This is a genomic window from Marinimicrobium hydrolyticum (assembly GCF_030848505.1).
Classification (GTDB): Bacteria; Pseudomonadota; Gammaproteobacteria; order Pseudomonadales; family Cellvibrionaceae; genus JAVDDU01.
This window is the reverse complement of sequence record NZ_JAVDDU010000008.1, coordinates 1-57,671: the sequence shown is the minus strand read 5'-3', so window position 1 is coordinate 57,671 and position 57,671 is coordinate 1. Positions and strand designations below refer to the sequence as shown.

The 57,671-nt window shown below is 54.1% G+C and carries 48 protein-coding genes (1 of these 48 running past the window's edge); 28 read left to right on the top strand and 20 right to left on the bottom strand.

The annotated features are described in order from the left end of the window. Positions 1 to 261, top strand: partial view of a type II toxin-antitoxin system RelE/ParE family toxin gene (locus RBH33_RS13795; RefSeq protein ID WP_306732793.1) — the 3' portion only. It extends 36 nt beyond the left edge of the window; only the last 261 of its 297 coding nucleotides appear in the window; the start codon falls outside the window, past its left edge; the stop codon is at positions 259 to 261. Between the two features lie 165 nt (positions 262 to 426). Beyond that, positions 427 to 1,005, top strand: a complete 579-nt coding sequence (locus RBH33_RS13790) for a protein tyrosine phosphatase family protein (protein ID WP_306732792.1) — start codon at positions 427 to 429, stop codon at positions 1,003 to 1,005. A 19-nt stretch (positions 1,006 to 1,024) separates the two neighbouring features. Here the strand turns inward: RBH33_RS13790 and RBH33_RS13785 are convergent, their stop codons facing one another. Next, the gene (locus RBH33_RS13785) at positions 1,025 to 1,690 is read right to left on the bottom strand and encodes an SOS response-associated peptidase family protein (RefSeq protein ID WP_306732791.1); all 666 of its coding nucleotides are present in this window, start codon (positions 1,688 to 1,690) and stop codon (positions 1,025 to 1,027) included. Between the two features lie 51 nt (positions 1,691 to 1,741). Further along, positions 1,742 to 4,240 (bottom strand): heavy metal translocating P-type ATPase, encoded by a 2,499-nt coding sequence (locus RBH33_RS13780; protein ID WP_306732790.1) that lies wholly within the window; start codon positions 4,238 to 4,240, stop codon positions 1,742 to 1,744. 204 nt (positions 4,241 to 4,444) lie between these two features. Here RBH33_RS13780 and RBH33_RS13775 point away from each other — a divergent pair, with 204 nt between their 5' ends. Further along, positions 4,445 to 6,742: a TonB-dependent receptor gene (locus tag RBH33_RS13775; protein ID WP_306732789.1), complete on the top strand. Its 2,298-nt coding sequence runs from the start codon at positions 4,445 to 4,447 to the stop codon at positions 6,740 to 6,742. Between the two features lie 369 nt (positions 6,743 to 7,111). Next, the gene (gene rnk / locus RBH33_RS13770; RefSeq protein WP_306732788.1) at positions 7,112 to 7,486 is read left to right on the top strand and encodes a nucleoside diphosphate kinase regulator; all 375 of its coding nucleotides are present in this window, start codon (positions 7,112 to 7,114) and stop codon (positions 7,484 to 7,486) included. 13 nt (positions 7,487 to 7,499) lie between these two features. Here the strand turns inward: rnk and RBH33_RS13765 are convergent, their stop codons facing one another. Next, complete coding sequence (locus RBH33_RS13765) at positions 7,500 to 7,904, bottom strand: DUF427 domain-containing protein (protein ID WP_306732787.1); 405 nt, start codon at positions 7,902 to 7,904, stop codon at positions 7,500 to 7,502. A 125-nt stretch (positions 7,905 to 8,029) separates the two neighbouring features. Between RBH33_RS13765 and RBH33_RS13760 the strand changes: the two genes are divergently transcribed. Then, positions 8,030 to 9,055 (top strand): AI-2E family transporter, encoded by a 1,026-nt coding sequence (locus RBH33_RS13760; protein WP_306732786.1) that lies wholly within the window; start codon positions 8,030 to 8,032, stop codon positions 9,053 to 9,055. Between the two features lie 358 nt (positions 9,056 to 9,413). Here RBH33_RS13760 and glpK read toward each other — a convergent pair whose 3' ends face one another. Together glpK and RBH33_RS13750 are read right to left on the bottom strand one after the other, a co-directional pair. After that, positions 9,414 to 10,895 (bottom strand): glycerol kinase GlpK, encoded by a 1,482-nt coding sequence (glpK, locus tag RBH33_RS13755; protein ID WP_306732785.1) that lies wholly within the window; start codon positions 10,893 to 10,895, stop codon positions 9,414 to 9,416. A 246-nt stretch (positions 10,896 to 11,141) separates the two neighbouring features. Beyond that, positions 11,142 to 11,570, bottom strand: coding sequence for a CBS domain-containing protein (locus RBH33_RS13750; RefSeq protein ID WP_306732784.1), 429 nt, complete (start codon positions 11,568 to 11,570; stop codon positions 11,142 to 11,144). Positions 11,571 to 11,801: 231 nt separating this feature from the next. On the opposite strand from RBH33_RS13750, the gene RBH33_RS13745 reads away from it, so the two are divergent. From RBH33_RS13745 to RBH33_RS13735, 3 genes are read left to right on the top strand one after another with little or no spacing between them, the layout of a single operon-like run. Next, a complete protein-coding gene (locus RBH33_RS13745) occupies positions 11,802 to 13,115 on the top strand; it encodes an acetyl-CoA C-acetyltransferase (protein WP_306732783.1) in 1,314 nt (437 codons plus the stop codon). Between the two features lie 13 nt (positions 13,116 to 13,128). Continuing rightward, the gene (locus RBH33_RS13740) at positions 13,129 to 15,255 is read left to right on the top strand and encodes a 3-hydroxyacyl-CoA dehydrogenase NAD-binding domain-containing protein (RefSeq protein WP_306732782.1); all 2,127 of its coding nucleotides are present in this window, start codon (positions 13,129 to 13,131) and stop codon (positions 15,253 to 15,255) included. Continuing rightward, on the top strand, positions 15,245 to 17,122 hold the full coding sequence (locus RBH33_RS13735; protein ID WP_306732781.1) for an acetyl-CoA hydrolase/transferase C-terminal domain-containing protein: 1,878 nt from the start codon (positions 15,245 to 15,247) through the stop codon (positions 17,120 to 17,122). Before RBH33_RS13740 ends, RBH33_RS13735 begins: the two co-directional genes overlap by 11 nt. Positions 17,123 to 17,631: 509 nt before the next feature. Here RBH33_RS13735 and RBH33_RS13730 read toward each other — a convergent pair. The 6 genes from RBH33_RS13730 to arsS form a co-directional block, all read right to left on the bottom strand. Then, positions 17,632 to 18,240: a redoxin domain-containing protein gene (locus RBH33_RS13730; protein WP_306732780.1), complete on the bottom strand. Its 609-nt coding sequence runs from the start codon at positions 18,238 to 18,240 to the stop codon at positions 17,632 to 17,634. 146 nt (positions 18,241 to 18,386) lie between these two features. Beyond that, positions 18,387 to 18,755 (bottom strand): hypothetical protein, encoded by a 369-nt coding sequence (locus RBH33_RS13725; RefSeq protein WP_306732779.1) that lies wholly within the window; start codon positions 18,753 to 18,755, stop codon positions 18,387 to 18,389. A 9-nt stretch (positions 18,756 to 18,764) separates the two neighbouring features. Further along, on the bottom strand, positions 18,765 to 21,842 hold the full coding sequence (locus RBH33_RS13720) for an efflux RND transporter permease subunit (protein WP_306732778.1): 3,078 nt from the start codon (positions 21,840 to 21,842) through the stop codon (positions 18,765 to 18,767). Positions 21,843 to 21,853: 11 nt separating this feature from the next. After that, on the bottom strand, positions 21,854 to 22,975 hold the full coding sequence (locus RBH33_RS13715; RefSeq protein ID WP_306732777.1) for an efflux RND transporter periplasmic adaptor subunit: 1,122 nt from the start codon (positions 22,973 to 22,975) through the stop codon (positions 21,854 to 21,856). A 346-nt stretch (positions 22,976 to 23,321) separates the two neighbouring features. Then, a complete protein-coding gene (locus tag RBH33_RS13710; RefSeq protein WP_306732776.1) occupies positions 23,322 to 25,469 on the bottom strand; it encodes an FAD-dependent oxidoreductase in 2,148 nt (715 codons plus the stop codon). Positions 25,470 to 25,478: 9 nt separating this feature from the next. Then, complete coding sequence (gene arsS, locus RBH33_RS13705; protein WP_306732775.1) at positions 25,479 to 26,435, bottom strand: arsenosugar biosynthesis radical SAM (seleno)protein ArsS; 957 nt, start codon at positions 26,433 to 26,435, stop codon at positions 25,479 to 25,481. A gap of 361 nt (positions 26,436 to 26,796) precedes the next feature. Between arsS and imuA the strand changes: the two genes are divergently transcribed. The 16 genes from imuA (at position 26,797) to RBH33_RS13625 (ending at position 42,873) form a co-directional block, all read left to right on the top strand. Then, positions 26,797 to 27,504 carry a translesion DNA synthesis-associated protein ImuA gene (gene imuA, locus RBH33_RS13700; protein ID WP_306732774.1) on the top strand — a complete coding sequence of 236 codons (708 nt, stop codon included), beginning with the start codon at positions 26,797 to 26,799 and terminating at the stop codon, positions 27,502 to 27,504. A gap of 3 nt (positions 27,505 to 27,507) precedes the next feature. Beyond that, entirely contained in the window at positions 27,508 to 28,926 is a 1,419-nt protein-coding gene (locus RBH33_RS13695) for a Y-family DNA polymerase (RefSeq protein WP_306732773.1), read from the top strand. Between the two features lie 9 nt (positions 28,927 to 28,935). Further along, positions 28,936 to 32,034 (top strand): error-prone DNA polymerase, encoded by a 3,099-nt coding sequence (locus RBH33_RS13690; RefSeq protein ID WP_306732772.1) that lies wholly within the window; start codon positions 28,936 to 28,938, stop codon positions 32,032 to 32,034. An 89-nt stretch (positions 32,035 to 32,123) separates the two neighbouring features. After that, the gene (locus RBH33_RS13685) at positions 32,124 to 32,681 is read left to right on the top strand and encodes a LemA family protein (protein ID WP_306732771.1); all 558 of its coding nucleotides are present in this window, start codon (positions 32,124 to 32,126) and stop codon (positions 32,679 to 32,681) included. Then, a complete protein-coding gene (locus RBH33_RS13680) occupies positions 32,678 to 34,408 on the top strand; it encodes a DUF2207 domain-containing protein (RefSeq protein WP_306732770.1) in 1,731 nt (576 codons plus the stop codon). Before RBH33_RS13685 ends, RBH33_RS13680 begins: the two co-directional genes overlap by 4 nt. A gap of 94 nt (positions 34,409 to 34,502) precedes the next feature. Continuing rightward, complete coding sequence (locus tag RBH33_RS13675) at positions 34,503 to 34,760, top strand: type II toxin-antitoxin system Phd/YefM family antitoxin (protein ID WP_306732769.1); 258 nt, start codon at positions 34,503 to 34,505, stop codon at positions 34,758 to 34,760. Beyond that, positions 34,748 to 35,059, top strand: a complete 312-nt coding sequence (locus RBH33_RS13670; protein ID WP_306732768.1) for a type II toxin-antitoxin system RelE/ParE family toxin — start codon at positions 34,748 to 34,750, stop codon at positions 35,057 to 35,059. The genes RBH33_RS13675 and RBH33_RS13670 overlap by 13 nt, the downstream gene beginning before the upstream one ends. A gap of 482 nt (positions 35,060 to 35,541) precedes the next feature. Further along, positions 35,542 to 35,886, top strand: a complete 345-nt coding sequence (locus RBH33_RS13665) for a hypothetical protein (protein WP_306732767.1) — start codon at positions 35,542 to 35,544, stop codon at positions 35,884 to 35,886. Positions 35,887 to 35,955: 69 nt separating this feature from the next. Beyond that, a complete protein-coding gene (locus RBH33_RS13660) occupies positions 35,956 to 36,846 on the top strand; it encodes a restriction endonuclease (protein WP_306732766.1) in 891 nt (296 codons plus the stop codon). Positions 36,847 to 36,949: 103 nt separating this feature from the next. Then, a complete protein-coding gene (locus tag RBH33_RS13655) occupies positions 36,950 to 37,489 on the top strand; it encodes a DUF4468 domain-containing protein (RefSeq protein ID WP_306732765.1) in 540 nt (179 codons plus the stop codon). 24 nt (positions 37,490 to 37,513) lie between these two features. Next, positions 37,514 to 37,978 (top strand): hypothetical protein, encoded by a 465-nt coding sequence (locus RBH33_RS13650; protein ID WP_306732764.1) that lies wholly within the window; start codon positions 37,514 to 37,516, stop codon positions 37,976 to 37,978. Next, the gene (locus tag RBH33_RS13645; RefSeq protein WP_306732763.1) at positions 37,975 to 38,325 is read left to right on the top strand and encodes a hypothetical protein; all 351 of its coding nucleotides are present in this window, start codon (positions 37,975 to 37,977) and stop codon (positions 38,323 to 38,325) included. Before RBH33_RS13650 ends, RBH33_RS13645 begins: the two co-directional genes overlap by 4 nt. A 130-nt stretch (positions 38,326 to 38,455) precedes the next feature. After that, a complete protein-coding gene (locus tag RBH33_RS13640; RefSeq protein ID WP_306732762.1) occupies positions 38,456 to 39,514 on the top strand; it encodes a helix-turn-helix domain-containing protein in 1,059 nt (352 codons plus the stop codon). Positions 39,515 to 39,590: 76 nt separating this feature from the next. Continuing rightward, positions 39,591 to 40,871 carry a S41 family peptidase gene (locus RBH33_RS13635; RefSeq protein WP_306732761.1) on the top strand — a complete coding sequence of 427 codons (1,281 nt, stop codon included), beginning with the start codon at positions 39,591 to 39,593 and terminating at the stop codon, positions 40,869 to 40,871. 36 nt (positions 40,872 to 40,907) lie between these two features. Further along, positions 40,908 to 41,390 (top strand): nuclear transport factor 2 family protein, encoded by a 483-nt coding sequence (locus tag RBH33_RS13630; protein ID WP_306732760.1) that lies wholly within the window; start codon positions 40,908 to 40,910, stop codon positions 41,388 to 41,390. A 352-nt stretch (positions 41,391 to 41,742) separates the two neighbouring features. Then, positions 41,743 to 42,873 (top strand): Fic family protein, encoded by a 1,131-nt coding sequence (locus RBH33_RS13625; protein WP_306732759.1) that lies wholly within the window; start codon positions 41,743 to 41,745, stop codon positions 42,871 to 42,873. 71 nt (positions 42,874 to 42,944) lie between these two features. On the opposite strand, the gene RBH33_RS13620 is transcribed toward RBH33_RS13625, so the two are convergent. From RBH33_RS13620 to RBH33_RS13575, 9 genes are all read right to left on the bottom strand, one after another. Beyond that, complete coding sequence (locus RBH33_RS13620) at positions 42,945 to 44,270, bottom strand: sensor histidine kinase (RefSeq protein ID WP_306732758.1); 1,326 nt, start codon at positions 44,268 to 44,270, stop codon at positions 42,945 to 42,947. Continuing rightward, complete coding sequence (locus RBH33_RS13615) at positions 44,251 to 45,597, bottom strand: sigma-54-dependent transcriptional regulator (protein WP_306732757.1); 1,347 nt, start codon at positions 45,595 to 45,597, stop codon at positions 44,251 to 44,253. Before RBH33_RS13615 ends, RBH33_RS13620 begins: the two co-directional genes overlap by 20 nt. Before the next feature lie 47 nt (positions 45,598 to 45,644). Then, entirely contained in the window at positions 45,645 to 46,862 is a 1,218-nt protein-coding gene (locus tag RBH33_RS13610) for an ABC transporter permease (protein WP_373568269.1), read from the bottom strand. A 26-nt stretch (positions 46,863 to 46,888) separates the two neighbouring features. Continuing rightward, entirely contained in the window at positions 46,889 to 48,202 is a 1,314-nt protein-coding gene (locus RBH33_RS13600; RefSeq protein ID WP_306732754.1) for an ABC transporter permease, read from the bottom strand. 20 nt (positions 48,203 to 48,222) lie between these two features. Then, positions 48,223 to 48,951, bottom strand: coding sequence for an ABC transporter ATP-binding protein (locus tag RBH33_RS13595; RefSeq protein WP_306732753.1), 729 nt, complete (start codon positions 48,949 to 48,951; stop codon positions 48,223 to 48,225). A 39-nt stretch (positions 48,952 to 48,990) separates the two neighbouring features. Continuing rightward, positions 48,991 to 50,274, bottom strand: a complete 1,284-nt coding sequence (locus tag RBH33_RS13590; protein WP_306732752.1) for an efflux RND transporter periplasmic adaptor subunit — start codon at positions 50,272 to 50,274, stop codon at positions 48,991 to 48,993. Between the two features lie 279 nt (positions 50,275 to 50,553). Next, entirely contained in the window at positions 50,554 to 51,921 is a 1,368-nt protein-coding gene (locus RBH33_RS13585; protein ID WP_306732751.1) for a DUF1501 domain-containing protein, read from the bottom strand. Positions 51,922 to 51,924: 3 nt separating this feature from the next. Continuing rightward, positions 51,925 to 53,841 (bottom strand): DUF1800 domain-containing protein, encoded by a 1,917-nt coding sequence (locus RBH33_RS13580; RefSeq protein WP_306732750.1) that lies wholly within the window; start codon positions 53,839 to 53,841, stop codon positions 51,925 to 51,927. Between the two features lie 106 nt (positions 53,842 to 53,947). Continuing rightward, on the bottom strand, positions 53,948 to 54,829 hold the full coding sequence (locus tag RBH33_RS13575) for a substrate-binding periplasmic protein (RefSeq protein WP_306732749.1): 882 nt from the start codon (positions 54,827 to 54,829) through the stop codon (positions 53,948 to 53,950). Positions 54,830 to 55,244: 415 nt separating this feature from the next. Here RBH33_RS13575 and RBH33_RS13570 point away from each other — a divergent pair, with 415 nt between their 5' ends. The 4 genes from RBH33_RS13570 (at position 55,245) to RBH33_RS17800 (ending at position 57,668) form a co-directional block, all read left to right on the top strand. After that, the gene (locus RBH33_RS13570; protein WP_306732748.1) at positions 55,245 to 55,736 is read left to right on the top strand and encodes a DUF2846 domain-containing protein; all 492 of its coding nucleotides are present in this window, start codon (positions 55,245 to 55,247) and stop codon (positions 55,734 to 55,736) included. A gap of 135 nt (positions 55,737 to 55,871) precedes the next feature. Further along, positions 55,872 to 56,105 carry a helix-hairpin-helix domain-containing protein gene (locus RBH33_RS13565; protein WP_306732747.1) on the top strand — a complete coding sequence of 78 codons (234 nt, stop codon included), beginning with the start codon at positions 55,872 to 55,874 and terminating at the stop codon, positions 56,103 to 56,105. Positions 56,106 to 56,406: 301 nt separating this feature from the next. After that, a complete protein-coding gene (locus RBH33_RS13560) occupies positions 56,407 to 57,348 on the top strand; it encodes a GNAT family N-acetyltransferase (RefSeq protein ID WP_306732746.1) in 942 nt (313 codons plus the stop codon). A 191-nt stretch (positions 57,349 to 57,539) separates the two neighbouring features. Continuing rightward, positions 57,540 to 57,668 carry a helix-turn-helix domain-containing protein gene (locus tag RBH33_RS17800; protein WP_473752981.1) on the top strand — a complete coding sequence of 43 codons (129 nt, stop codon included), beginning with the start codon at positions 57,540 to 57,542 and terminating at the stop codon, positions 57,666 to 57,668. Positions 57,669 to 57,671: the final 3 nt, after the last annotated feature.

Sequence of the window (57,671 nt, the reverse complement as noted above, 5' to 3'; positions counted from 1 at the left end):
CTCGATAAAATAGAAGCTTATATCGCCAGGGAAAACAGCCCCAGTGTCGCCATCGACGTGGTACTGAAAGTGATCGACACGGCTCATCTCATCTTGCCGGAGCATCCCGGCGCTGGCCGACTTGGCCGACTCAAAGGCACACGTGAACTGGTGATCGACGGACTGCCGTTTATCCTGGTGTACCGGCACCACTCCCCCCTGAATCAACTGCAAATCTTGCGTGTATTGCACGACGCGCAGCAATGGCCAACCGCGGACTGACAAGGATAAAGCCGCCCGATTTACTAGATCCCCACCATTCGGGCTGATTCAGTGCGCGGGACTCGTCCATTCGCTTACTCATCCGGTGCGCCCTGGGGAGGAAAGTTACCATTACGCTATGGTATCTTGGTCTTTGACACGAGATTATCCTGAAGGACATTTTCTATGCGCGCTATACCTACTTTAAAGCTACTCCTGCTGGCCACGACGGGCCTTTTTGCGGTTTCAGCGACTTCCGACAGTAACGTCCTGCATGAAGATGCCATGCTGCCGTTTGTCGTTTCAGGTGACAGAACCCTGGCACCTTACGGCCAGGAAATGACACACGTTGAGAACTACTCCCGTGCTGCGCCCTCGGTCGGTGCAGGCGGTATGATCCAGGAAGGCGCCATGGAGACGTTTAAAGGCCATGGATTTAAGTCCGTTGTCAGCCTGCTCACTCCGGGTGAAGGCGTAGAAACTCACACTCAGTGGGCGCGCGAGGCAGGTATCGATTACTACAACTTGTCCGTTACCGCCGAGGGCCCGGGCGACACGGTACTGGAACGGTTCAAAGCGATTCTTGCCGATCCAGAGAACCACCCGGTTATGGTTCACTGCGCCAGCGCTAATCGTGTCGGCGCTTTATGGGCTCGCTACCGCATTGATATGGGCGTGCCTGTTGAAGTTGCCTTTCAAGAGGCCCGCACGATCGGCTTACAGCCCGGGCTTGAATCAACGGTGCGGGAGCGTTTTGGGTTTTGATCGGCCCCACAACCCGGGACTACTCATCAGCCGCCAACTCCTCTGGCTCGCCCAGGGGCTCTGCGCGGACAAAGCTTTTTACTTTGGTCACTGAGAGTGGTGTGTGGATTTTGGGCGTTTCCAGCAGCTCGCGAATCTCCGGGTGATCGCTACCCACTCTTGGATCCAACCATGTTTTGATGGCCTCGGCGTCCATGGGTAAAAAGTGTGGGATGGATTTGTCGTGATACTGGGAAAATCGTGGGTGCGGAGGGCGGGTGATTACGGCCATTGAGCGAATGGGCTCTACACCTGGCGCATGCCAATCCTGATACACGGTACCTACGGCGAGTCCCATTTGAGAGCGCATGAGATACCGATCTTTGCCTTTGGACTCCCCTACTTCAGTTCCAAAGATTAATCCCCGGCGGGATTCAATGGCTGGTTTCCACATTCTGCTGGCCAGGTTTCTTGCGTTAAAGCTGGTGATGTCGGTGTCCGGCACCCAGTTACCTCCCACTTTTTTCATGGCGTACCACCACATCGCATTGGACAAGTGATAGCCGCCCTCCCCGGCTGTGATTAACGCCGGGTGGATGCGCAACTGGTAGGACTGAAAATACGGCAGCGGGAGCGTGATACCCAGCTCATTCATGAGGTCAATGACCCCAGGCGCTTGGTGGACGTTGCCGATGTATCCGCACATACCGCGCTACCTCTTGTTGTGCAACATAATCGAAACCTTTCGGCGCTAGGGCTAAGAAGACTGGGGTTTCGTTTCCTCAATCCGTGCGCGTTTAAGCAAAATGGAATTACCGATAACGGACAGCGAGCTTGCCGTCATAGCCACCACACCCACCATTGGGTGCAGTAGACCGAAAGCTGCCACGGGTATGGCGGCCGCGTTATAGCCCGAGGCCCAGTACAAGTTCTGCACGATCTTTCGGTACGTGGCACGGGAGAGATTTATGGCGGCGACCACTTTTGACAGTTCTCCGCTCACCAAAGTTACTTCGGCCGCTTCAATGGCTACGTCGGCGCCGGCACCGATGGCAATGCCCACATCCGCCTGTTTAAGTGCCGGGGCGTCGTTAATACCATCACCCACCATAGCCACATGAGGCCCGTGAGTTTTTTGAAGTTCACGCACGGCATCCACTTTACCTTCCGGCAGAACGCCTGCCATGACTTCGTCAATGCCAACTTCGGCGGCGACGGCTTTGGCTGCCCGCTCGTTGTCGCCGGTCACCATGACCACGTGCAGGCCGAGATCGTGCATCATAGCGATGGCATTTTTAGAGTCGGGCTTCACCGCATCGGCCACGGCGACAATTCCGATTGCCCTGCCCTCATGGCCAACCAAAACGGCGGTTCTGCCTTGACCTTCCAGCCGTTCGAGTTCGGCGTCCAGCCCTTCCACCTCAACGCCCGATTCACTGAGCAAGCGTCGGTTGCCAATCAGTATTTTCTTTCCATCGACCACGCCTTCTACGCCTCTGGCGGTCACTGAGCGGAAGTCAGAAACATCGGCGATGGGAAGACCTTTGTCCCTAGCGCCGTCCACAATGGCTCTCGCGAGTGGATGCTCGGATGCGTTTTCTACCGCAGCGGCCAGCTCCAAAACCGAATTTTCTTCATAGCCTTTTGCGGCTACCACATCCGTCAACACCGGTTGCCCGAGAGTGATGGTACCGGTTTTATCCAGCACGACGACTTTAATGTCTTTCAGGCTTTGTATGGCTTCGCCGGAGCGAATGAGTACACCGCGCTCTGCGCCCAGACCGGAGCCCACCATAAGCGCGGTAGGCGTCGCTAAACCCAAAGCACACGGACAGGCGATAACCAATACCGCTACGGCCGCCAGAATGGCCGCCACGGGCGTGCTCACACCCGGGTCAACCCATGGCAGGAAATTCGCACCCCATTCGAGTATTGGACGAAGCTGATCGCTGAAAAGAACCCAGCCTAGAAACGCCGCAAAGGCGATCACAATAACGGCCGGGACAAAGCGGCCGGTTACCCGGTCAGCGTATTCCTGAATGGGAACTTTGGAGCCCTGGGCCTGCTCCACGAGTCGAATGACTTGCGATAAAAACGTATCCGAACCCACACGTTGTGCGCGTACTTTGAGTCGCCCTTCCTTGTTCACCGTTGCGCCAAGTACAGTATCACCAACGCCTTTTTCAACGGGCGTGGACTCCCCGGTGGCAATGGACTCGTCCACGTGACTGGTGCCCTCTATCACTTCACCGTCGGTTGGAATTTTGTCGCCGGGGCGCACAACCATCACGTCCCCTACCGCCAAGTCCGAGACGGCGACTTCGGTTTCTTCGCCGTTGCGTTCTACGCGCGCGGTCTTCGCGCCCATGGTTAGCAAACGTTTAATAGCCTGGGATGCCCGACCCTTGGCTTTTGTTTCCAAGTAGCGTCCGAGGATATGGAAGGTCATGATGGTCGCCGCCATTTCCATAAACGACGTCATGGGAAAAACAAAACCGGCCAGACCAATAAAGTAAGGCGGTAAGCTCCCCATGGAGATAAGCACATCCATGTTGGCCGTACGGTTGGTGAGCGAGCGCCAAGCGGACTTGTGAGTGGCCCAACCTCCGTATAAAAACACCACGGGGAAGGCCAGCACCGCGACAATGGCCAAATACCCGGGGATAGGCTGCCAAAACATGTGCGGCATCATAATCAGCATGATAACCGTGGTCGGGACAGCGGCTATCCACAAGCGCTTCTTGGCCTGCTTTAGGTAACGCTCTTCAGATTGGGAATCGGAAGAGGATCCGGACCCCGTTTCCACCGAGTCCACGTCATAACCGGCACGCTCGACCGCGGTCTTGATTTTTTCTGGCGCGACCCCTTCGGACTCAACCGTGACACGGTGCGCCGCAATGTTCGTTTGTACATCTTTCACGCCCGACAGGCGTCGGATCGAGCCGGCCACGATACCCGCGCAGTGATCGGAGCCCATACCCGGCACGACCAGGCGAACCACGGACGTATTACTTGAAGTCACGTCATCAACGTCATAGCCCGCTTTTTCTACGGCGCCTTTAATCATCTGCGTCGAGACTTGGTTCGCGTCGTAATCGACTTCCACTTTGTGCGTGGTGACGTTCGGCCGCACTTCGTGCACACCGGAGACCCGGTTTAAGGAGTCGCTGACGATCCCCGCGCAATGGTTAGAGCCCATCCCCGGAACGATCAGAGTCGCAGTAACCGTTGTGGTGGTGTCTGTGGATTCGTTCATGGCTTTTCCCTAAACGTGTCTGCCTGTTCGAGTACCTATACAGTACCTTACCACCCCGACTTTATATTGACTTATATCAAGCATCGCGGCATAACCCCTCTGGGTGACTCCCGCGCTGGCCTAAACAGTGCGACAATGCGGCGACATGAGACGAAATGTCTATTGGTCCCAGAGTTTTCATTGAAGTTCAGGTAGGGGAATTGAATGCGGGTTCCGGCGTTTCTGGTAGTGCTGGTCATCGTTGCAGGGGGAGCATCCGTCGTTAAGGCCGATCACGATTTCCGGCCTGACCGGTTGTTGGAAGAAGTCCACGTATGGGGTACGGCTCAGTCCGTCCATGAGGCTGGCTACAACACTCCCACCAGCGTCCTGCTTCCTGAGGACATGCAGGCCATCAATGCCACCACCACCGAAGATCTGGTGAAGTATGAACCTAGTCTAGTTATTCGTCGGCGCTTTATTGGCGACGCCAATGGCACTCTGGGTATGCGCGGTTCCAACATGTTTCAAACCTCCCGCGCTATGGTCTTCGCGGATGGCGTCCCCCTGCACTATTTGCTTCAGTCTCGCTGGAGCGGCGCGCCCCGCTGGACCATGGTGTCCGCCAGTGAGATCGAGCGGGTTGAGGTGCTCTATGGGCCCTTCTCCGCCGAGTACAGCGGCAACGCCATGGGCGGTGTGGTGCTTATTGAAACCGGTATTCCGCAGAAGCGTGAGTTTTACGCTGAAGGCACGTTTTTTAGCCAACAATTTTCAGATTACGCCTTCGACGATCACTTGAATGGCCATAAAGGTTTTGTTTCTTATGGAGACAAAGTCGGCAATCTGAGCTATTACCTATCCTACAACCGCCTGGAAAATGAGTCTCAGCCACAAAACTTTCTTGGCGCCAACCCAATCCCCACGAGTGGCGCAAGTACGGTTGAAGGCGGCATTCATGGATTGGATACACGCGCCCGCGAACAGCTGTGGTACGGCGATAGTGGCTCGGTCAACACCAGCACCGATAACGTAAAATTTAAGCTCGCTTACGATTTCGGGCAGTGGCAAACGCTCTTTAACGCCGCGTTCGAAGACCGCCGATCCAGCGCCCTCCCCAATTCATACATTACCGATGCTCAGGGCAACACCGTTTGGTCTGGCAACGATCTGCTACAGGACGGTTACCGGTTTTCTTTCGATTCTTCCAACTTAAGCGAAAGTAAACTCAACCGAGACACTCTATCACTTGGACTGCGCTTGAAGGGCGCACTGACTGAGCGAGTGCGCCTGGAGACCAACCTTAATCACTTCGATATCCTTAAAGATGTAGAGCGCACTTCCCTATTCCACCTCGAAGACGCCAATCACACTAGCGAGGGGCAGATATCCGCCTATGATGACAGCGGTTGGCAAACCGCAGAGATTAAGATGACGGTGCAAGACTTAGGGCTGGAGGGACTGGAGCTGGTCAGCGGTGTGCGCCATGAAAGTTACCGGCTCAACTTGGACGTATACGACTCGCCGGACTATTTAGCGTACGAACGCGGTGCCTTTAGAAGCCGCTTCGGCGGGCAAACCGAAATCAACGCCCTGTTCAGCCAGGCGAACTGGGCTATTTCGCGCCAGTGGGACGCATCTTTCGGGCTACGCTACGAAGAATTCCAGAGTCGTGACGGTTACTACAGCGAGTACAACACGACTACGCAAGAATTGGACTTGGTGACAGCGCCGCGTTCTGACGACGCCAAGCTATCTCCGAAGCTCTCCGTTGGTTACCGCCCGGCGGATTCCTGGCTGGTTCGATACTCGGTCGCCAGAGCCTACCGCTTTCCCATTGTGGAAGAGCTGTTCCGCCAGTACCAGGCGTACAACCGCATCAATGAAGCCAATCCAGACCTGGAGGCCGAAAAAGGCCTCCACCATAACTTGATGTTCGACAAAACCATCTCCGGCGGCTATCTACGCCTCAATCTCTTTCAGGAAACCGTGAAAAATGCCATCGAATCTCAAAGCACAACGATTGTTGGCGGCCCGAACGACGGTGTTTCGGTAAACACCTTTGTGCCTCTGGATGAAACGCAGGTTCACGGCATCGAGTTTATCGCCAACCAGTACGGCATGTTTCTGTCCAACTTGGATGTGCGTTTTAACGTGGCCTATACCCACGCGGAGATTACAGAAAACGCCAGCAACCCCGATTGGGAAGGTAATAGGTACCCGCGTATGCCAAAGTGGCGTACCAATCTATTGGCCACCTACCACCTAACGGAAGATTGGAATGCGGGTATCAGCCTACAGTATGCGAGCAATTCCTACGGCCGAATTCAGAATGACGACACCATTCGGGACGTTTACGGAGCCCAAGATGCCTACACCCGGATTGGCCTTCGAACCAACTACACTTTAACGGACAATCTGCGCGCCAGTTTCGGTGTGGACAACGTCACCAATGAAATTACTTATGTGGCACATCCCTGGCCCGGGCGTACTTTGTACCTGAGTCTGGCTTACCGACTTTAGGTATGTTGAATTGGCTCTAAAGTATTATCTAGCGAGCTGGCTGGCTACCGAGCTCCTCTGTTACTTATTTGCGCTACTGGCGGAAAAAAGGCTCTGGCTACCCTGCCTGGTTCGTGCTATAAAATAGGCATGCGTACTTTCTTCGTTAAATTCAACAATCTTTCTCTCCCGAGTTACGGTCGGGCGTTCGTCGTTCGCGCCTTTCTTTTCTAGGGGCGATTAGGGGCTTTCCTTAATCGCCCCAGCGCTCCCGCTAAATGTTCAGAAAAAACCCATAACAGTGCCAAGGCCACGTCGAGCCGGAAATTTCCGTATCACGTCAAGCATTGTTTTTAACCTATGTAACGTATTTAGTAAGAGGAAATATTTATGTTGGCGAAGCCCGAAGTCACAGTGTCATCCGATGATTATGCGCGCCTGTACGCTCTGCTGGAATCTATGCCGGATAGTCCGGCGTCTGAAAGGCTGATGGATGAGTTGGAGCGCGCGGCTATTGTAGAACGCGAGCAAGTGCCGCCGAATGTTGTGACCATGCATTCTAAAGTCACTTTTACAATTTTATCGACCAATAGAACGTTTACTTACAGGCTCGTGTACCCCCACGAAACCACAGGTGACGATACGCTTTCAGTCCTTACGCCGGTGGGCAGTGCGCTGATCGGACTTTCGGTCGGCCAAGAGATTGAGTGGCCGGTGAACGGCCAAAAGACAACGCTCGTGCGGCTTGATTCGATTGAGGCCTAATTCATCAAGCCGGCTAGCGGGAAGCGTCTTTGAGCGTAACACGCAAGGCCGGCAATTCATCATGAAAGGCGATACAACCCTGGAGCTTGGCGTGCTCTTCGTAGGGCGCGTCGTAACTCCAAGCCGCATCTTCCCGCACGCCCCCATTCAAGTGCAAATTGTAATAGCGCGCCCTGCTCTTGAACGGGCAGCGGGTCGTGGTACCGGATTCCTCTAGCTTATCCAACCGAACATCCTCATTAGGGATGTAGTAGCGAACGGGTTGCCGGTCTTCGCGCACTTGAATGGCTCTCGTGGATTCAGCAATCAACTCGCCCAGCGCCTCCACCTGCACGCAGCGGGAAATGGGTTCTTCTTCAACACGATGCTGAGGCCACTTTTGGTGGCCAGGTGATCGGCTTATGGTGCCTCCTGTCATATAGGTTCTGGGACTCAGTACAGGTTGGCTGGGTTCCCTTTGGGCGATTCTTCCGTCAGGCGCATTATTTGTTACAATCCCCGCACACCGGCGCTGCCCGGCTTCACATTGGGGAAAGGTATTCAATGCAAAACAACAACGCTTGGCTGTGGCTTTTTGGCGCTGCGGCGGTGGTTATCATCCTCGCCGGGTTGCGATCCATTAGCCACATAATTACGCCGTTTTTGTTAGCCTCGTTTATGGCCATTATTTGTATTCCGCCCCTGACCTGGATGCGGCGCAAGGGCCTGCCGGCGGCCGTGGCTCTACTGGTGCTGTTTGTGGGTGTGGGCCTGAGCTTCTTTTTGTTGTTTTTGGCGATTCGCAGCGCCGTGGAAGATTTGGCATTGCAAGCGCCTTTGTATCAAGAACGCATGGCCGCGATGATTGCGGGAATACAAAGCTACGCCCAGGCGCGAGGCGTCCCCCAGGAGTTTATTCCGCAAGGATTTATGGTCGATACGGCCACGATTACCGAAGTTGCGCGCATGTTGGCCAGGGGTGTTGGGCAGTTTACGGCGTATTTATTTTTCGTCTTGCTAGCGTTTATGTTTATTCTTCTGGAAGAGCGCACCCTGCCAGATAAATTCAAAGCAGCCTTTCCGAGCAAACGGCGCGCCCAAGTGCGGACGCGTCATTTTCTGCGCTCTGTGAACCGGTATCTCGCTGTCAAAACCACCACCAGTATCATCACGGGCGCTATCATCGGCACCGGGTTGTCGATTGTGGGTGTGGATTTTGCGATTCTGTGGGGCATTCTGGCCGGCTTGTTGAATTTTATTCCCACCATCGGTTCGATCATTGCGGCGGTACCGGCGGTGTTGATCGCCCTACTCGGCTTGGGCTTCAGCGAGGCGGTCATCGTGGTAATCATTTACCTGGTGCCCAATGTGCTGATCGGGAGCATTATTGAACCACGCCTGATGGGCCAAACGCTTGGCCTGTCTCCGATCGTCGTACTGATTTCCTTGTTAATTTGGGGCTGGGTGTTTGGTCCGGTGGGTATGCTCTTATCGATCCTGCTCACCATGATCGTCAAGCTGGCGCTGGAGTCCAGTGCGCAGACTCAGTGGTTGGGGATTTTGTTGAGCGATAAAGCTAAACGGCGTTAGTCTACATGGGAAATCGAATTAGAGTGCTTCGTAAGCTAGCCCTCGGGGGCGCGCAGGGTGAGTGTTCAGCAAACGTCGTAAACCCAGTCCCTACGCGCTCCCGGCGCTTCGTGACACTCCTCGCTTCCCTGCGAGTCGTCCATGGGGACTGCCTCACCGGAGCGCCGGCCGAAAGGTCCCTCTTTTGAGGCTTGCTGAACACTCACCCTGCACGCCCCCAGTAGCCTCAGGCTATGGCATTCTTTTCTCAAACTCAAAGACAAGAATGCCTTAGTTGCGGCAACGGAGGCGACCTCCGACATCAACTCAAAACTATTCCGGACAGCAATGCGCGAAAGCAGGAATCCGTTACCAACCCTTATTCAGATCGAACCTTAGCCACAGCTGACTGCCAGCGCTGGTACAAGTCTTCGCGCTTAGACTCTTCCAGCTTGGGCTGGTACTGCTCTTTGGCTTCCCACAATTTTTCCATTGCTTCCAAACTGTCGTAATGCCCCAACTGCAACGCGGCCAGCATGGTCGCACCTTGCGCGGTGGCTTCCGCTGTATTGCTGGTGACAGTTTCAACCGCTGTAATGGACGCAAGCGCTTGGAGGAACCAGCGGTTTTTTACCATGCCGCCGTCAACGCGCAAGGTTTTTACTTCAATGCCGTCTTTCACCATAGCTCGCAGGAGATCTTCCGTCTGCAGTGCCACGCTGTGGATTGCGGCGGCCACTAGCTGCTTAGCACCGGTATCGCGGGTCATACCGAAGATTGCCGCGCGCGCGTCAGGATCCCAATAAGGCGCTCCTAGCCCGGTGAAGGCGGGGACCATGATCTCTGATTGATCGTGCGGCACGGATTCCGCCAGCTTCTCTGCATCGGAAGATTTTTCCAACAGCCCCAAACTGTCGCGCAACCATTGAATAATGGCTCCAGCCATGAAAATGCTGCCTTCCAACGCGTAGGTGGTTTTTCCCTGCAAACGATAACCCACGGTGGTCAGTAGGTTGTTTTCACTCACTCGTATCTCGTCGCCCGTGTTCACCACCGCAAAACAACCGGTACCGTAGGTGCTTTTGATCATGCCGGGTTTAAAACACGCTTGACCCACCAGGGCTGAATGCTGATCACCAATCATGCTGCAAATGGGAATGTCACGGCCCAACCATTCGGCGTCGCATTGGCCAAATTCCGCAGCGTTGTCCTTTACTTCCGGCAACATGCTGGCCGGAACGCCAAGGATTTCCAGCAGCTCCTGGTCCCACTCCTGCTTGTGAATGTTGAACATCAGGGTGCGCGAGGCGTTGGTTGCGTCCGTGGCGTGCACCTGTCCTTTGCTGAAACGCCAGAGCAAAAAAGTATCCACTGTGCCAAACAGCAAATCACCTTTTTCAGCCCGCTCGCGGGCGCCTTTGACGTTATCCAGAATCCATTTGAGTTTGGTGCCGGAAAAGTAGGGGTCGAGTCGCAAGCCGGTGCTGTTGTGAAATTTGGAGAGAAGCCCCTGCTCTTGCAACTCCCGGCAGATGTCCGAGGTGCGCCGATCCTGCCAAACAATGGCCCGGCAAACAGGCTCGCCGCTGTGCTTGTCCCACACTACCGTGGTTTCGCGCTGATTGGTGATGCCAATCCCCTGTACGTCGCTGGCGCTTGCCCCGGCTTTTACCATGGCTTTTTTGCAGCTGCGGAGCACCGTTTGCCAAATGTCCTCTGGATCGTGCTCAACCCATCCATTGTCCGGGTAGTGCTGTTTAAACTCCTCTTGCCCGCTCGCCACTACCTTCATGTCCGGGGTATAGAGGATGGCGCGGCTGGAGGTGGTGCCCTGGTCAATGGTGAGGATGTATTGGCTCATAGGACGCTTTCCTTAAAGTCAGTCGGGTGCGGTATTGTCGGCAACTCACTGAACAATTGTTTAATGTGGTTTCTTCACAATGTATCGTAAACAATTGTTTTTAAAAGAATATATGGATCCCCGCTTTCACGGGAATGACGAGCGTGGGGACGACGGCTCGCCGTACCCCTAAAACTATAAAGCAGGGCTTAACGAATGCAAAGGGAGGAATGAGGAGGTTGGCCGCGCAGAGCGCGGCCGAACGGATCAGTGGTATTCGCGGCAACAATCGGTGATGCGTTTCATGGTATCGAAGTCTTTTTCGCCACAATGCTCAGCGATGTCGCTCAGGCTGACAACGCCGACAAAGTCTTTGCTCTCTTCGTTGTTTAGCACCACCAAACGCTGGACGTGTTGCTGGTGCATGTTTGCCAAAATGTCGTTAATGTCCTCATCCTCATAACAGAAAAGGACCTGTGCGGTCATGACGGTACTGACTTTGTCGTCCGGGGTTTTTCCATTCACCATGGCACGGGTCGCGATATCCCGATCCGTTACTATGCCAACCAATTTTTCGCCCTCGGCGACAGGAGCAAAGCCACGGCCTTCTTCCATCATCCGCATGGCCGCATCGCGAATACTGGTATTGGCGTCTATATATTCCGGTCTCTCGGTCATCAGCTCTTTGACTTGCATAGCTCTTCTCCTTAATCGCGGTGGGAACCTGCATCTTGTGAAGGGGCTACAGTACTCTGGCATGCCAGCTTACAAAAAGTTGCAGCCATTCCTGCTACCAGAGCACATCGGTATGGAGATTGGGTTGCGGTTGGCAGGACCGCAGATAAGCCTTATGCTGTAGTGAACCCTTATGCTGTGATGAATACAGTCTAGTAGGTTTTTCGGCCATTTGGCAGCAGAGGCTAATCCATGGTGAGTCAATCGCAATCCCAGCCGGCTGAACACCGGCCTGTATATATCGTTGATGGTGCGCGCACCCCCTTTCTGAAAGCCCGCGGGCGCCCCGGTCCCTTTACCCCCGTCGACTTGGCTGTGCAATGTGGGCGTCCGTTGATTATGCGGAATAATCTGTCGCCCGACGTTTTCGACCAAGTCATTTTGGGTTGCGTCAACGTCATCTCTGAAGAGATGAACCCCGCGCGCGTCGCGGCCTTGCGCCTGGGTATGGGCGAGGCTATGCCCGCCTTTACGGTACAGATTAACTGCGGCTCCGGCATGCAGTCCATTGACACTGCGTACAAATACATTCGCGATGGCGGCGCCGACCTGATTCTGGCCGGCGGCGCTGAAGCGCTAAGCCACTCCCCGCTCCTTCTACAGCAAAACGCCGTCAATTGGCTTGCGGATTTTCAACGCGCCAAAGGCATAGGTTCGCGCCTGGGAAGTTTAACGCGCTTCCGCCCCGCCGATTTTAAACCGGTCATCGGCCTTGAGCGCGGCCTAACGGATCCCATCGTTGAATTGAATATGGGCCAAACCGCTGAAGTGATTGGCCAACTGTTTAATGTGACCCGCGCACAGGCGGACGAATACGCCGTGTCCAGCCATCACCGGTTGGCGCGCGCGCAAAAAGAGGGCTGGCTGGAAAATGAAGTCGTGCCCTTAATCAGCCGGGATGGAAAAATGTACACTTCCGACGACGGCGTCCGCCCGGACAGCTCGGTGGAACATTTGTCCACACTTAAACCGGTGTTCGAACGCCCTTACGGCAAGGTGACCGCCGGTAATAGCTCGCAAATTACCGACGGTGCGTCGTGGGTAATTCTCGCCTCTGAGGAAGCGGTTAAAAAATACAAACTTGAACCCCGCGCCGTCATTGCCGACAGTTATTGGTCCGCACTCGATCCTGAAATCATGGGCCTGGCCCCTGTACTCAGCGCCAGCGAACTGCTTAAACGCGGAAAGTTTAGCCTTGAAGACATTGACCTATGGGAGCTGAACGAAGCCTTCGCCACACAGGTATTGGCTTGCCTGGCGGCCTGGGACGATGCCGACTTCAGTCGACTCGCGCTTGGTCGAGACGAGCCCTACGGCCGTATCGATCGGGAGAAGCTGAACGTGGATGGTGGCGCGGTCAGTCTCGGTCACCCAGTGGGTACCAGCGGGAACCGAATCGTTCTTCATCTGATTAATGCCATGCATCGTCAGGGCCTAAAACGCGGTATCGCGACCGAGTGTATCGGTGGCGGCCAGTCCGGCGCCATGCTGATCGAAACTCTATAGGAGAAGAGCTGATATGACCGGCAAATTGTACTCTGCCCTCAAAGCTCGCAGCGTCGAGCTGGGGCCATTTAAAGACGCTCCCGCCGCAACCGGCCATTGGAAGAATTGGCAGCTAGCCCGCGACGCACAAGGCGTGGCATGGCTACTCATGGACAAAAAAGACTCGAGCGTTAACGTACTGTCTGAAGACCTTTTGCAAGAACTGGATGAAGTACTCGATAGCCTGCACAACGATACTCCCACAGCCTTAGTACTCCGCTCAGCTAAACCCGGTAGTTTTTGCGTTGGCGCGGACATAAAAGAATTCCGTCACCTGAACAGTGAAGAGGAAGTTGCCAGTAAATTGGGTGCGGCACACGCCGTAGCACAAAAACTGGTAGACCTGCCCTGCCCGACCGTGGCCGTGATTCACGGCCAAGCTTTGGGTGGTGGCCTTGAGCTGGCCTTATGCTGTGATTACCGAATGGCCGTACCCGGATCCACAGTCGGGCTACCGGAAATTATGCTGGGTTTGCACCCGGGCCTGGGCGGCACTTTGAGATTGTGTCAGCTAATCGACCCACTCGCCGCCATGACCATGATGTTGACCGGCAAAAACACCCGCGACAAAAAAGCCAAATCGCTTGGCATCATTGACCAGCTGGTGGAAGAGCGGCACCTGGACAACGCCATTGAAGCGGCGATTGAGGGGAAGATCAAACAACGCAAATCCGGTTTGCGCTCCAGCGTGTTTAACATTCGCTGGGTGCGCTCCCTGGCCGCTAAAAAAATGCGCTCTCAGGCCGCCGAGAAAGCGCCGCCGCAGCACTATCCTGCGCCGGAAGCGTTGATTACCCTATGGGAAGAGCAAGGTGGCAGTGCGCGCACCTGGCTGCAGGAGGAGATCACCTCCTTCGCGCATTTGATGGCCACCGACACCTCGCGCAATCTCGTGCGTATATTTTTCTTGCGTGAAAAAATGAAAGCGCTGGCGGCCAACAAAGGCTCAGATGGACCCACACCGGAGCCGATTCGCCATGTGCATGTGATCGGTGCCGGTGCCATGGGTGGCGATATTGCCGGTTGGTGTGCTGTGCAGGGCCTGCGTGTAACTCTTTTCGATATGCAGGCGGAAACCATTGCCAAAGCCGTTGGTAAAACCGCAGACCTTTGCAAGAAAAAACACCTCTCCAAGGCCGATACCCGCGATGTTTTAGATCGTTTGATTCCAGATTTTCACAACATCGGCGTCGCCCAAGCGGATTTGGTGCTGGAGGCCGTGCCAGAGAAAATTGACATCAAGCACAAGGTATTTGCGGACATTGAACCCCGCATGAAACCCGGCGCGATCTTGGCCACCAACACCTCAAGCATTCCCTTGGAGCAACTGCAGGAAGGCTTAAAAGATCCGAGCCGCATGGTGGGGGTACACTTTTTTAACCCGGTCGCCCTAATGCAGCTGGTGGAAGTTGTGGAACACTCTAAAGCCAGTAAGGAAACACTGGCACGAGCTCGAGCTTTTGTGGGGCAGATTTCCCGGCTTCCTGCTCCCGTCACCAGCGCACCCGGATTTTTGGTGAACCGTGCCCTAACGCCTTATCTGATGGAAGCGTTAGTCATGCTCGATGAAGGCATGGCGGCAGAAAGCATCGATCAAGTCGCGCTGGATTTCGGCATGCCCATGGGGCCGATTGAACTGGCGGATCAAGTTGGCCTGGATATTTGTCTTGGCGTAGCCGACATGTTGCGCGAACGCCTGGACAACGATATGCCCCAGACACCCGGCTGGCTGAGTAAAAAAGTCGACAACGGCGAACTGGGGCGCAAAACGGATGCGGGCTTATACCGTTGGAAAGACGGCAAGCCGGATAAAAAACAGGATCCGCCCAAAGCACCCGAGGATACCCTTGATCGCTTGATACTGCCCATGCTCAACGCTTGCATGGCGTGCTTGCGTGAAGGCGTAATTCAGGACGCGGACCTGCTCGACGGTGCCATGATTTTCGGTACCGGTTTTGCGCCCTTCCGGGGTGGCCCCATGCATTACGCTCGTAATCGTGGCTACTCGGATGTCAAAGCCAGCCTGCAATCACTGGAACAGTTGCATGGCGAACGTTTCGCGCCGGACTCAGGATGGGAGAAAGAGCCCGATGACGACTGATAATCGACCAACGATTTATGAGGATGTCGAAGCCCTGGTTGATACCATTGTCGAGCGATTGGGGAGAAAAGTGGTGGTTGGCTTACCCTTGGGTTTGGGCAAAGCCAACCATATCATCAACGCTTTGTATAAGCGGGCTAAGGAAGACAGTGAGCTCTCCTTAAGCATTTACACCGCCCTGACCCTGGAAGCCCCCAAAGGCGGCAGCAATCTGGAGCAACGTTTTCTCGCCCCTATCGCTGAGCGCCTTTTCGATGACTACCCGGCACTGGACTACGCCAAAGATTTACGGGCGGGCACCTTGCCGGAAAACGTTCAAGTGCGGGATTTCTTTCTGCAGCCAGGTCGATGGCTGAACAGCGACAGCGCACAGCAGGCCCACATCTCCGTTAACTACACTCACGCGCTGGATAACCTCTTGCAGGCCGGCGTAAACCTTATTCTCCAGTTGGTCAGTCCCTCGGATGATGCCAAGCCCGGCAAGGAGGCCGATCGGTACAGCCTAAGCTGTAATCCGGACATCAGTGCCGACCTACTGCGCCTAAAACGCCTGGGGCGCGTGTCGGTTATCAGTGTTGGTCAAGTCAATAGCCGCCTGCCCTTTCTCGGTGGTCAGGCCGATCGCCCGGCGTCGGATTTCGATTATATACTGCACGGCGACAACTACGAGTTTCCGTTGTTTATGCCGCCGCACAAACCCGTGCCGGACAGTGATTACGCCATAGGTTTGCACGCGGCCAGTTTGATACCCGATGGCGGCACGTTACAAATTGGGATTGGTTCAACCGGGGATGCCATCAGTCAGGCGTTGATCTTACGCCAGCTACAATCGCCCACCTTCAATGACCTGCTCGATCGACTCAATGACGACCGACCTGCACCGCTATCCAAGTACCGTGCACCTTTCTCCGCTGGACTTTACGGCCTAACAGAAATGGTCGTCGAAGGCTTTTTAAAAATGATACAGGCAAAGGTGATTAAACGGCAGGTAGACGGTGCGCTTGTGCATGGTGCTTTCTTTGTCGGTAGCCCGGTGTTTTACCAAGTACTGGAGGAGCTCGGCCCGGAGCTACGCGCCAAGATTCAAATGATGCCGGTGTCTTTCACCAATCAATTGTACGGCGACGAAATGCACAAGCGCGAAGGACGCACCGGCGCGCGCTTTATCAACAGCGCCATGAAAGTCACCTTAAATGGAGCCGTGGTGTCTGACGGGCTGGAAGATGGCCGTGTGGTCAGCGGCGTAGGCGGTCAGTACAATTTTGTATCTCAGGCGTTTGCGCTCAACGGAGCGCGTTCCGTAATTACCGTGCCCGCCACACGCACTAAAGCGGGCAAGGTAACGTCCAACATTATCCCCAGCTATGGTCACACCACCATTCCCCGACATTTGCGAGACATCGTCATTACGGAATACGGTATTGCGGATTTACGCGGGAAAAGCGATGCAGAAGTCATAGCCGCCCTGTTGAACATCACCGACTCACGCTTTCAAATGGAGTTGCTTCAAGGCGCCAAAAAAGCGGGCAAGTTACCGCGCGAATACCAAATTCCGGATGCCTTCTGCGTTAACACGCCAGAGCGCGTTTCCAAAGCTCTGGAACCCGCGCGTGAAGCCGGTCAGTTGCCGCACTTCCCGCTTGGCAGTGGCTTAACACAAGTGGAAGAGCATCTGGCGGCCGCGCTAGCGAAGTTGGCACCACAGGTGGGCAACAAAACGGCTCTGATGCAAATGGTGTTCAAAGGTCTACGCCGGGAACCTACCGAGCGCATGAACAACAGTTTGGAACGCATGCAGTTGGCCCGGCCCAGCAGTATGAAAGAGCGCCTGTATCGCGCGCTTTTGCTGGCAAATATGGACGAGTAGTTGTTTCAAAAAGACTTCTAGGAAGCGTCTGTTGCTTCCTGGGAAAAGTGGCCGGAATAGCTTCGTAAGCAAGCCCAAGGGGCGCGCAGGGTGAGTGTTCAGCAAACGTCGTGAACCCCTCCCTGGGGACTGCCTCAAAAGGTCCCTCTTTTGAGGCTTGCTGAACACTCACCCTGCACGCCCCCAGCATTCTCAGACTATGGCGTTCTTTTCTCAAACCCAAAAGAATGCCTTAGTTGCGGCAACGGAGGCGATTCCCAGGAGGCTTTTCGAAACTCTCACAAGAGGGAGCTTGCGGCCGGCGCCCCGGTGGGAGAGCCCCCATGAACGACTCACAGGGAAGTGAGGAGTGTCCCGAAGCGCCGGGAGCGCGTAGGGACGAGGTCTACGGCGTTTTCGAAAAGCCTCCTGGGAAGCGCCCGGGACTCCTCTTACGAAGTACTCGCTAGGAGAAAATTTTTTCGGTTCCTGATATTTAAAACTGGGGCGAGACCGTTGCTGCTTACTGATCAGAAATCGATAGTACACCCTTGCGGACGCGTCGCTGACATGGGCACTTCTTCTCCCGCCATTGCCGCTTCCAGGGCTTCAACCAAGTAATTTTCACCGTCGGGTGATCCCGTGTCGGTCAAGGCACCTGTGTACATCAGAACACCTTGTGGATTGATAACGTACATGTGCGGCGTTACCTGAGCACCAAAGGCGCGGCCCATCACACCGGCGGTATCGCGCAGTACGGGCGCGCTCGCTGCTAAGCCCATCTCCTCGGCTACTTCCAGAGTTTCATCCGCTTCCAGGTAATCGTCGCCATTGCGCCCCTCTGAAATGATGGTTAACCAGACCACGCCTTGCTCTTGGTAATGAGTTTGCAACTCAGGCAACAATCCCTCGCTATAGTACTCCTGAACCTCAGAGCATTCGGGATTAAACCACTCCAGCACAATCCAGTTGCCAATGTATTCGCTCAAGGTATGTGATTGACCGGCCGCGTCAGTAGCCCGAAATGCGGGTGCCGCTTCCCCTGGTGCTACCGCGTTGGCCGATACCATCGTGGGCGTTATTGTGGAAACCAATAGAGCGATAAGAGGAAGGTTTATAGCCGGCAAAAAGCGTTTCATTGCACATCTCCATTTGAACTCGGTTTTGGCGCCCAGCTTGAAAATGCGCGGCGCAACTGCGCCCAGCGAGTGTCGCCAGGGAAGATTTGGAGAACAGTCTAACAAATTGGCCGGGCACGAGAAACCGCATGGGTTTGATCCCTTGGTCAGGAGTGCCGGCGAATGTGCTTAATCAACAGTACGCCCGCAGCGGGAATGTGTGCTACCCCAAATGCCGATAAGAATACCCACAATTGATTCCATTCTCCCATGACGGGAAAATAACGCACGCTCACCGCCCATCCAAAACCAAGCCCCAAACCGATGAGAAAAAGTCGTGTAAACCAAAGTGCTGCCTTTCCTTCCGAATACTCGGGCAAACGATAATGCGCGTAAAAAGCAGCCGGAAGAGTCAATACCGCCAGTATCCAAGCCATACTTGCTCCTCTTTTTGTGGGCTTCAGTATGACAGAATCAAAACCGTTCGAGCAAAAAAAAGCCCGGCGATAAAGCCGGGCACAAAAATGCTCACTCATTGAAAACTTTTACGCAGGTTGAGCTTCACCTTCGCTCGCCAGCTCTTTGGAGAAATCCCGCGCCAGCCAGAGGTATACGGATGGCACCACAAACAGCGTGAATGCCGTGCCAATGGTCATACCGCTGGCAATGACCACACCCATAGCAAAGCGGGATGCCGCGCCAGCGCCAGTTGCGTATAACAGAGGCACCATCGCCAGCACAGTCGCCGCTGTGGTCATCAAAATGGGCCGCAAACGAATGGCCGTCGCCTCTTCAATGGCCTCTCGTTTAGAGCGCCCCTCCAACTGCAATTTGTTGGCAAATTCCACAATCAAAATACCGTGCTTGGCAATCAAACCAATCAGCGTCAGCAAGCCCACCTGTGTGTAGATATTTAAAGTGGTAATACCGAGACTGATAAAGATCAAGGCGCCACAAATACTCAAGGGTACCGTCACCAGAATGATGATGGAGTTACGGAAAGATTCAAACTGCGCCGCCAGCACCAAGAAGATCACCAGCAGTGCGAAGAAGAAGGTCGCCACCATCTGCTCACCTTCCGCTCTAAACTGGCGAGACTGCCCGGCATAATCCACCATAAATCCGTCGGGTAGCGTTTCCGCAGCAATGCTGTCCAGAATATCCAGTGCTTCACCCAACTGCACACCCGGTCGGGGAACGCCAGAAATGGTTACCGCATTCAGTTGCTGAAAACCGCTCAACCGTCTCGGTTGTACTGACTCTTCCAGACGAATAATGGAAGACATGGGTACCAGTTCGCCCTCGCGGTTGCGAGTGTAATAGTTGTTGAGCTGTTCCGGATTCAACCGCTCGCCACGCTCCACCTGCGGAATTACACGATAGGAACGGTTATCCAGAGAGAAGCGGCCTACAAATCCACCGCCGGTCATGCTGCCCAAGTCGGCGGCCGCCTGCTGCATGCTCACACCCATCAGTGCGGCTTTATCCCGGTCGATATGTACCGTTTGACGCGGGCGGTCAATCTTCAGGTTAGTATCCATAAAGATAAACCGTCCGCTTTCCATGGCGCGGCCAATCACGGTCGCGGCCACTTCTTGCAAGGCTTCGTAGGATTGAGTCGAACCAATCACGAATTCAACCGGTGTACCACCACCAGGGGAAGGCAAGGACGGCGGAACAATAGCGAAAATATTCAGCCCTGGGATTGAACTAAGAAATGGCTGAATATCGTTATCCAGAACTTCTTGAGTTGTGCGACTCCGGTCGCTCCAAGGCGCCAACACAATACCGGCACCAGCAGTGTTGGTGCCGTTGAAACCGTTAATAATGAACAGGTTTTCAATTTCAGGAACGTTGTCCAGCAGTTGGATGTACTGGGCGCTGTTGCGCTCGGTGTAGTCCAAGGTCGCGTAACTGTCCGCCTCACCGATGGTGAAGACAAAACCCTGATCTTCCGCCGGCTCCAGTTCGGTGGGGCTGGTGACAAACAAAAAGTAACAGGAGGCGAGAATAATCACCGCGAACGTCAGCATCACCGGTTGAGCGTTCAGGGCCCCGTGCAAGCGCTTCTGATAGCCCTCTCGCAAACGGTTAAAGCGGTCGTCCAACCAGGCTTCAAACTTAGGCCGCTCGTGCGCTTCTTTGCGTGATCGCAAAATACGGGAACACATCATGGGCGACAGCGTCAGCGCCACCACACCCGACAAAATGACGGTGGCCGCCAGGGTGAAAGCAAATTCCACAAACAAAATACCGGTCAGCCCGCCCATAAAACCCAACGGGATAAATACGGCGATCAACGTTGTGGACATGGCCACCACCGGCCAGGCGAGTTGCCGGGCACCTAGAATCGAGGCATCCATGCGAGACATGCCCTCTTCTATGTGGCGCTGAATGTTTTCCAACATGATGATGGCATCATCCACCACAATGCCGATGGCCAAAACCATGGCCAATAGAGTCAGCAAGTTGATGGAAAAACCCATCATCCATATCAGAAACAAAGTACCGATCAAAGACAGAGGTACAGCCACGGCGGGAATAATCACGCTGCGTATGGAGCCCAAGAATGCGTAGATCACCAGAATCACAATGATCAATGCCAAAACGATGGTGATCATCACCTCGTTAATGGCGTTTTCAATGTACTCGGTGGAGTCGTACGGCATGTCCGCTTCCAGGCCTTCCGGCAACTGAGGCAGAATGGAGTTATTCCAAACATCATGCACGTCCGCGATGACATCCAACGCATTGGCATCCGGCGCCACTTCAATGCCCATAAAGGTGGCCGATTTGCCATTGAAGCTGACAGAGCTCTCGTAATTCTCTGCGCCCAGCTCTACCTCAGCGACTTCCTGCAACCGCACCAAGGCGCCGTTTTCCCCGCGCACCACCAGTTGCTCAAACTCTTCCACGCTGCGTAAATCGGTACCGGCGTTCAAGTCGATCGCGACCATTTGGCCTTTGGTTCGCCCCAAGGCTGCCAACACATTATTGGCGCGCAGTGAAGCGGCCACATCCTGCCCGGTTACACCCAGGGAAGCCATACGCGCCGGGTCCAGCCAAATGCGCATAGCGAACGTGCGCCCACCCAAAATGCTAGCACTCTGTACGCCGGGAATGGTGGCCAACTGCGGCTCGATCACTCGTACCAGATAATCGGTGATCTGATTCGCATCCAGCACGTCACTGTAGAACGACAAGTACATGGCAGCGGTCTGCTGACCCACTGACAAAGTCACTACCGGGTCCAAAGCGTTTTCCGGCAAATCGGAACGCAGGGCATTTACCCGCGCGGCGATCTGAGTCAAAGCCTCGTTGGGATCGTAGTCTAGGCGCAGGTAAGCCTGAACATTGCTCACGCCAGCGGAAGAGTTGGACACGATGTAGTCAATGCCTTCAGCAGCCGCCACTTCCCGCTCCATGGGCGCGGTGATAAAGCCCTGAATCAAATCGGCATCGGCACCAATATAGGTAGTGGTAATGTTGACCACGGCATTCTGAACTTCGGGAAACTGGCGCACGTTCATGTCCATACCGGCACGTATGCCCAGCAGCAGAATAAACAGGCTCACCACCGAAGCCAAAACTGGCTTGCGGATAAATACATCAGTAAAGCGCATGGGTGATCTCCCTATTGATTCTCTGGCTGCGGATCCAGCTCAGCCGTGGGTGCGACGTCACCGTTGTCGCTGATGATAACCACCGACCCAGTGCGCAACTTCAACAGTCCGGAGGTGGCAATGCGGTCGCCCACTTCCAGGCCGTCCACCACGGTAATCAGGTCACCGCGACGTTCACCCGTCATGACAAAGCGCTGGTGTGAGCGCAGGGTTCCATCGTCATCCTCGCGAATGATAAAGACGGAGTTGCCATAGGGGTTGAACTGAATAGCCGTCTGAGGCACCAGCTTAACGGTATCCGGCTCACCGATATCCACCTGAGCTCGACCAAACATGCCGGGGCGCAGAAGCAAATCAGCGTTGGCAAAAGTCGCTTGCACCAGGAAGGTGCGAGTGGATTCCTGAATGGAGGGCTCTATGGCCGTGATCTCACCGGTAAAGGTGGTTTCTGGGTAAGCGTCTGCCCGAGCATTGACCTGCTGGCCCACATGCAGCAAAGGCAGGCGACGTTCCGGTAAAGTGAAATTCAAAAAGATGGGATCCAGAGACTGGACAGAAACCACCGGGCTGCCGGCACCTACGTACTGCCCCAAGTTAACTTGGCGAATGCCGGAGATACCATCGAAGGGAGCGCGAATAGTCTTTTGGCGAATGCGCGCTTCCTGAGTTTTTACTGCCGCGCTGGCCTGGGCGGCTTCGCTTTCGCGCCGCTGCAGTTCTGACTCGGAGATGTTGTTTTCCCGATAGAGCCGTTCATGGCGGTTCAGCTCAACCAGAGCCAGGCGTTCTACCGCTTGCAAACGCTCCAATTCCGCTTCATCGGCTTCAATATCCATGGATACCAGGCGTTGCCCTTGAGTGACCCGAGCGCCGTTTTCAAAGTGAATACCGGTAACGATGCCGTTCGCCTCGCTGGTTAGTTGAGCGCCGTTCACCGCCATAAACGTACCCACAGCCGTAGCCTCGGGCCGCCACTCGGCTTCTGTAACCTCGGTGGCCGTAATGGTTGCTGGCGCCACCGGCATGTCGTCAAAAAACTGGTTCATAAAGTAATTGCCGACGGCCTTGTATCCGAAGATACCGCCGAACAGTATTCCCACAGCAACCAGCATCAGGATCATGCGCTTGGCCATTGTCTTTCTCCCTAATAATAAAAATACAGAGCGCGAGCACGCAGAACATCAGCGACGGGCAGGGTCTAAACTGCGGCGAGGGGCAGTACTACCAGAAGTCGAACGTGTCGAATTAAATGTGGCGCCGAGTTTACCCCAGCATCTTTACAGCGTATAGAAAACTTACAACTTATTACATTTAATAGCGCATTTTGGCGTTCGGCGAGGTGCGGCGGGGAAAAGCGCGGCGGGCGCCCTGCCCCATGGGATGGGTTTCGTAGTCGGCAAATTCAACAACGGTTGGCAGCGCCAGCGGCGCTGGTAAAGCAGTAAGGCTCTTGCGGTACGCTCGAGACTTCCTTGACCGTTACCGACGCCAGCGGTGGTAGCGCTCCAGCCAACGCAACAAGCCCTCGGGCTTGTGGGCTTTTTTCCACTCCCCGGCGGTGAACTTGTTGGCTTCTGCCCAGGTGGGATAAGTGTGGATGGTGCCCAGGATTTTGTTGAGTCCCAGCCCGTGACGCATGGCCAGCACAAACTCCGCCAGCAGATCGCCGGCATGGGCGCCCACAATGGTCGCGCCCAGAATCTTGTCCTTGCCCGGCACGGTCAGCACTTTGACAAAACCGGTGGTGCTGCTTTCAGCAATAGCGCGGTCCAGGTCATTCAGGTCGTAGCGGGCCACTTCGTACTGGATGCCCTGCTCCTGGGCTTCCAGTTCATTGAGGCCCACCCGTGCCACTTCCGGATCAACAAAGGTGGTCCAGGGAATCACCGAGTAATCCACCTTGAAGCGTTTGAACTGCCCAAAGAGCGCATTCACCGACGCGTACCAGGCCATATGCGCCGCCGTGTGGGTGAATTGGTAGGGTCCGGCCACATCGCCGGCGGCGTAAATATTCGGGTAGAGGGTTTCCAGGTACTCGTTGGTTTCCACCGTCTTGTCGGTACGAACCCCCAGTTCTTCCAGCCCGTATCCGCTCAGCCGCGCCTGCCGCCCCACCGCTACCAGTAGCTCATCAAACACCAAACGCTTTTCTTCGCCGTCCTGTTCGACCACCAGGGATTTTTCCCCCTCATGCAGTTCACAGCACAGGGCCTTGTGGCCGGTCAAAACATTCACGCCATCGGCACTGAGTGATTCGGCTACCAGAGCAGACACTTCCGGCTCTTCGCGCGCCATGATGCGCCCGCCCATTTCCACCTGAGTCACCTGCGAGCCCAAGCGCGCAAAACTCTGCGCAAGCTCGCAGCCGATGGGGCCTCCTCCGAGCACCACCAACCGCTTGGGCGGTTCGTCCCGCTCGGCGAATTGTTCCCATAGGGTATCGCTGGTGACATAGCCGGTTTCGTCCAGCCCGGGTAGTGGTGGCACAAAGGGACTCGCACCGGCGGCAATCACGATGCTGCGGGTGATCAGACGCTGGGTGCCGCCGTCATTCAGCGCCACCTCCACGGTCCAGGGGTCGATGATCTTGGCGTAACCCTGCAGCACATCGACGCCCAGGCTGGTGTAGCGCTCCACGCTATCGTGGGGCTCCACTTTTTTAATCACTTGTTGGATGCGCTCCATCACCGAGCGAAAACTAAACTGCGGTTGGGCGGAGGCCAGACCGTACTGCTCGGCGTTTTGCATTTGGTGCGCCACCTTGGCGCTTTTGATCAGGGCCTTGCTGGGCATGCAGCCGTAGTTGAGGCAGTCGCCACCCATTTTATTGGCTTCCACCAGTGTGACTTTGGCTTTAACCGCCGCCGCAATATAAGCCGACACCAGGCCCCCGGCACCGGCGCCAATCACCACCATATTGCGATCAAAGTGGCGAGGCTTTTGCCATTGGCGGTAGACGCGGCCACGGCGCACCAGCCCCACAATCGCCTTGGCGATCCAGGGGAAAATACCAATAAGCACAAAGGAGCCGAGCAGTTGCAAAGAGAACACATCACCAACTCGCTCAATCTGTGCCAATTGGGTGCCGGCATTGACGTACACAAAGGTCCCGGCGAGCATGCCTACCTGGCTGACCCAGTAAAAGGTCCAGGTTTTTAACCGGGTCAAACCCATGGCCAGGTTGATCACAAAGAAGGGAAACAGCGGCACCAAGCGCAGAGTAAACAGGTAAAAGGCGCCGTCTTTGTCCACGCCACGGTTGACCGCCTTGAGGCGATCGCCAAAGCGGCCTTGCACAAAGTCACGCAATAAAAAACGGGAGACCAGAAACGCCAGGGTCGCGCCAATGGACGACGCAAAAGAGGCTAGCAAAAGACCCTGCCACAAGCCGAACAGTGCGCCGGCGGCGATGGTCATGACCGTGGCGCCGGGCAGACTCAGGCCGGTCACCGCCACATAAAACACAAAGAACAGCGCTGGCACCAATATCGGGTACGCCGCCAGCAACTCGGCAAACTGGCTCTGCCGGGCTCGGAATTCTTCCAGGGTGAGGTACTGCTGCAGATCGAAGCCAAAGTAGGCCGCAATCAGCGCGATAATCACGCCGACTACCAATAATCGTTTCATGTTTTTCCTTTAACTGAGCGCGCCGCCGCAACTGCTGCCCTGCCCGGCGGTACAGCCGTAACAATGGTCAGCAATATAAATTTCCCGCCCTTCCAAGTTCTGGCTCAGCAGGTCTTTTAGATGTTGGGCGTCAGAGCCGATCAGCGGCAATTGCAGCATCTGATTAAAATCGCAGTCGTGCAGGTTGCCCTGCCAATCGACGCTGACCATGGTACGACACATGACGTTGTCCAGGTTGGCGGGCACGTAGGCGTCTTTGAGCACCTGCATATAGTCGGCAAACTGTCCTTTGGAAATCAGCATGCTGCCAAAACGCTGGATGGGCATGTTGGCCAGAGTAAACAGCTGGCCGAATTCGATTCCGAAATGTTTTTTCAGCTCGCGTTTGTAGTCCGCTTCAAGCTGTTGTTGATTGGGCGGCAGGCTGGGGCCGAGAGGGTTGTACACCAGATTTAGGCTTAGGCCGCTGTCGGGTTTGCCGTAGCCCAGGGCATTGAGCTTCTGTAGGGCGGCAATGCTTTTGTCAAACACGCCTTTGCCCCGCTGCTTGTCCACATTGGCTGGGGAATAACAGGGCATGGAGGCGATGACTTCCACTTGCTGTTCAGCCAGAAATTCGGCCACAGTTTCGTAGCCCGGCTCTTCCAGAATGGTCAAGTTGCAGCGGTCAATCACATGCACGCCCTGCTTCCGGGCTTCGCGCACCAGGTCGCGAAAGCGCCAGTGCATTTCCGGCGCGCCACCGGTCAGGTCCAGCGTCTGAATGCCCTGGGCCTTGAGCACCTCCATAACCGTTGCCACGTTGTCGTCGGTCATCATCTCTTTACGGGTGGGCCCGGCGTTTACGTGGCAGTGCACACAGGTCTGGTTACACAGGTAACCCAGGTTGACCTGCAGGGTTTCCAGCCGGCTGCGATGGATCACCGGAAAGTCGGTCGCTTCCAGTAAAGGTAAGGTGGCATGCATAATTCGCTATCCTTTTACTCTTTATGAAGATCTCGGTTAAGCACCGCAATGAAATACTCGCGCCATCAAAGGTGTGGCTGATCGGTATAAGCTTACACCCTAAAGGGTATCCCTTGCTGCACAAGCCTTGCTGGCAGGTTATAGACATAGCCGGGCGACGTCAGCCAAGGAATAACCTCGAAACCGAGTTACCGCCTTCTCTTATCTCAGTTACCGCCCCGGTTGCCCTGGTGCTGCCGTGCATGCCGGGGATTGCCGAGCCAGTGGCGGCGTAGACCACCGCCAGCTGCCGGAACTCTCGATTCTTCTCTTGCGCCGATTCTTCTCTTGCGCGGCCTTATATTAGCGCTATACTGTACGCATGAACAGTGTAGCGGGCCCAGAGGCCACCAATCCCATGCTTCAAGCTCTGACGCGCCGCCGCTTGGTGTGGCGCGGCGGTGCCGGGTTGAATCAGGAAACCCGCTCCACCGGCCTACCCCAATTAGATGACAAGCTGGGCGGCGGGTTTCCCGCTCAGGGCGTCATCGATGTACGCAGCCCACGGGGAATTGGGGAACTGCGCCTGTTTATGGCCTCCCTGGCCGGCACCAAATCCCCCGAAACCAGACACCGCCTGTGTGTGTTTATCGCCCCGCCGCTGGAGCTGCACGCCGAAGGCTTGGCCGGGGCCGGCCTGGATCTGACTCGGGTGTTAATAGTACGCCCGAGCGTAGCGGCTGAAGCCCTATGGGCGGCAGAACAAAGCCTGAAAAGCGGCGCCTGTCACGCCGTGGTTCTGTGGCAGGATTCCATGACGCTTCACCAAGCCCGGCGCCTGCAACTGGCCGCCCAGGAGGGGCAAGCGCAACTGTTGCTGTTGCGCCACAGCGAGGCCACCGCCCTGCCCGCCAGCCTGTGCCTGCAATTGACCGCCCACGCCCGAGGGCTGGTGGTCGGTGTTCCCAAACGCCGGGGCGGTTGGCCCGTGGCCGACTTTATTCTGGACCTGCAAAGCCAATGGCCCGAACTCACCCTGGCGCCAGCGCCCCGACGCCCCTTGCCCCTTACCGGGGTGCAGGCGGTTTGAGTCATGGACCTGTGGTTGTACTTGCACTTTCCCGCCCTGCAGCTGGACAGCCTGCTGCAAGAGCAGGAGGCGCGCCCTCTGGCGGTGATCGACAGCCAGAGCAACGCCCTGGTGCAAATTAACGCCCAAGCCGCCGAACAGGGTGTGGAAATTGGCATGGGCCTGGCCACCGCAGCCACCCTGTGTCGGGATTTGCAATTGGTGCCTTATAAAGAGGCCCTGGAAACCGGCAAACTGCAGGAAATTGCCCGCTGGCTCTACGAGCTGAGCGCGGACATTGCGCTCTACCCGCCCTCCGGCCTGCTGCTGAAAGTCAGCCCCATGTTGAAGCTCTACCGGGGGCTAATGCCCTACTGGCAAAGCATTCAAACCTTGCTGGAGGCGCTTCCCTACCGCTACCACTACGCCACGGGTTACACGCCTGTTGCCGCCCGGCTTCTGGCCAGAGCCGGTGGTCGGCACATCAGTGACGACGCCCAAAAGCTGAAGCAACAGTACTCAGCCTGCACCATCGGGCAAACGGATTTGTCCGCCGTACAAATCGAAAAGCTCAACCGTCTGGGCATTACCCACGTGGCGGACCTGCTCAATATTCCCCTCAAAGAACTGTCCAGGCGTTTTACCTTGGATGTGGTTCAGTATGTGGGCCGGCTGAGCGGTGAACTGGGCATGTCTTTGGAATTTCATCACCCGCCGGAGGATTTTCAGCACTACCTGGAATTGCTCTACGAAATTGAAAACACCTCGGTGCTGCACCACCCACTGAAACGACAACTGGTTTTACTGGAAGATTTTCTGCGTCGGCGTGATCAACTCTGCACCCGAATTCAGTTACGTTTTCACCAACGCAACGGTCAGCCACTGGAAGTCACCGTCGGTTCCGCCCAGGGCGAATACCAGGCGGAAAAATGGTTGGAGCTCGCCCAACTGACGTTGGAAAAATGCCAACTGGCCGCACCGGTATACGCTCTGACGTTGCGTGTGAACAAATTCCAACACAAAGAAGCGCAAAGCACCGATCTGTTCGCCGGCCGCCAGGGCAAGTGCACGGATTATCAACTGGTATCACTGTTACAAGCGCGGCTGGGGCAGGATCGCGTAACGGGTTTAACCCGTCAGGACGATTTTCGCCCCGAGCGGGCCAGTAGTCACTGCCCTGCCCTAACGCCATCCAAAAATCCAAACAACACAGCGCCACTGTTGCGCCCCAACCTGCTGCTGCCGGAACCTCAAGTGTTGACCGAACCGGTGGCCATTATTCACGGCCCCGAACGCATTACCACCGGCTGGTGGGATCACTCCGCGCAGGTGCGGGATTACTACATCGCTCACAACAAGGCTGGCCAGTGGTATTGGCTGTTTCGTAAACCCGCGGTCAAGGGCGAAACGCCCCAGTGGTTTTTGCACGGCTATTTCAGTTGAGACGCGCCCATGAATTACGCTGAACTGTTTTGCCAAAGTAATTTTTCTTTTCTGGAGGGTGCCTCCCACCCGCAGGAGTTGGTGAGCCAGGCCAGCGTGCTGGGCTATGAGGCGCTGGCCATCACCGACGAGTGTTCCGTGGCCGGCGTGGTCAGAGCTTACACCACTATTAAGCAGGAGCAACTGCCCATAAAACTGATCGTCGGCAGTTTGTTTCGGTTGGATGATCAATTGGAAGTGGTGCTGCTGTGCCCCAACCGTCAGGCCTATGCCGAACTGTGCCGGGTGATCACCAATGCCCGCCGGCGCAGTGAAAAAGGCACCTACCAATTGGCGGAGTGGGACATTAATTCCCTGCGTCACTGTTTATTGATCTGGCTGCCCACCGGGCAACAAGACGCGGACGACTACTGGGCCAAGCGCTTAATTCAATACCACAAAACCCGCGTGTGGATGGGTTGCCGGCGCCTGCTGCGCAACAACGAGCACCGGCACCTGGCCTATTGTGAAAAGCTGAGCCAACAACACAGAATCCCCATTACCGCCTGCGGCGGCGTACTCATGCACTGCGCCGAGCGCCTTCCCCTGCAACAGGTTTTAACCGCCACACGTTTGGGCACCAGTGTCGCCCAGGCGGGCCGGCAGTTGCTCCCCAATGCGGAAAATAGCCTGCGTTCACTGAGCAAACTGCACAAACTGTTCAAACCGGAATGGCTAGCTGAAACACTAGGCATCGCCGATCAATGCCATTTTAATTTGGCTGAGCTGCGCTACGAATACCCGGCCGAACTGGTGCCCGAGGAGGAAACGCCCTTCAGCTATTTACGCCAACTGGTGGCTCAAGGCATTGAAAAGCGTTTTCCCGAAGGTATCAGCCCCACGGTGATGGCAACCATTGAAAAAGAACTAACGCTGATTGAAGAGCTGGGCTACGCGCACTTTTTTCTCACCATTCACGATCTGGTGCAATTCGCCCAGCGCAACAACATTTTGTATCAGGGCCGCGGTTCGGCGGCCAACTCGGTGGTGTGTTACTGCCTGGAAATTACCGCCGTGGACCCGCGTCATATCAATGTATTGTTTGAACGCTTCCTGTCCAAAGAGCGGGACGAACCGCCGGATATCGATGTGGACTTTGAGCATCAGCGCCGGGAAGAAGTGATTCAGTACATTTATGAAAAATACGGACGCGAGCGCGCGGCCATCGCCGCTACGGTCATTTGTTATCGCTTTAAGAGCGCCTTGCGGGATGTGGGCAAAGCTCTGGGTATTAATGAATCGCAACTGGATTTTTTTATTCGCAACATCAACCGCCGCGATCGGGATACCTCCTGGGAGTCGCAAATACAAGAACTGGGCTTTGATCCCCACTCCGCTACGGGCCTGCAGTTTATCAATCTCGTAAACGACATTCGGGGCTTCCCCCGTCACCTGTCCCAGCACGTGGGCGGTTTTGTGATTTCTTCCGGCCCCCTGTATGAACTGGTGCCGGTGGAAAACGCCAGCATGGCCGATCGCACCGTCATTCAGTGGGATAAAGACGACATTGAAAGCCTGGGCCTTTTGAAGGTGGATGTACTCGCCCTGGGCATGCTGACCGCCATACGCAAAAGCTTTGACTTACTGCGCAGCCACTACGGCAAGGAATACACCCTGGCCGGCGTCACCTCCGCCATGGATGATGTGGATGTGTACCGAATGATTCAGCGCGCCGACACGGTGGGTTTGTTTCAAATCGAATCGCGCGCGCAAATGTCCATGTTGCCGCGCTTAAAACCCGCCTGTTACTACGACCTGGTGATTCAAATTGCCATCGTCCGTCCCGGCCCCATTCAAGGCGGCATGGTGCACCCCTACCTAAAACGCCGCAACGGCGAGGAGGCGGTGGAGTATCCCTCGGAAGCCGTCAAAAGTGTGTTAAGCCGAACCTTGGGCGTGCCGATTTTTCAGGAACAAGTCATTCAGCTAGCCATGGTGGCGGCAGGTTTCAGTGGCGGCGAAGCCGACCAACTGCGCCGCGCCATGGCCGCCTGGAAAAAAACCGGAGAGCTGGGCAAGTTTCGCCACAAGCTGATTCACGGCATGGAAACCCGAGGCTACAGCACCGAGTACGCGCAACGGATTTACGATCAAATTTGTGGCTTTGGCGAATACGGTTTTCCCGAATCACACTCCGCCAGCTTCGCCTTGCTGGCCTACGCCTCGGCTTGGTTAAAGTGCCACTATCCGGTTGTCTATTACACGGCGCTGCTCAACAGCCTGCCCATGGGTTTCTACTCGCCATCGCAATTGATTCAGGACGCGCGCCGGCATCAGGTGGAAGTAAGGCCCGTGTGCATCAACCACTCGCACTGGGATCATACCCTGGAGCCGGAACACAACGGCTTCGCGCTGCGCATGGGCTTTCGATTGGTAAAAGGTTTATCCGCCGAAGGCGCAGACAAATTGCTGGCCGCGCGGCCGAATAGGTCGGGCCAACAATTTTGCCAAGCCAGTGATGTCAAACGCCTCGGCTTAAGAAAAAGTGACCTTGAAGCCCTGGCCAGCGCCGATGCGTTTCACACCCTGGGCGAGGATCGATACCACACCCGCTGGCAACTGATGGACAGCGAAGCTGAGTTGCCGCTATTCGCCCAAGCGAGCTTGGATTTTGTAGCGGAAGGCCCCGCGCCGTTTATCAAATCCCCCAGCGAAGCCAACAACCTGGTGGAGGACTACGCCTCAGTGGGTCTCACCCTCAACCGCCACCCCATAGAGCTGCTGGAAGAAACCGGCGCCCTGGGCCGTTACACCCACGCGGCCGAGTTAAAAAACCTGCGGCATAAATCCCTGGTGGCCGTCGCGGGCGTGGTCACTGGTCGACAAAGCCCCGGCACGGCGGCGGGCGTAACCTTTATCACTCTGGAAGATCACACCGGCAACAGCAACATCGTCGTCTGGCTGGCCACAGCCCGCGCCCAGCAACGCTCCTACCTGCGAGCCACAATCCTGAAAGTACACGGCATACTGGAGCGCGAAGGCGATGTTATCCACATAATCGCCGGCCGCCTGACCGACCTGAGCCCGGAGCTGAATGACCTAGTGGCCCGGTCGCGGGATTTTCAATAACGCGATCATTGCATCCGCCGCCCTGGCAGGTAAAATTCCCCAAGACGGCGTGCCAACAGGCGCGGGCTCTAATAAAGAAGGAATTAACAATGCTCGATGTCTGGCTGATTGTACTTGCGGTACTGCTACTGGCCTGGGTGGTGTGGATCTATAACCGGTTGATCCGGGCCAGAAACCTGGTCAATACCGCCTGGAGCGATATTGACGTGCAGCTGACCCGGCGTCACGACCTGATTCCCCAACTGGTCAGAACCGTAAAGGCCTACACCAGCCATGAGCGGACCCTCCTGGAAACCGTCACGGAACTGAGGTCGCAAGCGCTCAACAGCGATCGCCCCGCCACTCTGGCCCCTCTTGAAAACCAGCTCGAACGCTCCTTGGGCCAGATATTTATCCTGCAGGAAAACTACCCGGACTTAAAAGCCGACCAGAACTTCGCCCAGCTGCAAAAAGATCTGGTGGAAACCGAAAACGTTCTGCAGTACGCGCGCCGCTTTTACAACGGCGCGGTCCGCCAATTGAATGACCGGGTCTTGCAGTTTCCCGATCTGTTGATCGCCCGCCTGTTTCGCTTCACCACCGCCGACTACTACAACGCCGAGGCCGGCCACCGGGAGAACGTCTCCGTTAAAGAGGGAATGCAATGAAAACAACCGCCCCGCTCTTACTGTTACTCATTTTTCTGTGCGCACCCGTGGCGGCCCAGGAGCGCATACTGAATTTCCATTCCGATATTCAAGTGTTGCCCAGCGGCGAACTGGAAGTGACCGAAACCATTCGCGTGCGCGCCGAAGGCAACCGCATTCGCCGGGGCATATACCGGGACTTTCCCACCCGCTACCACGATCGTCTGGGCAACCGCGTAATGGTGGAATTCGAACCCTTGGGCGTGGAGCGCGATGGCAAACCCGAACCCTGGTTTACCGAAAACCTGCCCAACGGAGTACGAATCAATACCGGCGATGACCGCTTCTTACCAACGCCACTGGAAACCACCTACACCCTGCGCTACCGCACCGATCGGCAAATGGGTTTCTTTGACAACTACGACGAACTGTACTGGAACGTTACCGGCACTGGCTGGGTGTTCACCATTGAACAAGCCAGCGCCCGCGTGCAACTCCCCGCAAACGTAAGCGCCGATCAACTGGAATTAAACTACTACACTGGCCCCCAAGGCAGCCAGGCCCAATACGCCGAAGCAACCGTAGTAGAACCGGGAGTGGTGGAGTTTGCCACCACAGTACGGCTGCAATCTTACGAAGGCCTGACAATTTCCGTCGCCTTTCCCAAAGGCATAGTGGCAGAGCCGGAAGTGACACAGCGCTTTATCTGGTTCCTGAATGACAATCGGGCCCAGTTATTTTTAATACTCGGTTTGCTAGCCGTGTTCGCGTTCTATATGCACCAGTGGCAACGCAAAGGGCGCAACCCCACACCGGGGCCAATCTTTCCCCGCTACTACCCACCCGAAAGCTTCTCCCCCGGCGGCTTACGCTACCTTAAGCGCACCACCTACGACGACCGCTGCTTCTCGGCGGACCTGGTGCAACTGGCCGTAAAAGGCCATGCCGTTATTCGCCGCGAAAAAGTCGGCAGAAAAGATCAGTGGATCGTACAAAAACCTGATCAACCCAGCGATCAAGAACTCACTTACAGCGAAAAAATTCTCGCCGAAAAGCTGTTCTCCGGAATTTCCGTGCTGGAACTGGACCAAAAAAACAGCCAACACCTGGCCAAAGTCGAACAAGCGCACTCCCGCGCCCTATCAAAACGATTCAAGCCCCGGTACTTTGTGAACAATGGTGGCGTCACCGCCATAGGCTTTATCACTTCTATCGCCATAGTTGTGCTCGGCTTCCTGTTTGCCACTAACGTAGCCTCCGTCACCCTATGGGCGCTGGTGCTTGCCTTCGTACCCCTGAACATCGTCTTCGGTTACCTGATGCCCAGACCCACCGAAGAGGGCCAACGCCTAAAAGACCACATCAATGGTCTAATCTTATACATGAGCGTCGCCTCCAAAGACGAGATCGCCCGCCTGCAACACCGCAACCCGGACGAACCACCCCTAAACGCCGAACGATTCGAATCCCTACTGCCGTTCGCCCTAGCGCTGAACGTTGAGGACGCCTGGACGGACAAATTCACCCGCGCCGTAGGTCTCGAAGAAGCCAACGCCGCCCTACACAACCGCATGGCGTGGTACCACGGAACACGAGCCCTCGCTCTACAAAATCTCGGCAGTGACCTGGGCAAATCCCTAAGCAACCAAATCGCCTCCGCCTCTACCCCACCTGGCACCAGCAGCGGCGTGGGCGGTGGCGGCTTCTCCGGAGGAGGCGGCGGCGGTGGTGGAGGTGGTGGGCGGTGACATTGCCGGGCCCGGGCGAAATGCTAGCGCCATTTCTATAGCTTCACTCAAGACCAGAGTGATACTATAGTGGCACTTCGAGCGAGGGCATCCCATGAAAGTAGAGCTAGTAACCAATCTCAAGCGTCAAGCCACTAAAATTCTTGCCGATTTACACGCCAGCAAAGAAGCTGTGCTGATAACCGAGCATGGCCAGCCATCGGCCTATCTGGTCGATGTTCAGGACTACGAATTCATGCAGCGCAGGCTGGCGCTGCTAGAGGGGTTGTCCAAGGGAGAAAGGGCAATCCTGGAGGGTAAAACTACCCCGCATGACCAAGCCAAGGAGCGGATGCAGAAGTGGCTGAAATAATATGGTCGGATCCAGCATTGGAGCAGCTTGACGACATTGCTGAATACATCGCGCTGGATAAGCCGGAGGCCGCTTCAGGCCTTGTCAAGAAAGTATTCTCGACCGTCGACAGACTTGAACAGTTTCCGGAGTCCGGTCATGTGCCACCCGAAGCCCCAAACTCAATTTATCGGGAAGTGCATGTCCAGCCCTGCCGTATATTCTATCGCCCAGAAGGTGATGCCGTCCTGATAGTTCATGTCATGCGAGAAGAAAGGCAGTTACGCAGATTTCTTCTAGACGCCGATCTGGACAACTAGCCATTAGTTCCACTTATCCACGCGACCCGTACCATAACGCTTTGAACTGGTTGTACTCATAAAACCGCAACCCGGACGAACCACCACTAAACGCCGAACGCTTCGAATCCCTACCTGCCGTTTTCCTTTTAGAAGACGCCTAGATGGACAATTTCAGTTAGCGCCGCCCTAAACAATCGCTTGACGTGGTGCCACGGAACACGAGTCACCGCTTTACACAACCTCGGCAGTGACCTGAGTAATCCCTAAGCAACCAAATCCTCTGCCTCCACCCCACCCGGAACCGGGCGGCGGTGGCTTCTCCGGCGGAGGCGGCGGTTGCGGTGGTGGTGGAGGTGATGGGCGGTGATCTGGTTGTGGGATCGGGACTACCAAAACTTGACCACGCGGGGCTTTGGCGGTAGTTTCAACGAAGCCTAACAAAGAAGTGGAACCTGATTGATCTGTTAGCCATCCAAGTTCCCCAAAAAAGAAGAATCCTTATGGACATCGAAAATCAAATGGCCGCCTTCATAGATGGGCTTTTTGACTATTTTAAACACCTGTCCACCCTTAATTCGGGTGCAATCTTGATTGTGTTGGCGTTGGCAGATAGGTTCGCCAGTCCCGCCGAGGGGCTGCAAGCTCTGTACGCGGCTGTGTTCGCATTTTGCGGTGCGTTGATTGCTTCGGTCTTTTCCATGGCCATTCTCGTTTTTAACAGGGGAAGAGCAACACTTTCCGACGCAACAACGCACCTGCTAGCTCCTGGTTTGGCTATCTCGGGTATTGGATTTTGCGGTGGTATATTGCTGATCGGTTTTCATACTCTTAATGTGGCAGGCTAACAATCACACTAAGCACCCTCACTCCATCCGTAAATTCGCAGGTTGAATGTGAGGCGTCATTGAGGTGTCATGAAGAAAAAATTTATTGAAGGCGAGGACGCAGTTAGCGGATTAAGGGAAATCAACAGTCAATTCGAAACAATAGCGCATGAGCTAGAGTCCCAATATAGTCTTTCCCGTGCAAAGTATGCACTTGACTGTTTAACTGCGAGCACCCCTGTCACTTATGGCGCGCCCCTCGATTCGTTCAAAACAACAATTGAAAGACACACTGGCGGAAAGATATCGGTGGAGGAAAGTGGTGAAATACTCAATTACTTAGAAAAACTCCATCGGCCTCACAATAAATTTCAGTTTACTGAACTCTGCAATCATTTAAGTAATTTTGAAGGGAAAGTCGAAATTATTGAGGAGGGCTATACGCTACTAGACCTTTTTAAAAATAGCGTATGGGTCCCTTTTTTCGCCGACAATGAAAAAATAGTAGCTGGCCTTGCATGTGCGATACGACGGTCTTTGGATAGGATTCTAGACACTCATCAAAAGCTGTTTTTGAGTAACTATTCAGGTATTGACTGCCCCTATGTCTTTGAAGAATTTGTTGCGGATATATTTGAGGGCTTGGGTTACGAAGTCAACCGAACTCCGAGATCGGGCGACTACGGCATCGATATCATCGCTCGGAGCGATAGTGATTGTATAGCAATACAAGTAAAGCGGTATTCTATAGGGAACAACATAGGCGCTAAAGAGGTTCAAACCACACTGGGTGGCATGCAGTACGCTGACTACCGCGCCAACAAATCGATAATTATTACTACGTCCGACTTTACTGTAAGAGCCTTACAGCAAGCTAAGGGGTGTCCGATAGAGCTCTGGACTTCTGAAGATCTATACTCGGTAGTTCGCGAACACATAGAAAAGACTATTAAGAACCTGGATACACTCGGTTTCAAATAGAATTTATTTGAAGAGCCAGCCAACTTTTATCGATTAGCTAGATATTTTCGTACCCGAAGTCAGCTTAGGCTAACAATCAGAAAAATCATTGGGAGAAATAACTATGATAGCAAGACTAAAATTCGCAATGCGGTTCGTGATGTATGCTTCAATGATGTTTGGCGCGATATTGGCAAGTGGCTGCGCGACTACCGGTATTTCAGAGGACAATTTGCAGGCGCTGACGCTGGATAATGGCGAGTTAGAATACAATCATGTGCACAGCGTAGACGGAGTAAGCGACGAAGAGCTATATGATCGTGCGATGCAGTGGATGGCAAGGAACTATAGATCCGCCAACGACGTTATTCAGCTTGAGGATAGAGATGGCAAAAGAGTAATCGGAAAGGGGGCGTTCTCGGTGCCTTTCATGATGATAACCAGCACCGTTCGTCATACAATTCAAATAGACACGAGAGATGGTCGGTACCGACTGAGTATAGATGGACTTAGGGTTGTTCCAGACAGTGGTAATGAGTGGAATCTGGCCGACGCTGTTGGTCCTCAGAGATCAATCGTATCCGGCACTGATAAAAGAGTTTTTGAGCTAGTAAACAGCTTAGCTTCCGCCATGTCGGTGGATGCAGCCGAAGACGAGTGGTAAATTGCTTTCCCGCGAGGCGGACAAATGAATGTTTTCAGCATTGAGCTTTGCTCGCAAACGCAACCTAAAAGCAATAGCATACAAATGGCCTCCCTTATGAATACCAAAAGAGTTGTTACAGGGTTTTTGGTCGCACCCTTAGCCCCAGCCTTTATGCACGGATTGTTTATGGGTGGGCTGCCCGGATTTTTGTTTGCTGCTTTCTTTTCATACTCAGCCACGTTAGTGCTAGGTTTGCCGGCTCTATTTGCTTTTACTCAGTTGGGTTGGCTTAACCTGTGGGCAACACTTGTGGCAGGTGCAGTGTTAGGGACAATTGTTGGCTGTATTCTCATTATCGCCTTCAGCTCAGGGCTGTATATTACGTCTTCAGCGCTGCTTATGGTAGCAATGCTGTCTGCCTATGGATTTTCTGCTTCAGCCACGTTCTGGTGGATAGCAATTCGGGATCCACTTAACCCAAGACCAGGAGTGACTAGTGCGCCATGAGCAGTGTGATTAATAGGATGAAACAAACGAATAGCCTCATGTGGTCGGTAATTATTCTAGTACCCGTTGCCCTTGTAGCTTGGGCTTTAATTGCAGCTTCAATGGCGGAAAGTTTAGTGGAGGCATCCACCGTACGCCTCATCACCCCTACAGAAGAGCAACTTTTGGAAATCGACCCTCATATTGTGGCCGAAATTCTGGTGAGCACCATTGATCAATATGAAGCGATGAATCAAGCCTGGGAGAAGTCCATTTGGATTCACAAATTTTGGATTATAGTTCTGTCCGGATTGGTTTTTTTGCTGAGTGTCGTAATGGTCATACTGGCGAAGCTAAGATTCAAATAATAAGAGAGTGGAGGCAGGGAAACAAAGGTGAAAGTAGCTAACAAACGTATTTTGTTTACCCCCCAACGGGGTGAGACCACCGTTTGGCTTCGCTATACTAAGGCCCCAAATGAGGCAGCCCCCACTCAACATGCACCTTGAACCCGCAAACCTACTTCAAATCCTCTTCCTATTCCTAACGCTGTTCGGCTTGTTGCTGGTGCGGCGGGCTAGCCGATTTAGTTCGCTTGGCTTGTTGCTGTGTCTTCAGGCTGTTTTGATGTTGTTTAACTTTCTGGAAGAAACGGGCATTACACGTGATTACTATTTACTCACGCCGGTTTTTACGTTGGGCTTTGGTCCGGCCATTTATTTGTTTGTTCGGCATCTGACTTTCGGGGAGTTTCCGCCCTACCCTAGCCTGGCGCTGCACTTTTTGCCTATGGTGTTGGCGCTGCCTTTTACGTACTGGCCGCAATTGGTGATTGCGCTGGGCAGCGTGAGCCAGGCTTGTTATTTGGCGGCGGCGGTCTTGTTGGTGCGGCGCTATCACCGTGCGGCTTATGCCAGCCGGTCCGATGCGCCGCAGTTGCGATTGGATTGGTTGACGGTGTTGCTGGGCGTGTTTGTGGTCATGATGCTGCAGGACTTGCTCCGGCTTAATCTTCAGCCCTATGCGCCCTTGGCCTGGCTGCAGGGTTGGTATTTCTTCAATACCACCATCTACTTTGTGCTCACTGCTTACCTGATTCTAAAGGCGGTGCACCAGCCGGAGTTGTATGAGGGGTTGGCGGTGGCCAGGGAGTTGCGGTTGGATTTGTCCTCCCCCACGGCCGATGCGAGCCGTGTTGACACCGAGGCGGCGGTTATCTTTGCGCAGCTGGATGAGCAGATTCGGTCACAAGCGCTGTTTAAACAACCGCGCCTTGGGCTGCGCGACTTGGCTTCGGTGACCGGCTTGCAGGAAAAGACCATCTCCTGGGCCATTAACCAGGGCGCCGGGAAGAACCTCTCTGACTATATCAATGGCTTGCGGGTGGAGGCTTTTTGTCAGGCGCTCGATCCGCAAGCGCCCAACGCCAATATGCTCGATTTGGCCATGGCGGTGGGCTTTGGTGCTAAATCCACCTTCAATAGCGCCTTCAAGAAAGAAACCGGCCTTACGCCCAGCCAGTACTTGCAGCGCCAAAACACCTCAAAACCCGCCTAAATCAGTACAGAATCCAGATTCTGGACGCCGCACCCCTCCCCTAGCCGCTATAAAGGGGCTTTTAGGGGCAATAAACATGATTCATCAAACACGAAGGCGTGCGGTTGGGTTTTGCCGTTGGGTGTTGTGCAGCGCCTCATTGCTGACGCTGGCCGCCTGCGCACAAGAACCTACCCTGGCAGAGCGCTGGGCAATGGATATCGATGCGCTTCAGCATGAACTGGAATCACGCCACATTGACCTTTACCACAGCATCAGCCAAACAGAGCTCACCGAGCAGTTGGAGGCGATCAAGCGCCAGCTGCCCGACCTGACTCAACCAGAAATCATGGTCGCTCTAATGCGCACCATTCAACAGGTGGGCGATGGCCATACGCAGTTCAGCTATTGGGGCGCACCGCACCACCGCTTCCCGCTTCGCTTACAGCTATTCGAGAGTGAGCTTAGGGTTATAGGAACAGATCAAAACAACCCAGACTTGCTGGGTATGCGCCTACACGCCGTCGACGACACTCCGCTACCGGAAGTCATCGAGCGGCTCAAACCAGTCCAGATGGGCGTGGAGAACGCCTATTCCGAACGGCACCAACTGACCAGCACCCTGCCCGTTGCGGAAGTACTGAATGGCTTGGGCGTCACCAGGAGCATCCAATCAGCTGAATTCGTCTTTATGGATGATGAAGGCAAGTTGCACACCCGCTCATTAACCAGCCTCCCGGCGGACAAAGCACCGCAAGCCGTAACCATCACTCTTGAGCCCGACTTGCCAGAGGGCTTTGTACCCAACCGGCTATCCCTGGATGGCCTGAAGCTCTATTTACAGCCAGGCCAATCCACCGCCTACCTTCGTTTTGATCGCTACCCGACGCAGCGGCAGATGGAACGATTTGCGCGAGGGCTAAAAACCGAGTTTTCCAGACAAGGTATTCAACGCGTGATTGTTGATCTGCGCCACAACGGCGGCGGCGACCTTTTTGTGGGTTTAACGCTGGCCTGGGGGCTGATTCTGATTGATGACCTGGATTGGAAAAACGGCATTTACGTACTAACCGGCCCGCAAACCTTTTCCGCCGCCATGAGTAACAGCGCGCAGTTCCGACAACTCCTCAATGCGCGCCTGGTTGGCGAGCCCACCGGCGCTAACCCCGTGGGGTACCAGGATGCCGACACCTTCCAACTACCCCACTCCGGCTGGACGGTCATGTACTCCAAGCGTCTGTACCGCTTTCAGGAAACAGAAACTGAGGGTGTACAGCCGGATGTATTGATCGTACCGGATTGGGAGCAGTTCAAGAACGGCGTAGACAATCAGCTTCAGTGGGTTCTGCAAGCTCTGCAAAACGGCCACATCCAGTAAATACCCACACGAACTTTTTAACGAAGGATTCTGTTTATGAAGAAATATCTATCAACAATTGTACTGTATGTACTTGTAACAGTAGGCGCTCAAGCGAATGAATATGACCGGGTTTTACTCAGTATCGAAACACTCTTCTCCGCAATATCGGCGGGTGACCTAAAAGCGATGGAGGAACAGGTTACGCCTGAGTTCATCCTGGCAGAGCATGGCGAGGTTTGGGATATTGGGGACTTAATGGACGTGGTATCCGCAACAAAGGCCACCAGAACCAACTATTTCAGCGTTATCCGCGTGGATGTTTACGAGCACATAGCCGTTGCGAACTACTGGAACAAAGCCAACTTTCAGATTGCGAATATTAACGAAGATGTAATTTGGTTAGAAAGCGCTGTGCTGCAAAACATCGATGATGATTGGGTGTTGTTCCAAATGCATTCAACCAGACTGCCCTCCGAAACGGTGCCAGAGGGCGTGGTGTTTACTCGCGACTTACTACAAATGCCAAGCTACCCTTGAGCTGGAAACAGGTCCTTAAGAATTTCCGGCTCCTCTAGGACATCTATTGCGCCGAGAAAGCTCTTTAGAGGCTTTCCCGGCTTTTTGGACGCACCTGTCGCATCCTGGGGCGGGCCACGAAACCCGACACAGTTTGAGGTCCGCCGCCGGCCTTTCTGGCGCTTAAAACCACAGAGCTCCAGCCCCCCCCCCCTTCGCCCTCAGTCTTGCCCCTTTGGATATGGACTTCCAGAAACTCTTCCCTGTAGTTATCCAGCACGCTAGAATGTAATTGTTTAGAATATACTTAATAGATTTTACCCTTTACCATCAATAACTTATAATATATTTTTGTATATAGCTTGGAGTTAACATGGAATTTCCGCTAAGGCTTGTGAGCCCCAGTTTTGACTCTCAGCTTACGGATACGCTGATTGAACTGAACCATCTGAGGAAGCTCCGCCTGCAGGGGACGACGGCGCCTTGGATCTTTTTTCAGCTCAGGGACATTTTCCACATTTTGGAAAGTGTTGGCTCAGCGCGGATTGAGGGGAATAGGACAACGATCTCTGAATACATTGAGAAAAAAATAGAAAACAATGAGCGTTCGAGTGAGCGGGTCTCAGAGATCGCGAACGTCGAAGCAGCAATGAAATTCATTGAAGAGAACATCGGTGAAGGGTCTGATGTCACGCATCTCTTTATCCGGGAGCTTCATCAATTAGTTGTCGGTGATTTAACGCGAGAGGGAGATAAAACGCCAGGTGCGTACCGGACGTGGAACGTAGAGATTACCGCATCGACTCATGTGCCACCAGAGTCTTTCAAAGTTCAGCCGTATATGGATGAACTATTGGATTTTGTGAACAAAAAAGGTCCAGATAAATACGATCTGTTAAAAACAGCTATTGCTCATCACCGGTTCACCTGGATCCACCCATTTGGGAATGGAAACGGTCGGGTTGTCAGGTTGATTACCTATGCTCTTCTGATCAAGTATGGATTCAATGTTAAGGATGGCAAGATACTGAATCCTACCGCGGTATTCTGCAATGACAGGGACTTCTATTACGAAAAGCTCTCAGAGGCCGACACTGGTACAGATGAATCCCTGCTTAGCTGGTGCGACTATGTTCTCACAGGTATTCTCCAGGAAGTCACAAAAGTCAATAAACTTCTAGATTTTAATTTTCTATACAAAAAGATCCTGGTTCCAACCCTAAGTTTGGCAATCGACCGTGGATACCTGAATAACGAAGAGGCAAGAGTGCTAAGTGTAGGCATAAAGAAACAGCACTTTAAAGCGGGCGAGCTAGACGGCGCGCTGGAAGGGCTTACTATAAGGCAGCGTACACATCTAATATCCAAGATGAAAGACTCAGGGTTTATCCGACCACTTAAAGAAAATGGGCGAACCTACAGCGTGAGCTTTATGAATAACTTCCTCATGAGAAGCTTAATACAAGTGTTGGAAAAAGAGCGTTTCATTCCAGCGATTAACTAACAGCGTACCATTAATCGATCGATTGATAGACTCTCCAGAGATAAGCGTGGGTAACCAGCTTCACTAGGTGCTCAGGCGTTCAGCGGCAGAGTGATGCTTACCCGCAAGCCGCCATGCTTTCGGTTTGAGAGCGCCATTTGGCCGTTATGCGCTTCGACGATTTCCCGGCATAGGGGTAGCCCTACTCCGCTACCACCAGTTTTTGTGGAATAAAACGGGAGTAGCGCATTCTGAAGGACGTCGGACGACATGCCGGTGCCGCGATCGGAGATCTCGATGATGCTAGCTTTACTGCTTTGGTGAATGCGCAAATTGATTTGCTCGGGAGATGAGCCGGACTCGGAGGCGTTTTTAAGCAAATTCAGTAATACCTGGTGAAGTTGTCCGGCATCGAAATAGCCCGGTTCGCTCGGTAGTTCCTCAAGCAGGTTAAAAGGGTATCCCCGCGTCAAACCTTGGTAAAACTTATGCCAGTCCACGGCCGCTTTATTGGGGCGCGGCAGCTTGGCAATGTCCGCATACTTTCCGACGAAGTTCTTCAAATGTTCCGAGCGTTCGGCGAGGGTGTCGAACACGTCTGGCAATTCAGCGTATTGGTTTTGTGCAAGCAGCAGCTTACCCGAATGTGCCAGAGAAGAGATGGGCGCAAGGGAATTGTTGAGCTCGTGACTGATGATCCGAATGACCTTTTTCCATGTGGCCGCCTCCTGGCGGTTTATCTCTCGGGTCATTTCCTTGATGAGAATCAGGGTGTGGTCCTTGGCATTGAGCACGAAGTGGCCGCAGGACAGGTGATGCAGCGCTTCGCTTTGATCGTTAAGCCGAAAGATGCCGCTTTGCTCCGCCTCTATGGCACTGAGTAGCAGCGGCGATTCTTCCAATAACTGTCGAAGTGGCAAGCCGGTAATGGCCTTTCCGTGATTGAGAAGGTGTTCCGCAAGGCGATTGGAGTAGATGATACGTTTGCTCTGATCGGATATCAGGACGCACATTGATGAGTTTTCTATTACGGTATCGAGCAGTAATTCACGCTGAAAAATGCTTTGTCGTTCCTTGCGCAGAGAGTCAACCAAAGTGTTGTAGTTCTGAAATATTCCATCCAATTCTATCAGGCTGCTGGGTGCGAGGGTCATGCTGAAGTCGTTGTCTTTTAAGTTGAGCAGCCCTTGATCAACAGCTTTCAAACCGAGCTTTAAATGCCGGCTTACCGCCACCGTTAGAATAAAAGCAGCGCATAGACCAGCCAATAGGCTGAGCACAAAAGCCAGCCAGCCCCCCTGAAAAACCAGTACGGCTACGGCGGCGCTCATTGACGTAACAACAACGGAAAGCACCATGGCCAACAGCAGTCGAGCGTCCAACGATGGCGATAGGTTTTTAGGAAGTTTTAATGTCATATTGTTCCATGCGCCGGTAAAGGGCCTGCCGAGATAGCCCAAGTTGTCGCGCAGCGCGGGCGACAACGCCCTGGTTCTGGCGCAGAGCCTCTTCAATCATCTCTCGGCTGGGTTCCACCACTACTCGACTGGGCGTCGCTTCGTTTTCGGCGAAGGCGATGCCGAAATCCTCTTGGGTTGGATTTTCGCCGTCGCTCAGGATGGCCGCGCGTCGGCAGGCATTTTCCAGCTCCCGGATGCTGCCGGGCCAGGGCCAGGATTGCAGGGCTTTGACGGTGCTGAGCTCCAGCTTCACGTTATCACCCAAAAAGTGACGCACCAGTGGCAATATATCTTCGGGGCGTTCAGCCAGTGATGGCAGTTTGAGTTCGAATACATTTAAGCGGTAGTACAAGTCTTCCCGGAAGTGTCCTTCCGCAATCGCCTGGGTCAGATCGGTATTGGTAGCACTGATCAGCCTAACATCGCAGCGGCGGGTTTCACTGGAGCCCAGGCGCTCGAACTCACCGGATTGCAAAACCCGCAGCAGCTTGGCTTGACCGCTAGCGGATAGGTTGCCCAGCTCGTCAAGAAACAGTGTGCCCCCATGAGCGGCCTCAAAACGCCCAATGCGGGTCTTGGTGCTACCCGTATAGGCTCCCGCCTCGGCACCGAAGAGTTCGGCCTCCATTAAATCGTTGGGTAATGCCCCGGCATTGACGCAAATAAAGGGCCCGTCACGGCGCTCGGAATTGCGTTGTACAATTTTCGCAATTTTTTCTTTGCCGGAGCCGTTGGGACCAGTGATCAGTACCGGCACCTGAGTGCGGGCAATCTTAACGGCCATGGTCAGTAGCTGATGCATGGCTTCGCTTTGGTAAATAAGGCCACAGAGATCCGCAGCTTCGCTTAGCTCTTTACGCCGGCTCTCGTTGAGCTGGGTGCGCTGAAGCTGTTCGGCTTGTAGCTCCTGAAGTTCAAGCAGATTTTTGACACTGGTAATGAGCTTATTGTCGTCCCAGGGTTTGCCCAGATAATCGGCGGCGCCTTGTTTGACCAACTCAATGGCGGTTTCCAGTTGGGTCCAGGCGGTAATCAATATGATGGGTAGATCGGGGCGTAGGGCTCTGATGGCGGAGAACAGCCGCTTGCCCTCTTCCCCTGAGGTGGTGTCCTGGCTGAAATTCATATCCTGTAGCACCAGGGCAATCCCCGGGTTCTGCTCCAGCCGCTGGATACCGGCCTGAGGGGTGAGAGCCACTTCGCTGTCGATTTGGTGTAGGCTCAGCAACAGCTTCAGGGCTTTGCCTATGCTCGGGTTGTCGTCAATGATCAGAACTTGCTGCAAAGTGGCTGTCTCTCTTCCATTGAAACGGGGCTTAGCACGTCGTGCGCTTATGAGCTGGCGACTGCTTCGCTTGGCGATATTCGGGCGGCTCGTTGCGCCGGCACGGCGGCTGCCAACAGCGTAATTACCAGCACCGACAATCCAGCGAAGGGAATATACACCCAGGGTAAAAAATCGAATGCGTAGTTGCGTACCAGGTAGTGACTGGCCCAAAAAGCTATCATAGCACCGCATGCGGTGGCGGCGAAAACCAGCAGAGAATTTTCAAGCAAAAAGTAGCGCATGATATCCGCCCTGGTGGCGCCCAGGGCACGGCGAATACCAATCTGCTTTCGGCGTTGGTTAACCCAAAAGGTGGTGATGCCGACTATTCCCAGCATGTTGACAAAAATCAGCAATGAGATCACCGCAGAAAGGAGAATAATCATGGCGTAGTCAGCGCTATAGTTTCTCTTCCGAATGTCTTCGAGGGTTTCCTCATTTGTGATCGTGCGGGTTGGGTCCAGGGCCATGAGTTCATTTGCAGCGGCCGTCAGAACTTTCTCTCGGTCCTCTCTCTGGGTGCGCAACAGGTATGTAATCCAGCGGTTTTCACCGATACTAGAAAAAATGAAGTTCCGGTAGGCCAGATCAGCATTGGGAAAAGGGCCTATGGCATCTCGAACAACACCCACGATATGGGTGGGAACCTCGCCATAGGCGTACACGGTTTGGCCCACGGCAGACTGGTCGGGAAACAACGATGTGGCGGCCGATTCTGTAACTATGGCAAACATGTGGGCTGGGGTGGCTTGAGTTGCATGGTAGGTAATTTCTTCCGGCAAGAAATTTCGCCCTTCTAATAACTCCAAGCCCATGGCATCCAGGCCATGGTGATCCATTTCCATAAAGCCGTTGAAGCTCGTATTCAACATTGAGGCGGATTCTCCCTGCTGTGTGCTAACTGAGTTGTTACTTCCAAAATTTGTAAACGGGACGCCGGAAATATGCGCGACACTGATTACACCTGGAATCGTTTTCAGGGCCGCAATATCCCTCTGAATCACATGCTCCCTGGGGCCACTGGAGGCGCCTTCCCTGGTTTCAACTATTGCCGCCTGATGGTGGGCAAAGCCCGAAGGCCGGGATATGTGGTCAACCCTTTGCTGGATGAAGAACAAGGCGTTGCTGACGATGGCGATACTCAACGCTAGTTGTGCGACGATCAGAAACGGTCCAATTTTGCTGCGCCACAGGCTTTTGATGATGGGTGACAGATCTAACATGTGAAATGCTCCTGAAGGCAACCGTGCTATTGAGTTTTCAAATAACGGGAAGGCTCGGCACGCGAGACTTGCCAAGCGGGAATTAGTCCGCTCAACAGACTGCTTGCCAAAGCTAAAACCAATGCGGCCAACAATGTGAAGTTATTGATCACAGCGATGGCGTCGTAGCTACTGTACAAGCTGCGTATGCCAGCCAGCCCCAGCGAGGAGAGCATCAACCCCAGAAGGCCGCCCGCCAGACCAATGGCGGCAGCCTCGGTTAGGTGCTGAACAAAGATCGCGCCGCGACTGGCACCCAGAGCACGACGCAAACCGGCTTCCGGTGCTTTGCGCAGGAACTTTGCCAACAGAAGGACCACCGAATTCACAAGACACACCAGCAAAAAGGCTAGCGCCAGCGCCACCAGAATTTGGTTATCTCTGGATACTATCTGGCCGAGTTCAAGCCACTTTTCGGGAGTGCTCAGGGCAAATTTTAGCGGCCTATCAAAGCGACCGAGCTGCTTTTGTTCGTTAATGTAGTCGTGGATGTACTGATTGAAGTCCTGAAATTGCCGCTCTCCTATTAACGACACCCAGGCTTGCACCCAGATCATTTCGCTTTCCAAATACTGAGCGTGAGTGGATGTGTCTTCGTGTTTCCAGCCTTGGATCATGCCCCAAATAGGAAAGCTACGGCGCTCGAAATTAAAGAAAGGTGCATAGATTTGGGGCGGCCCGGCAAAGCCTCCGGTCTGGAAGTCGTAAACGTTGGGGATCATTGACCACTTGTCGCTTACAACGCCCACGACAGTATAGATTTCCTCTTCCAGCAAGATGGCCTCGCCCACCGAATCAGCGCCGTCAAAGTAGCGGTTATTCATGCCTTCAGAGATAACCGCCACTTGCTCGCCGTTTCTGTCGGCGCTGTCGCTCCAGGGGGCTCCATAAACAAATTCGACGTCGAAAAATTCAAAAAAGCTGTTGGTGGTAAGGCGCGATGGCTCGGATGTGGGCTCGAGGTCAGAGTCGGGTCGCTCCAGGGTCAAACCAGCGCGAGCCATCAGCAGTGTCTGGTCGGCACGGTCTGCGAAGTAAATGGCTTTGGCGTCCTTGTAGGTAATGTTCACGGGCATGGCGTTGGGAAATCCGACTTCCCACTCAGTGGTCCAGCTGTCCAACTGCAAGCGAAACAGTGAGTCATTTTTGTGCGCCAGGGGGTTGCTGGCCATTACTGAATAGAGCGTCAAGGTGGTAAGGCTGGCGGCTATGCCAGTGGCAATGGCAACCACCATAAGAACTGACAGAACCGGGGTTTTCTTGATACTGAGCCAGGCGAGTTTTGTGTAGTATGTCCACATGCTTGTGATCCTCAATGCGCTTAGAGCACGTCTACTGCCGATGGGCTCGGGTTTTCGCGTCGGCTTGCGCGCGGCTCATAGATTTCAAAGTCGGTCACTTCGCCATCGACAATTTGGATGTTGCGTTGTGCTCGTCGGGCCAAGTCGGGGTCGTGGGTAACCATAACGATGGTCATACCCTGGGCATTGATTTCCGCGAGCATATCCATCACTTGTCGGGCCATAAGCGAATCCAGGTTGCCGGTGGGTTCGTCGGCAAGTAAGAACGCTGGCTCGCCGGCAAGGGCTCGGGCTATGGCAACTCGTTGTTGCTGGCCGCCGGAGAGTTGTCCGGGCAGATGTTTCTGCCGGGAGGCCAACCCCACCCGCTCCAACGCTTTCAGAATTCGCGCTTTTCGGGCGCTTGCCTTCATGCCCCGGTAGCGCAAAGGTACCTCGACGTTATCGTAAATATTCAGATCCGGAATCAGGTTAAAACCCTGGAAAATAAAACCAATCTTTTCGTTGCGCAGCCGAGAGCGGGCGTTGTCATTGAGCTTACTGACATTCTGGCCGTCCAGGTGATAACTGCCACCTTCGAAACTCTCTAACAGTCCCGCGATGCTGAGGAAGGTAGTTTTACCCGAGCCGGAAGGCCCGGTAACCGCAACAAATTCGCCCTGATTGACTTGTAGGCTGAAATCGCGCAGGGCGTGGGTTTCGATCATGTCGGTTCGGTAGATTTTTTTTACCGATTGCATTTTCAGCATGAGAACTTCCTTCTATCTGTTATGAATAGTTTTTGATAATTAGTTGGAAACCAGAATATTGTTTTCGTTGGGCTCAATATTCAGCGCTGATACGATGATGGTATCGCCCTCGGCGAGACCATCGATTATTTCAATATGACTCAGGCTCCTGCCGCCCAGAGTGACTGGCGTCTTGTGGCCTTTATGGCCTTCCAGCTTAAACACATAACCGCGAAAATTATCGAAATGCGGCCCGCGCCTAACCATCAACGTATCGCTGCGATTCTCCAACAAAATGCGCGCTGTTAATCGCTGGTTCTGTCGCAGATTGGCCGGAGGCTCGCCAGCAAAACGAATGCGTGCGGTTACTTGACCCTGGACTACTTCGGGGGATATGGCGGTAACCACTCCAGGGTGGTCCTGGCCACTAAGGCGAATGTGAGCATCCATCATTGGCGCCAATTCTCCAGACAGACCCTCAGCCACTTGGGCCTCAATTTCGTAGGTGGTGAGATCTACTACTGTGATTAACGGCTGGTAAGGGGCGACAGCCTGCTTTTGGTTAACCTCTATATTGCCCACCATGCCCTCAACGGGTGAAAGAATTTCCAACTCCTTTACCCGCCGCTCCAGAGCCTGAATGATCATTTGCTGGCTTTCCGACTGGAGCTTTAAAGATTGATCGTAGAATTCGGTGGAGTCGTTCGAAAGGCTTAGGTTCTGCCTCGCTTGCTCATATTCCAATTCCGCACGCTCGAGGTTATCGGCCATTTCTTCGTAGTCCAATTCGCTAATCAGTTTAAGCTGATAGGATCTGTCGGCCCGTCGCTTTTCTCTGTGCATGGCCTTTAGCTGCACTTCTGCCATCGCCAATGTTTGTTGCTGTTGCAGACGCAACTGGTCCAGTTCAATTTTCTGGCGGGCCAGATCTACTTGCAAGCGGGTTAACGCGGCGCGTTCCCGGGCCAATGCTTCTCGCAGTTCGGGGCTGTCGATGACCGCCAGAAGCTGACCTTCGCTAACCGAGTCCCCAGGCTTTACCTTTAGCACCACGGTGCCTTGCTCGGGGCTGAATAATGTGGGGCTGTTGGCCACCACGATTCGGCCCTGGGCCGTAACTTCCCGTACCAAATCACCACGCTCGACAATGGCCAAGCGCAAGCTACTGATATCCACAACCCGATCGGCCGCCAGGGTTTCGGTCAGGGAGGTAAAGCCGTAAATCAGTCCGGCCAGCACCAAGGCTCCAGCCGCCAAAGCCAGCCCCACCCGTCTGCGGCGTGTAGTCGGCGGGAGGGCACTGTCCTGATGGGCCGTATCTTGAATTCGAGTCGAGTCGGTCATTACTTTCCTTCGGCGTTTTCGTAGAAGCCTGAAGGATATATGGCAACATCTGTGCCATAGGACTCAGAACTCTTCCAAGTCTATGATTTTAAAAACCTATTCAAAAACAGCGGGAAGGTTAACTGGCTTGAAAAGTGTCCGCACAAGGTGTCCGACTGAAACTATCGGACACTGAGACCAAGAGCAAGCTGAGGCGTCAGTATGGCGAGATACTCGACGATGAGAAAAAAACGGTGTGAATCTCCTAACGGCACAGAACCGAAGTTCTAGCTCACAGCCCTAACCCTCTTTCATAAAACCCAGGTCCGTAGTGTCGAAGTTGTGCAGATTGGGGAAAACGGATCCAAAGTCGGCGCCCGGTAGGCCGAACCAATTGGCCAGTGTGGCACCATATTGGTCGATGCTGGTGGTGGGTATCAATCGGCCCTCACCGATATCGTCGTCGCTGTGCAAATTCAAATCGGGCATGGTGCCGTAGATGTCTCCACCGTTGACGGCGCCGCCCATAATCAACTGATGTCCACCCCAGGCGTGGTCGGTACCGTCGCCGTTGCTGGTGAGGGTACGGCCAAAGTCGGTTGCTGTGAACGTGGTTACCTGGTCGGACATGCCCAACTCCTGCATGGCGGAGTCAAAAGCGGCCATGGCGTTACTGACTTCCGCTAGCAAGGCCGGCTGGCGGTTGTTCTGATCGCCGTGAGTGTCGAAATCGCCAAAGCCGACAAAAAAGATCTGCCGGCTGACATCCAGCGCTTCACGGGCGGAGATCATGCGTGCAACCATTTTCATATCCGTGGCCAATCGGCCCTCAGGAAATTCAGTGGCGGGTTCGTCGTCACCCAGAGCGGCAATCAGCTCTTGGGACAACTCCCAAGCTCGCTCCTGAATCGCACCGTACTCGCGGTGGAATATGTGGGAGTCTGCCCCTTGCATTAGGGTGCGAAATACCTGATCGCGAGTAACCTGATCGTGGTTGCCCTGATAGGCAAAGGTCTCCACGCCTCGGCCACTAATGGAGTACGGGAATACGTTCTGCCCGCTCTGCCAGATATTACTGCCGCCCAGAGAGATGTTCATGGACAGGCGGTCGTTAGTGTTCATGGACTGCATGGTGTCGGCGGCGCGTCCGGCCCAACCGGTTGCGGCATTACCGCGTTCCAGTGCCTGAACAAAATTTTGTTGGTCGTTGTGGGAAAACAATTGCGGAGGCAGAGTCGCCACGCGATTTTGGTAATCGCTTTTACTGACTGGCTCAATCAGCGCACCGGCATTGGCCAACACCGCCAGACGGTTATCGGTAAACAGTTGTTGCAGCGCGCCCATTGAAGGATGCAGGCCGTAAGCAACGGAACCGGGTGTGTTCTGTTCCAACGGCAGAATATCACCCTGAGGGACGGCCAAGTTCTGCCGTACATCGCTGTAGATGTCGTACTCGTTGTTGCTGCGCGGTATCACCATATTGTAGGAGTCGTTACCACCGAACAAAAAAATACACACTAGCGCCTTGTAGTCATTGGCCGGCGGTGCTTGGGCCATGGCCAGTTGTAGGCGCGACTGGGTAGCCCAGAAACCCGCACTGCCTGCTGCGGCACCTAGGCAGCCGCGCAAAAATTTCCGGCGATTAATTTCTCGGTCAAATTTTTTCATCGGCTACCTCTGCAGTGCGAAATATGGGGAGGCGATAATCAGCGCGGCAGCTTCCGTTACCCGAACGGCGCTGCTCCAGTGGCCGCCATCAGGGGCAGGCAGTGTGGCGATGTAGTCCTCCAGAGCTTGGCGCGCCTCGGCACTCAGTTGGCCTCCGGTCAGCAACAGGTCCAGCCGGTCAATTAGCGCTCGGGGGTCCCCCGCCAGAGCTTTTTCTTCGCGCATATGCAACAGGGGTGGATAGATGTCCCAGTCCTCCTGGGCACGCGGGGGCTGATCGTGGTCAAGGTCGAGATCGAGCCAGGCGGCCGAGTTGCCGGTTAATTGATTGGTTTTGGCGATCATCACGCTTTCAGTGTGTATTTGAAATTCCGGGGCGAGCATATTGGCTTGGCTAATGGCACCGGGGTGCGAATAGCCGGGCTGGTAAAAATTGAACACTGAGAATGAACCATAAGGACGCTGGCCGGCTGTGCGATCCGAACCACGAAAGCGGATGCGCCAGTCGGTGTCGTTGCCCTGCGCGTCCTGCACAATTACGCCTCTTGCTTTGAACACTCGCCAGAAGTGGGAAAATTGCAGGATCGGTTCGCGCAGCTTGCCAAAGGTATCCGGGTTATCCAAGTGGCCGCTGCGCGCCTCGTCGTCGGTAACAATGGCTTTGATAACCGCTCGCATATCTCCGCGCACGTCCTGGCCATTGTCGTTAAAGACTCTGGCCACTCGCTCCACATAGCCTGGGCTGGGATTACTTGTAATCAGTCGCTGTATCAACTGCTTACCGATAAAGGGCCCGACATTGTCGTGGTAAAAAAGGTTGTCCATGGCCTGAGCCATGTCCTGTTCGGCGGTTTGACCGGCGGGTATTATTTGGCCGTTGAGCAGGGTTTTCTCGCCTTTATCGTGTACTTCCTGAAAGGCCTTCATGGGCAAGGCTTCGCCCACAGCATCGCTGGTCCATTCCCACCAGTGATTGGCGGTGGCGAAATTCCAGCCGGTAAAAACACGGGCAAAATCCTTGATGATGTCCTGGTCGTAAGTGGGAATTGGCTCGCCTTCTTCGTCGGTTATTACAGTGCCGTCGAGGTTAAGTTCGACCAGTCCAATACTGAACAGCTGCATGACTTCCCGGGCGTAGTTTTCGTCCGGGCGAATGTTTTGGGCTTCGTCTGCTTTACGGTTGCGCACCATGCTCAGGTATTCACCCATCATGGGGTGCAGGGTGACGTCTTCCAGCAGATCGCGGTAATTACCAAAGGCGTGGCTGGCGAGCATATCGTGGTAACTGGCGATGCCACGGCTATCATTGAACAGCACGTCCGAAACATTGGAGATCACAAAAATCTGACTCAGGGCAAAGGCCACCCGTTGGCGCAACTGGTCATCGCCGCGCAGGACAATCTCCCACCAGACGTCACTGCGCTGTAAGTCCCGTACCCAGCCGTCTTCATCCCGTTCTGGATCGGGGGTTGGATCCCAGCCCAGTTCGATGTAGCGGGCGTCCAGATGGGCGAGTTTGGGCGTAAGCGGTTTGGCAAACTGCTCCTCCAGCCAGGCGTCCTGTCCCTGAGCCATCAGGGCGGTGATGGTTTTTGCCGTAGGACCAAACGTAGTTTGGGTAAGAAAGCGGGCCGCCTCTTTTGCCTGATCCCATTCCGGAGAGCCCCGTGCGGGCAGAGCTGGATCGGGTTGGGTGTCGGGAGAAAGCTGGGTCAGTGGTGGGTCCTGCTCCTGATCTTGTTCCTCATCCTGCTCCACGTCCGGCACGTTATCGGCGGGAGGATTGGGCTGCGGCGGAGGGTTGCTAGTGCTTCCCGATGACGAATCGCCCCCGCAGCCGACTAATGACAGCCACATCGCGAGCAACAGAGTTGCCACTAGTGAGCGAGCATCGTGCATACAACGGAAGCGGAGTTTCATAGGCGACGGTCTTTTATGGTTGTAGGTCCACTATAGTGCTTCGAAGCTCCCCGTCCCATAGCTGGCGGCAGGCTCGATAGACCAAGAAACTATAAAACTTGGGGTTTTATTCTAATAAATAACTTGCAGGGATATCTTTGTCTTCTTGCAAGGTGGCGGTATCCAGTTTAAGCACTCGCCGGGATTGATTATCCAGCTGTTCCTGCGCCCACCGATACTGTGGAATACTGTTGTACACCTCCGCGTAGCTGCCGTCCTCACGAGCCAGTTCTAAGCCTTCTTCAATCCGTTCAGCGAGTTCAGTGTTGTCCTTCCCTACAAAAAAATACATGTTGTTAGGGTAATGCAGCAACAGAGTTTCCTCGATAACCAGATTCAACTCGGGGAAACGTTCGACCTCCCGTTTGATTTGATAGAGGCCGCGAGAAAAGTAGTCAAAGCGACCGGCTGCCAGCATCCGAAACAATGAATCGTATTGGGGCGAGGTGACATAGGGCAGTTTGTTAGCGTCCAATACCAGAGTATCGGGCCACTGGGCACTCGTTCCTCCTCGCAACTGGCGCAGGTCATCCAGGCTTTTCACAGCGGAGAAACGGTGTTGGTCGTCACCTCGGATCAATAAGGCGCGGTACTGATTAATCTCGCCCAGCAAGGGATGTCTAATGGCCAACAACTCAGATTCCGCCTCGCGGTGAGCGTTAAACCAGCAAACGTCTACCAGGCCTTTGTTGACCGCCGCGCGCAGACGGTGATCGACCAGATTGGGCACAGCAGGCACCAGTTGGTAAGGGCCGTGACTGGGCACGGTCTTATCCAGCGCCAGAGTTAAAACCCGGACAAAGAAGTCATTGTTGCTTCCGGGGTTAATGAGGCCATAGTTGGGAACCACAATGACCTGAGGCTCAGCCTCCTGCGCGGCCAAGCCCGGCGTACTCACCGTTGCCATTAACAGCGTCGTAAGCAACAGTGCTGCGATCAATTTTGCCATGACAGCGTCTCGGGCTTCGGTTCTGGTTCTATTATATATGTATAGTTGATTCTTACGCCAATTGAAAGCCAACCAGCATGAGTGAGTTTACGCCGTTCTAGTCAAAATTCATCCAACCAGTCCCCTCCTTCGTAGACTCCAAGATGGGCACTGGGCTCCCCCCAGAGCAGTAAAAATAGTTTACCCACCCCTCACCAATCCAGTGTATTTGCCCAAATCTCGTGCTATAAGGATGCCATCAGAGCGTCAGATTGCGGACGATCCCTGTAGGTTGTCGGCGATCGACATTCAGCTGTTGAAGTAGTCCAAGGCGATCCATTGAACTCTATACAGTTGGTTACGATGGTGTTGCTCGCAAATGTTATTACCCATCACGTTTGCCTGACGCTGGAGCGGAAGGCATCAAGGAGAAGCAATGAAAAGAACTGTACTACTTGTATCTGCTTTACTTCTGGCATCCTGCGCGTCGGTTGAACAGGGGTCCACGTTCGGCTCTGTCGCTGAGTCTGACAACGCACTTCTATACCTTTATCGAACAAAGCGGACGCAGATTGGTGGTGGTTCACCGGTAGTACGTTTGAATTCCGACGCTGTGGGGAAAGTCGCTAATGGAGGGTATATCGCCATTCGGCTTCAACCCGGTGAGAACATTATTTCAGCCGACAAAAATGCAATGGATTGGAACGTTGACTGCCCTACCCTGGTTATCGACGCAAAACCAGGTGAGGTATATTTTTCCAAATTTCTCGTCGGGCAAGACGCTGTGAACCTGTTAGCGGTAGGCAACCTTACGGCTACAAATATAAAGTGGAATTGTGCAATACCACTAGTTGATCGAGATGTGGCACTTTCTGAGCTTTCCGGCCTTACGGCCAACTCAAAACATCCCGATGGAATCGTAAACTGATTTTTATGGATTTTTCATGACCGGTTTAGGCCGTGGCCAACTGTCGATTAAATCAAATCGCATTCCTAGTGGTCACGGCCTACTGCTTTCAACCTGTTTTACTTCAACAGTTCAGTATTCACAAGGAGATAACTAGTGGCATTCACCGAAGTTGAAAAGCAAGCGTTGCTGGAACTAAAGGGTGTTGGTCCGACGGTAGTCAAACGATTTGAAGAAATCGGTATAGACTCTTTCAACAAGCTTGCGGCGTACGATGCAAAAACCATCGCTGAAATGGTGGCATCCATGCTCAGAACCACTTGCTGGAAGAATAGCCCTCAAGCTCTTTCTGCAGTCGATTCTGCTATTGCTAGGGCAAAGCAGGGATAACCCTCTGCATTCGCTACTTTCCTTCCCGCTTACCCCATTGTAAGATCAGGCTCCAGGCGAGAGTGCGCGCGAAATTAAAAGAGCCTCATCAATGGCCGAGGCTTCTTCTCCGGAAATGTTGTGCAAAATTATCAAGCTGCTCGCCTAGCCATGATTCCACTCATTCACAAAGACACCTTTTTCACTGATCTAGAGCGAGTTTCTAGCGGAGAGTCATTCGAAACCGTATTTTTAAAACCTGACCTAGGACGCTGACGCGTCTGGGTGACAGCTCACTGTTATCGGTTGAATGGATAAAATAATGAATAGAACAGCAATACTAGACATAGCCAGAATGCGCGGAGCCTCCATCTTTAAGCTAACGCTCATGGGTTCGGTCATGGGTTGTACGCTCATCATGTCAGTTTTCGGTGTTGGCGCGCTTTTCGGCCTAGAGATTTTACAATGGAATGAGCAGTACGTGACGGGGATAAAAGGGCTTGTAGCTTCGCCATTCATCGGCGCTTTTGTAGGATTACTGTTCGGTGTTTTTTCGGCCGTATTTGTCTACGTTGGGCTTAGGTTTTATTCCTTATTTAGCGGAATCTCACTTGAGTACATCCCTTCCAACCATGACAACCAGCCGTCTGAGAAAGGGACGACTGATCGAGGCGAACAGCAAGACGAACAAGAAGAGAACGCATTACTAGTACAAGATGCAGTCATCACAACGTATCTCGAAATGACCGACCGCAGTGCTTTCCAACCTGCTGGCCCTCCAGCGATAGACTTTCAATTGGTACAAGTCGAGCTGCCCTGCCCCGAGCTGAATCGTTTTCTCTACACGAGTGTTGGCGCCGATTTGTGCTGGTACAGCCGGCTTCCCTGGAGTTACGCGCAGTGGTTAGCGTATCTCGACCGGCCAGAGTTGGAAACCTGGGTTGCCTACGTATCGGGAACGCCCGCCGGGTACTTTGAGCTTGAGCGCCAGTCTGGTGGGAATGTGGAAATCGCGTATTTCGGGCTTATGCCTAACTTTATCGGCAAGGGCATTGGCGGTGCCCTCCTTTCGGAAGCCATTGCCCGAGCATGGGATATGGGGGCTAAACGCGTCTGGGTGCATACTTGCTCACTCGACCATCCACAAGCCTGTCAAAACTATCAAGCCCGCGGTTTTACAGTATTTAAGACCGAGGAGTCACTTGAGGAGTTACCCGATCATAACCTCGAACCATGGCCCGGTGCAGACCGCCCTCCAGCTTAGGGGCGTACGTAATGACCCCTTTTCAGGGTTTCCGAATGTGGCGACTGCTGATACCCAAAAATACATGCATTGGTCGTAAAAATAATAAAAGACGGACAGATATTCACTGAAATTCGTCAATATTCAGCTTTCAAGTCGCGCAGGAATACTCAAGAATAGCGCTCGAACCCCCTAATCAGAAGGAAAACAAGATGACTCTGGGTGAACGACTGAGGCAATTGCGCACGGAAAAGAGCTGGACGCAGCCCCAAGCAGCGGAAACTATTGGTATAGAGCAGTCCTATCTCTCCAAGTTGGAGAACGATAATGTAGTGGCATAGTGA

What these genes read in the sequence shown, in the direction of transcription:
- RBH33_RS13560 (WP_306732746.1), top strand. Translation starts at nt 56,407, where the DNA reads ATGAATAGAACAGCAATACTAGACATAGCCAGAATGCGCGGAGCCTCC.
- RBH33_RS13760 (WP_306732786.1), top strand. Translation starts at nt 8,030, where the DNA reads ATGCAAAACAACAACGCTTGGCTGTGGCTTTTTGGCGCTGCGGCGGTG.
- arsS (WP_306732775.1), bottom strand. Translation starts at nt 26,435, where the DNA reads ATGCATGCCACCTTACCTTTACTGGAAGCGACCGACTTTCCGGTGATC.
- RBH33_RS13720 (WP_306732778.1), bottom strand. Translation starts at nt 21,842, where the DNA reads ATGCGCTTTACTGATGTATTTATCCGCAAGCCAGTTTTGGCTTCGGTG.
- RBH33_RS13685 (WP_306732771.1), top strand. Translation starts at nt 32,124, where the DNA reads ATGCTCGATGTCTGGCTGATTGTACTTGCGGTACTGCTACTGGCCTGG.
- RBH33_RS13630 (WP_306732760.1), top strand. Translation starts at nt 40,908, where the DNA reads ATGAAGAAATATCTATCAACAATTGTACTGTATGTACTTGTAACAGTA.
- RBH33_RS13745 (WP_306732783.1), top strand. Translation starts at nt 11,802, where the DNA reads ATGGTGAGTCAATCGCAATCCCAGCCGGCTGAACACCGGCCTGTATAT.
- RBH33_RS13590 (WP_306732752.1), bottom strand. Translation starts at nt 50,274, where the DNA reads ATGACCGACTCGACTCGAATTCAAGATACGGCCCATCAGGACAGTGCC.
- RBH33_RS13595 (WP_306732753.1), bottom strand. Translation starts at nt 48,951, where the DNA reads ATGCTGAAAATGCAATCGGTAAAAAAAATCTACCGAACCGACATGATC.
- RBH33_RS13690 (WP_306732772.1), top strand. Translation starts at nt 28,936, where the DNA reads ATGAATTACGCTGAACTGTTTTGCCAAAGTAATTTTTCTTTTCTGGAG.
- RBH33_RS13575 (WP_306732749.1), bottom strand. Translation starts at nt 54,829, where the DNA reads ATGGCAAAATTGATCGCAGCACTGTTGCTTACGACGCTGTTAATGGCA.
- RBH33_RS13735 (WP_306732781.1), top strand. Translation starts at nt 15,245, where the DNA reads ATGACGACTGATAATCGACCAACGATTTATGAGGATGTCGAAGCCCTG.
- RBH33_RS17800 (WP_473752981.1), top strand. Translation starts at nt 57,540, where the DNA reads ATGACTCTGGGTGAACGACTGAGGCAATTGCGCACGGAAAAGAGCTGG.
- RBH33_RS13730 (WP_306732780.1), bottom strand. Translation starts at nt 18,240, where the DNA reads ATGAAACGCTTTTTGCCGGCTATAAACCTTCCTCTTATCGCTCTATTG.
- RBH33_RS13725 (WP_306732779.1), bottom strand. Translation starts at nt 18,755, where the DNA reads ATGAGTGAGCATTTTTGTGCCCGGCTTTATCGCCGGGCTTTTTTTTGC.
- RBH33_RS13695 (WP_306732773.1), top strand. Translation starts at nt 27,508, where the DNA reads ATGGACCTGTGGTTGTACTTGCACTTTCCCGCCCTGCAGCTGGACAGC.
- imuA (WP_306732774.1), top strand. Translation starts at nt 26,797, where the DNA reads ATGAACAGTGTAGCGGGCCCAGAGGCCACCAATCCCATGCTTCAAGCT.
- RBH33_RS13655 (WP_306732765.1), top strand. Translation starts at nt 36,950, where the DNA reads ATGATAGCAAGACTAAAATTCGCAATGCGGTTCGTGATGTATGCTTCA.
- RBH33_RS13675 (WP_306732769.1), top strand. Translation starts at nt 34,503, where the DNA reads ATGAAAGTAGAGCTAGTAACCAATCTCAAGCGTCAAGCCACTAAAATT.
- RBH33_RS13790 (WP_306732792.1), top strand. Translation starts at nt 427, where the DNA reads ATGCGCGCTATACCTACTTTAAAGCTACTCCTGCTGGCCACGACGGGC.
- rnk (WP_306732788.1), top strand. Translation starts at nt 7,112, where the DNA reads ATGTTGGCGAAGCCCGAAGTCACAGTGTCATCCGATGATTATGCGCGC.
- RBH33_RS13580 (WP_306732750.1), bottom strand. Translation starts at nt 53,841, where the DNA reads ATGAAACTCCGCTTCCGTTGTATGCACGATGCTCGCTCACTAGTGGCA.
- RBH33_RS13620 (WP_306732758.1), bottom strand. Translation starts at nt 44,270, where the DNA reads ATGACATTAAAACTTCCTAAAAACCTATCGCCATCGTTGGACGCTCGA.
- RBH33_RS13785 (WP_306732791.1), bottom strand. Translation starts at nt 1,690, where the DNA reads ATGTGCGGATACATCGGCAACGTCCACCAAGCGCCTGGGGTCATTGAC.
- RBH33_RS13715 (WP_306732777.1), bottom strand. Translation starts at nt 22,975, where the DNA reads ATGGCCAAGCGCATGATCCTGATGCTGGTTGCTGTGGGAATACTGTTC.
- RBH33_RS13680 (WP_306732770.1), top strand. Translation starts at nt 32,678, where the DNA reads ATGAAAACAACCGCCCCGCTCTTACTGTTACTCATTTTTCTGTGCGCA.
- RBH33_RS13635 (WP_306732761.1), top strand. Translation starts at nt 39,591, where the DNA reads ATGATTCATCAAACACGAAGGCGTGCGGTTGGGTTTTGCCGTTGGGTG.
- RBH33_RS13610 (WP_373568269.1), bottom strand. Translation starts at nt 46,862, where the DNA reads ATGTTAGATCTGTCACCCATCATCAAAAGCCTGTGGCGCAGCAAAATT.
- RBH33_RS13650 (WP_306732764.1), top strand. Translation starts at nt 37,514, where the DNA reads ATGAATGTTTTCAGCATTGAGCTTTGCTCGCAAACGCAACCTAAAAGC.
- RBH33_RS13750 (WP_306732784.1), bottom strand. Translation starts at nt 11,570, where the DNA reads ATGCAAGTCAAAGAGCTGATGACCGAGAGACCGGAATATATAGACGCC.
- RBH33_RS13780 (WP_306732790.1), bottom strand. Translation starts at nt 4,240, where the DNA reads ATGAACGAATCCACAGACACCACCACAACGGTTACTGCGACTCTGATC.
- RBH33_RS13570 (WP_306732748.1), top strand. Translation starts at nt 55,245, where the DNA reads ATGAAAAGAACTGTACTACTTGTATCTGCTTTACTTCTGGCATCCTGC.
- RBH33_RS13600 (WP_306732754.1), bottom strand. Translation starts at nt 48,202, where the DNA reads ATGTGGACATACTACACAAAACTCGCCTGGCTCAGTATCAAGAAAACC.
- RBH33_RS13710 (WP_306732776.1), bottom strand. Translation starts at nt 25,469, where the DNA reads ATGAAACGATTATTGGTAGTCGGCGTGATTATCGCGCTGATTGCGGCC.
- RBH33_RS13740 (WP_306732782.1), top strand. Translation starts at nt 13,129, where the DNA reads ATGACCGGCAAATTGTACTCTGCCCTCAAAGCTCGCAGCGTCGAGCTG.
- glpK (WP_306732785.1), bottom strand. Translation starts at nt 10,895, where the DNA reads ATGAGCCAATACATCCTCACCATTGACCAGGGCACCACCTCCAGCCGC.
- RBH33_RS13640 (WP_306732762.1), top strand. Translation starts at nt 38,456, where the DNA reads ATGCACCTTGAACCCGCAAACCTACTTCAAATCCTCTTCCTATTCCTA.
- RBH33_RS13765 (WP_306732787.1), bottom strand. Translation starts at nt 7,904, where the DNA reads ATGACAGGAGGCACCATAAGCCGATCACCTGGCCACCAAAAGTGGCCT.
- RBH33_RS13660 (WP_306732766.1), top strand. Translation starts at nt 35,956, where the DNA reads ATGAAGAAAAAATTTATTGAAGGCGAGGACGCAGTTAGCGGATTAAGG.
- RBH33_RS13665 (WP_306732767.1), top strand. Translation starts at nt 35,542, where the DNA reads ATGGACATCGAAAATCAAATGGCCGCCTTCATAGATGGGCTTTTTGAC.
- RBH33_RS13775 (WP_306732789.1), top strand. Translation starts at nt 4,445, where the DNA reads ATGCGGGTTCCGGCGTTTCTGGTAGTGCTGGTCATCGTTGCAGGGGGA.
- RBH33_RS13645 (WP_306732763.1), top strand. Translation starts at nt 37,975, where the DNA reads ATGAGCAGTGTGATTAATAGGATGAAACAAACGAATAGCCTCATGTGG.
- RBH33_RS13625 (WP_306732759.1), top strand. Translation starts at nt 41,743, where the DNA reads ATGGAATTTCCGCTAAGGCTTGTGAGCCCCAGTTTTGACTCTCAGCTT.
- RBH33_RS13585 (WP_306732751.1), bottom strand. Translation starts at nt 51,921, where the DNA reads ATGAAAAAATTTGACCGAGAAATTAATCGCCGGAAATTTTTGCGCGGC.